The sequence below is a fragment of the [Rhizobium] kunmingense genome, assembly GCF_977018605.1.
In genome coordinates, this window is sequence record NZ_CDRNXG010000001.1 from 3676004 (window position 1) to 3732197 (window position 56194).

The window sequence follows — 56194 nt, forward strand, 5'->3', positions numbered from 1 at the left end:
CTCGACTGGTATTATCAGTTCGGGGTCTCGGAGATGTTTCCGAAGGAGTGGGAGGCCTTTATCGCGCCGATCCCGCAGGCGGAGCGTCACGAAATGATGGCCGCCTATCACCGCAGGCTGACAGGCTCCGACCGCGCTGCGCAGATCGCCTGCGCCAAGGCGTGGAGCGTCTGGGAAGGCTCGACCATCACGCTTCTGCCCGACCCGCAGCTTTCCTCCAAGCATGACGAGGATCACTTCGCGCTCGCTTTCGCCCGCATCGAAAACCACTTCTTCATGCATGCCGGCTGGCTGGAAGACGGGCAGCTTCTGCGCGATGCGACGAAGCTCAAGGGTATTCCCGGCGTGATCGTCCATGGCCGCTACGACATGCCCTGCCCGGTCAAATATGCCTGGCAGCTGTCGAAGGTCTGGACGGATGCGGATTTTCACATCATCGAAGGTGCCGGCCATGCGGTGTCCGAACCCGGCATCACCGACAGGCTGATCCGGGCGACCGACCGGTTTGCCGGCAAGGTTTGAGGCATGTTTCCGGCATCCCGACATTCCACACAATGGGCGGCGCAATTTGCTGTCGCCAGCGAGCTCTGCAAGCTTGGGTGTGATGTTGGCTTTACCATGGGTCACAGTACGCCACTCGCTGACCTGATGGTCCTTAGCCCGGACAAGGGCAAAATGTTCCTGATCGATGTAAAAGGCCAGCGCACTCGAAATTTCTGGCAAATCAAGAAAAAGCAACAGGTGGAGCAACTCTACTACGTGCTTGCCTATGTCGCGTTGGGCGCGACGAACCGGTTTTTCATACTGAGCCAAGCAGAACTTAACTCGGAATTAGATCAATATGAGACCAGTGGGGTTAAATACGACCCACGTTTTTCAGGGATGAATTGGGCTACAGCTCACCGATATGAAAATAGATGGGACACACTTCCGGTATCAGTGCAGATCTCATCATGAGCTGAGATCTTACTATTATCGTTAGTACAAACACTTACTCGAAAAGGGGCACCGGTGGACCGGCTTGAAGCCATGTCGATGCTGATTGCAGTCTCCGACAGCGGCAGTTTTTCCGCCGCGGCGCGAACGCTCGGCGTGCCGACCACCACGCTGACGCGCAAGATCACCGATCTGGAAACGGCGCTCGGGGCAAAGCTTCTTCTGCGCAGCACCCGCAGGATCGCGCCAACCGACGCAGGCGCGACCTATATCGCCGCCGCGCGACGCATCCTCGAACAGGTGGGAGAGGCCGAGCAGGAAGTCGTCGGCGAATTTACCGAGCCGCGCGGGCGCCTCGTGATCACCGCACCGGTGCAATTCGGCCAATTGCACGTTTTGCCTATCGTCACCGATTTTCTCGCAGCGTTTCCGCAGATCGACATCCGCCTCGTGCTGACCGACCGCAATGTCCAACTCGTCGACGACCATGTCGACATGGCCGTGCGCATCGGCCGCCTGCCGGACAGCACGATGATTGCGACGACGATCGGCGCGATGCGGATGGTCGTCTGCGCCAGCCCGCAGTTTATTGCCCGGCACGGCATGCCCGAACGGCCTGAAGATCTGGCAGGCCTGCCGGCGATTGCCGTCGAAGGGCCGGTGCCTTTCGCGAACTGGCCGTTTCGCCAAGCCAGGACCGGCCCGTCGCTGACTGTCCTGATAAAGGCTCGCCTGTCGGTGACGACGATCGAGGCCGCCCTGCAGGCCGCAATCCGCCACACGGGTGTAATCCGACTGTTTCACTATCAGGTCGCAGAGGCCGTTGCGGCCGGCGACTTGAAGATCATACTCGATGACTGCGAGCTTGATCCCGTGCCCGTCAGCCTGGTTCACGCATCACCTCGCCAGATGCCGCTCAAGATGCGCAGTTTCCTCGATTTTGCCTTGCCACGGCTGCGGTCGATTTTTCCGATCGCCGGCTAAGGCACGTCGCGATCTTTCAGATTCGATCGCCGCGCTTTCGCTCCTTGTTTTTGCGCATGCCTTTATCCCGAAACCGGTGACCACTTTCGGGAGAGATGCTGTAGAATCAGCCGGCAGCGATCCTTGCCTGCAGCTCGGCGTTCTGCGCCTCCAGTTCCGCCAGACGTTCCCGCAGCGGTCGCACGGCCGCGGCAACCTCCTGTTCGGTAAAACGCGGCGTGATGTGCTGCGGGCAATTCCAGTCGAAGGCTTCCAGCCGCAGGCGAAAGATACGTTCCGCCCTGCCCCGGTAATCCGGCGTGGCCACGAGCGCCGCAAGCGCCGGATCATCCTCCAGCGCGACCTTCTCCACATGGACGTAGATCTTCAGCCGTGCGCGGCGCGGATAGTCCATCAGGAACAGACAGGCGCGGTCGTTGGCTGCGATATTGCCGGTGCTGATATACTGGCGGTTGCCGGCATAATCGGCAAAGGCGAGCGTGCGCTCATCGACGAGCTTCAGGAAACCCGCAGGCCCGCCGCGATGCTGGACGTAGGGCCAGCCCGTTTCCGAAACAGTCGCCATGTAGAAGCTGTCCCGCTCGGCGATAAAGGCCGCCTCGTTCTCGGTAAAACGGTCCATCTCGCGGTGGCCGGAAAAATCCTGCCAGAACTGGTCCATGCCCATCTCGGCCTGCGCCGCCCTGACACTCGGTGTCGATGCTATGTCGAGAAATCCGTAAGTCATCCGTCGTCGCTCCTTGCCGCTGGCACCGCTTCAATTCCGTTGAACGGAAGCCGTCTGCCAAGGTGGAATATGCGCGCAATCTGCCGCCACCATAATATGCCTAGTTCGGATATCATCTCTCCATATTCCGGTGAGGTCGTCTGACAATCGCCAACCGGCGGGCTCGCCCACGGATGGCGAATGCATGAGCCGTCTCAATGACAGGTTCAACGAAATGAATTGGCGGATCGTTGCGCGATCCTGTAAGCCCGGCCCAACAATCACAACAGACTGGCGGAAACACCGCGATGGCAACCGATACCACTTCGCCCGTGGCGCAGAACGAGGACACGCCTCGTGGCTTCGCCTTCGGGCTGACCGCCTATTTCCTCTGGGGCTTCCTGCCATTCTATCTGAAGGCTGTCGGGCATCTGCCGGCGACCGAGGTGCTGGCGCATCGGGCCCTGTGGTCGGTGCCGGTGGCAGGGCTCGTGCTGGTGCTTCTGGGCCGCACGAAAGACGTCAGGACGGCGCTTGCCAATCCGCGCATGCTGGGCATGGCCTGTCTGACCGCGACGCTGATCACCATCAATTGGGGCGTCTATGTCTGGGCGGTGGCGGCAGGGCATACGGTCGACGCCGCGCTCGGCTATTTCATCAATCCGCTTTTCAGCATTCTTCTGGCGGCCGTCGTTCTGAAGGAAAAGCTTGCGCCGCTGCAAATCGGGGCGATCGGGCTTGCCGTGGTCGCGGTTGCTATCCTCGCCTGGGGCGCTGGCGGCTTGCCTTGGGTCGCGCTGGTTCTGACCTTTTCCTGGGGCTTCTACGCGCTTTTGCGCAAGACACTGCCGATCGGGCCGAATCAGGGTTTCTTCCTCGAAGTGCTTTTGATCAGCATTCCGATGCTGCCCTATGTGATCTGGCTGGAGGCGACCGGACAGGGGCATTTCATCGGTGGCACCGGCTACGACATGGGCATGCTGGCGCTTTCCGGCATCGTCACGGCAGGACCGCTGATGATCTACGCCAACGGCGCCAAGCTGCTGAAACTATCGACCATCGGCATCATGCAGTATATCGCGCCGACGCTGATCTTCCTCGTCGCCATCTTCGCCTTCGGCGAGCCGTTGAGCCCGATCAAGCTGTTCAGCTTCATCCTCATCTGGGCAGCCCTGGCGCTCTACACGATTTCAATGCTCAAACAATTGCGCAGCCGTTAGCCCTTTAAAAATCTCAGGCACGGCTCAGGAGAAAACATAATGCAGATGTCAGATATTCCCTTCGGCACCACCGACTGGTCCGAGGTCGAACCGACCGTCCATAAGGGCGATACCGGCCACTCCACCTGGCGGACCCGTAATTTCGGGCAGATCCGGGTGCGCATGGTCGAGCATTCGCCGGAATATCTGGCCGACCACTGGTGCGAAAAGGGCCATATCCTTCTGTGCCTGGAAGGCGAAATGACCACCGAACTTGCAGATGGACGCGTCTTCACGCTGACGCCCGGCATGAGCTATCAGGTCGCGGACAAGGCCGAGCCGCACCGCACGTATTCAAAGATCGGCGCGAAGCTTTTCATCGTCGACTGACGCGCTTCGCACCGACACGCTGCCTGCCCTTACAGCTTTGAAATGACCGCCTCGACGCCCTTCGACGAGGCGGTTTCCGCATCGCGCTCGATGATCGCCGGAACGATATCGTCGATCTCGGAGATGACCAGCGGCTGAACCAGATGGGCGCGGTGGATGAAGCCCTGTTCGCGCATATGGGTGACGAGCGACAGCATCGGGTCCCAGAAGCCGCCGATATTGGCAAACACCATCGGCTTTTCATGGCGGCCGAGCTGGCCCCAGGTCATGATCTCGACAATCTCCTCCAGCGTGCCGATGCCGCCGGGAAGCGTGACGAAGGCGTCGGAACGCTCGAACATCTTGTGCTTGCGCTCATGCATGTCCTTGGTGATGATCAGCTCGTTCAGCTGGCCGAGCGAATGGCGCGTCGCTTCCATATCGACGAGAAAGTCCGGAATGATGCCGGTCACCTCGCCGCCATGGGCGAGAACGCCTGCGGCCACGGCCCCCATGATGCCCTTCGTGCCGCCGCCATAGACGAGGCGGATGCCGTTGGCGGCCAGCGATTTTCCAAGTGCGCGCCCAGCTTCGATATAGGCCGGGTCACGGCCGGGCTGGGAACCGCAATAGACGCAGATGGATTTGATCGACAAGGTTTTCTCCCTCAGGCATTTCAACAGGCGAATCCACGCGGCCAGACTTGGCCGCGTCGCGCAGAATTGACGGGAAAACGCCTGTAGAGCAAGGCTTTATGACGCTAAAAGCTTGGCAAGACACGGGGAAGAGTTTAATCGGTATGGTAGCGAAACCCCCTGCCTAAAGAGGCAATGCCCGATGAAGAACCGTGCCGGCTGGCTCGCCCTGATTGTACTTGCCATAGCATCGCTGCTGATGATCTTCGTCGTCATGCCGAGGATCAACCAGGACGGAAAGCCGATCGGCGAGGCGATCACCGCCGCCGGCAACGCCGTCAAGGATGCCGTGACCGAGGGCAATGCCCCGCAAGCCGGCAGCCCGCAGGAGACCGCCAAGGCCGACCCGCAGGCGACCTCCCCCGCGGCTCCGCAGGCAACCACACCTTCCGCTCCGCAGGCCGGCGCTGCGGCCGCACCATCGACAGGTGCCGCCGCAGCCCCGCAGCCCTCCTCCGAGACCGCCGCAACCGATACGCCGACCTTCGACGTGTTGCGCGTAGAGCCGGACGGCTCGGCCGTCATTGCCGGCCATGCGGCGCCCGGTTCCTCGCTTGAAATCACAAACGGCGCCAATGTCGTCGCCAAGCTCGAAGTCGGCCCGAGCGGCGATTTCGCCGCCGTTCTCGACAATCCGCTGCCGGCCGGCGACCACCAGCTGGTGCTGAAGGCAACCGGCAAGGACGGCAAGGTGGCGACGTCGGAAGAGATCGCCACGGTCTCGGTACCCGCAGACCGCAATGGTCAGCTGCTTGCCATGGTGACGAAGCCCGGCAAGGCAAGCCGCATCATCGCCGCGCCGCAGGATGGCGCAGGTCAGGCGACCGCACCTGCAGCCCAGGCAGCGACATCTCAGCCGGACACGGCAACGACGGCACCGGCGGGCGCACCCGCCGCCACGACTGGCGGTGCGTCCGGCGAAATCGCATCGGCGCCGGCAGCTGCCGCTTCGACAGCCACGGCACAGCCGACGACCACCAGCGAATTGCAGATATCGGCCGTCGAGATCGAAGGCTCGAAAATCTTCATCGCCGGCGTTACCCGCTCGGGCCGCCAGGTGCGCGGCTCGGCGGACGGCTCCGTCGTCGGTCAGGCGCAGGCCGGCCAGGACGGTCACTTCGTCATCGACGGCAATGCGAACCTGACGGTCGGCGATCACCGCATCGCGGTCGAGGCGCTCGGTGCGAACGGCCAGGTTCTGGTGCGCGTCGAGGTGCCGTTCAACCGTCCGGCCGGTGATCAGGTCGCCGCCATCGCCTCGCCTTCGCCGGCAAGCCCGGCCACATCCATCGACGGCGGCGCGTTCGACAATCTGCGCGGCGAAGTCGCCAAGGCCTTCTCGCTGCTCAGGGGTCTCTATGACGCCGGCAAGGTGCCGACGCTGGAGACGATGGCCGCGGCCCGCTCGGCGACCGGTATCGCCCTGCAATCGCTCTCCGAATATCGCCTGCCTACCGGCGCATCGATCAATGCGACTGAGACCGTCGTTGCGACCGCACGCCATGCCGGCGCGGCCCGTCAGGCACTCGATGCCCTGCCCCGCGATGTCGCAGCCGTCGGCGCCGCGCTCGAAAACCTGACCAAGCTGATCAGCGAGGCCATCGGCCCGGCACTGGCGCAGCAATTCGGTGGTGCACCTGCAATCGCCTCGGCCACGGCCGGCAATGGCGGCGCACGCACGATCGAACAGGCGCCGCTGACACAGAGCCAGCGTAGCTCCGTCATCATCCGTCGCGGCGACACACTGTGGCAGATCGCCCGGCGCGCCTATGGTCAGGGCGTACGCTACACGACGATCTATCTCGCCAACGAGGCGCAGATCGCCAATCCGGACGTAATCCAGCCCGGCCAGATCTTCGGCGTGCCGGAGGATTTCAGGCCGGATTCGGAAGAGCTGCATCGCGAGCGGTTGCAGCACAACAGGTCCTGACCGAATCTCGACATCAGCCATTCTTTGCGGCCGGCGGTTCCAGACGAACCGCCGGCCGCTTGCATTTTCAGCCCCTTGTGGAATTCCGAGCAACCATCAGCTTCACACAGGTTTCGGCACCCGAGCTCGACGCATTGGGAGAACCGAGTCGCATCGACATAAGTCGATATCACCTTGCGAGGTCCATATGGTTTCCAGCATCAATTCCGTCCGCATCTGGACGCAGCAGACGGCCCTAAAGGCCTTTAACGAAGCCTCTACCAATAGCGGCAACGATACAACGCGTTCGGCCGTCGCCAGTCTGGCCGACATGCTCTATGCCGATATCGGCGGTGCCGACGAGGAAGAAGATACCGCGCTTTCCAACCTGATTTCGTCCCTGCAGCAGCAGGCGATGACCGGCGGCACCAATCTCGAGGTGGTGGATGACGGCGCGATCGAGGACATCAGCTCGAATGCCTTCATGAAGGCCCTGGAGCAGAAGATCGACAGCCTGGCTGCAAGCGGAGATACAAGCGAGATGGCTGAGGCGATGCTTGCCGCGCTGGCCGATGGCCGGCTGACGGTGACCGATGTCGAGGCCGGGGAGCAGATCGTCGGGCGCGAAGTTTCCGCAAAACCGCAGGAGGCCGCGGCTTCGCCGGCAACGGAAGCAGAGGATGCCAGCCAGATCGCCTCGGTGGCGACATCGGACTGGAGCACCTATCTGCGCGACCACCTGCTGCGCGATCCTTACGGAAAATATGTCCGCAACGACGACAGCAGCCACAAGGACAAGGTGACGGGCGCCAGTTCCTATTTCGGCATGATCGGTGAGACCTATTACTACCTCTCGTGGACGCCGGCGAAGGATGCCACCACCGGCGAACCGTCCAAGGCGTAAATATCCCGGCAGTTTGCAGCTTTCGGCCTCGCACAAGCCTTCTGCGCATTGCATCGCCGTGCTTCCCCGCCTATGTGCCGGGTGGCGCCTTCTGATGCGCGCCCGGAGTTATGCATGGCAGAGAAGAAGAAAATCGTTTCGGCGGATACCGGCAATCCGCTCGGAACGCTCGTCAACCTGTGGCCCTATATGTGGCCTGTCGGGCGAGCGGACCTTAAAGCGCGTGTGCTATGGGCAACCTTCTTCCTCCTGATCGCCAAACTTGTGCTTCTGTCGGTTCCCTATTTCTTCAAATGGGCGACAGATGCCCTGAACGGCAAGTTCGACCTTGCCGGCACCGTGGCCGGTCTGCTGCCAGCCTTCCTGCTCGGCGCGGTGGCACTTGTCGTCGCCTATAATTTCACCCGTATTCTGCAGGTCGGCCTCAACCAGCTGCGTGATGCGCTGTTTGCCTCGGTCGGCCAGCATGCGGTGCGCCAGCTCGCGGCGAAGACCTTCGTGCACATGCACCAGCTGTCGCTACGCTTCCATCTGGAGCGCAAGACCGGCGGGCTGTCGCGCATCATCGAACGCGGCACGAAGGGTATCGAGACGATCGTCCGCTTCACGATCCTCAATTCGGTGCCGACGCTGATCGAGTTCGTGCTGACCGCCATCATCTTCTGGGCAGCCTACGGCTTCGCCTATCTGGCGGTGACCGCCGTCACGGTCGCGGCCTATATCTGGTTCACCATCAAGGCCAGCGACTGGCGCATTGCCATCCGCCGGACGATGAACGACAGCGATACAGACGCCAATACCAAGGCGATCGATTCGCTGCTCAACTTCGAAACGGTGAAATATTTCGGCAACGAGGAGATGGAGGCCAAGCGCTTCGACGCCTCCATGGCGAAATACGAGAAGGCAGCGACCGAAGTGTGGACCTCGCTCGGCTGGCTCAACTTCGGCCAGGGCGTCATCTTCGGCCTCGGCCAGGCGGCAATCATGATCATGTCGGCGCTGGCCGTGCAGCGCGGCGAACAGACGATCGGCGACTTCGTCTTCGTCAATGCATTGCTTATGCAGCTGTCGATCCCGCTCAACTTCATCGGTTTCGTCTACCGCGAAATCCGCCAGGGGCTGACCGATATCGAGCAGATGTTCGATCTTCTGGAGGTTGAGGCGGAAGTGACCGACCGGCCGGATGCGAAGGCATTGGCGCTGGCTCCGAACGCGGCGGAAAAGGGTGCCATCGTCTTCAAGGACGTGCGCTTTGCCTACGATCCGGAGCGGCCTATCCTCAAGGGCGTCTCCTTCGAGGTGCCGGCGGGCAAGACGGTTGCCATCGTCGGGCCTTCGGGTGCGGGGAAATCGACCATTTCCCGGCTGCTCTACCGCTTCTACGATATCCAGAGCGGCTCGATCACCATCGACGGGCAGGATGTGCGCGACGTGACGCAGAAGTCGCTGCGCGCTGCAATCGGCATGGTGCCGCAGGATACGGTCCTGTTCAACGACACGGTCGCCTATAACATCCGCTACGGCCGGCCGGCCGCGAGCGAGACCGAAGTACAGGCTGCCGCCGAAATCGCCCAGATCGACGGCTTCATCAAGCAGTTGCCGGCCGGATACCAGACGATGGTCGGCGAACGCGGCCTGAAGCTTTCTGGCGGCGAGAAGCAGCGCGTGGCGATCGCCCGCACGATCCTCAAGGCGCCGCCTATCCTCATCCTCGACGAGGCAACTTCGGCGCTCGACACGACGACGGAACACGAAATCCAGTCGGCGCTCGACAAGGTTTCGGAAAACCGCACGACACTGGTCATCGCCCACCGGCTTTCGACCGTCATCGGCGCGGACGAGATCATCGTGCTGCGTGCCGGCGAGATCGCCGAACGCGGCACCCATGCGGGCCTGCTTGCGGCAGACGGGCTTTACGCCTCGATGTGGAACCGCCAGCGCGAGGCGACGCAGGCCGAAGAACATCTGCGCCAGGTGCGCGAAAGCGACGATCTCGGCGTCGTCACGCGCGGCACGCCGGCGGCTGAATAAATAACAAGGGGACAGGAAACATGGCCAAGAAGAAAATCGACATGAACCGCTACCGCAACAAGCGCATGCTCATCCTCGGCAGCGTCGCGATCATCTATATGCTGGTCCTGACCTTCTGGGGATCGCCCCTGCTCGCCTTCACCACCTGGATGGGATGGGTCGATCCGGCCAAGGTCTGAAGCCCGAGCAGACCGACCGGTGCGGCCTGGCAACCGGGCCGCTGGTACGGATGAATTCAGGATTGCTGGTTCTCAGCAGAAAAGACATGGCTCGCTCGCCCTCGGCATCATCCCCGTCGGGACAATGTCGGGCGACGGCGCGGGCTGGCTTTTGGCAGCTAGAACCTGCGCGATGCCGGCCACCGGATGCCTTGCTGGTGATGCATTGACAAGGCCTTGCGAGGCGGCGGTGAGAAACCGCTCGAATTCGACGGCGGAAATGCCATCTGCCTCACGCAACAGCGCGATCATCGGGTCGGAAAGCACGTCGTTCAGGGTCAGTTCGCTTTGCATGGCTTGGCTCCTTGACCAAAACCTCTACACGCTGCGGACTACAGACAGATTGCAAAACTGCGGCCGAAACGGGGCATTTGCCATACGGCAGATGCGCGTCTGAGGCGAAAAATGCGCGGAGAAAGGCTGTAGCTCAATCAGCCGCACGTCGGATCGGTGGACCCTAAGCCCGCCATCGATCATGGTCGGGCTTGTATCAGGGGCAATGCGGAAGGACGCATGCCTAGGCTCGTCACCATCTCGTACCGGCTAATGCCGGGAGGACTTGAAACGATTGCGGGCGCGGTAGCGCCGTTGGCTCCATACCGCATAGACAACCGCCGCGATGACGATCGCCGCTCCGGGTACGCATCCGAATACATCCATTCAACGCCCTTCCATTCCGGGGTCAAGCGAGACCAGTGGTTATTTAACCAAGGTTTTTGCAAAGAATAAACCCGGCATGCCGCTTTGACTTTGATATAAGTCAGGCCCTACTGCCCCAGCCATATGAAAGTTATGTGAAATCGCCCGGTTTTTAGACGTTTTGGGCGGATTTTCGCCAAAATGACTAACGGATGCTTGCCCGAGCGGGACCTTATCCACAACCCCGGCCTGTAACGGTTGCGAGAGGATGGCTGCAGAAGACCACAGCCATCCCGTTCAATTCGAACGCGAATCGCTCAGAGGGCGATCTTGAGTGAGGCGCAGATCGACAGTTTGGTGGCCTGGAACCGTTCGGCACGTTCCGTCAGTTCCTCCACATTGCCCTTGGCACCCTCGATCGGCTTGCCGTCCTTCAACAGCTTGTAGCCCTGCGGCGCAAGAATGGACCAGGCAAAGCCCGGCCAGCTGGCAGGTTCCTTGTGGCCTTCCGAGATCGCCAGAAGGAAGAGCTGCTCGAAACGGTCGAATTCGACGCCGCCGCCGGTAACCGGGGACGCGAGAAACTGCAGGTCGTCGCTTTCTTCCGAACGGCGGCAGACGGCGCGGTTGAAGGCCTGGCAGGCAACCAGACGCTCGTCCTCGCCCTCTTCGGGCAGGCAGGGCTGCAGGCAGCGCGCGCCGACGAGCACGATCAGCGCACGGCTGAGCTGATCCCAGCTGACGGCAGCTCCGACAGTCGGCTCGCCCAGCAGCTGGCGAACCGTCTTCGGTCCACTGGCAAAGGCGTCGAGGATCGGCTTGTAGATATGCTCGTAGAGCTCGGTGGCGCCGCGACGCCCCTTGACCGTGGTCGAGACCTGATCGCGCTGCGTCGACAGGGCGAAGCGCGTATCGAGCCAGACCGCAACGCTGCTGCGAAAGGTATGAGGCAGCGCGCCCTTGATGAAGATGTCGGAGCGGAACTGCTCGTTGACGACAAAATCGCGCAGGCCTTCGCGGCGCACGGGATCGGTCTCCTGGTTGAGGAAGGCCAACTGTTCGTCGGTCAGCGATATTTCGTCGACATGGTCGAGAAGATTGACCGATCCGACGTGGTTGAGCTTGGCGGCCGAAAGCTCGGCTGCGACATCCTCGAAGTAGAATGGCGTCCAGTCGCGGTTGAAATATTCATGCGCCAGATAATTGCGCGACATCGGCATCATGGCCGTCAAACGCGCCGGCAAGGCGGCGTTGTGAAGGAAATAGCCGGCATTGGCCTTCATCATGCCTTCGGCATAATTCAGCGCCTCGCCGATACGCTCGGAAATCGGACCGCCGGTTCGTCCGGCATGATCGACCAGAATGCGGCGCAGCGGCATGGCTGCGGCCCAGCCCGGAAGGGTGTTGAAGCTGACATAGACGATGCCGCCGGGCTTCAGCCTGGTGCGGATGAAATCGACCACCTGCCGGCGTGCTTCCTCCGAGATCCAGCTGTAGATGCCGTGCAGCGCGATAATGTCGAAACCTTCCGCCGGCAGCGTCGGCTCATCGGCCAGCTCGGCGAAGGAATGCTCATAGAAATGAGCATTGGTAAGCGCGGCATCCTTTGCCAGCGCCTTTGCTCCGACGATATGCGCCGGGTTGAAGTCATTCGCATAGAACTGGATGCCGGGGTTGGCGGCGGCCAGAAGATTGACGGAGAAGCCCTGTCCGCAGCCCAGTTCGCAATAGTTCAATCCATCCAGCGACGGGCCGAACTTGCGGCCCTTCGAGAGGGCCGACAGCGCCATCATAGTGGGTGTCAATCCGCGATAAAATCCATGCGTGTAATCTAGGCCGTCAACATAGCCGGATGTCCAATGGCTCAAAGTATATCTCTTCAGCTTGCGTGCGGCCCGAAACGCCGCCCGGTTGATGGGTCTCCCGGAAAATTCCTTAACGGCGATCGCCGCGATTCGTCAGTCGCCCGCGGCGCCATCCCTTGCCAAACTTAGGCCTCCAACGGTCACATCAGCGTGTTCATCGGGGATAACGCCGCAGCAAATACCGACATTGGTCACTTCCACATGCGCAACCATTTGCCGAAAAATCGGTTTTTCTGTAGTCAGTGCCGGATCGACATTCAGGAGAAACCCTTGATCAACCTCTTCGACACCATCCGCAACACGCTCGTGCCGATCCACAAGGAAGGCTATGTCTTCGTTGCGATCTTCTTCGTCGTATCCTTGATCCTTGGCTATTTCGCCGAACCGCTGTTCTGGATCGGCCTCGTGCTGACGCTGTGGTGCGCCTATTTCTTTCGTGACCCCGAGCGCATGGTGCCGCAGGACGACGACCTGATCGTCAGCCCCGCAGACGGCCGCATCAGCCATGTCGCCATGGTCGTGCCGCCTGTCGAGCTCGGTCTCGGCAACGAGCCGATGCTGCGCATCTCGGTCTTCATGAATGTCTTCGACTGCCATATCAACCGCGCGCCGGTAAAGGGCGAGGTCAAGGTCATCGAGTATCGCGAAGGCCAGTTCGTCAATGCCGAACTCGACAAGGCAAGCTCCGATAACGAGCGCAACGGCCTCGTCATCGAAAGCCGCCACGGCAAGGTGGGCGTCGTGCAGATCGCCGGTCTCGTCGCCCGCCGCATCGTCTGCTGGGTCAAGCCCGGCGAGCCGGTCAATGCCGGCGAACGCTTCGGCCTCATCCGCTTCGGTTCGCGCCTCGACGTGTTCGTGCCGGAAGGCGGCCAGCCGCGCGTAACGATCGGCCAGCGCGCCGTCGGCGGCGAAACGGTGCTTGCCGAATTCGGCTCGACCAAGGGCCCGGCCCTCGGCCGCCGTATCTGACGCATAACAGGAGGAAAAGAGCATGGATGTCCCCCCGACCGAGCCGAACCGCCCGACCGACGAGGCTCGCGGACCGCGCCTGAGGGAAATCCCGATCCGGCTGATGGTGCCGAACCTGATCACGGTTCTCGCCATCTGCGCCGGCCTGACGGGCATCCGGCTCGCCTTCGAAGGGCGCTACGAGCTGGCCGTTGCCATGGTGCTGCTGGCGGCCTTCCTCGACGGGATAGACGGGCGGATCGCCCGTCTTCTCAAGGCCACGTCGAAATTCGGCGTGCAGATGGATTCGCTCGCCGACATCATCAATTTCGGCGTCGCCCCTGCCCTCGTCTCCTATGCCTTCCTGCTCGATGGCGCGAAATCGCTGGGCTGGATCGCAGCGCTTCTTTACGCAATCGCCGCCGGGCTGCGTCTGGCGCGTTTCAACGTGATGGAAGACCGCGGCATCAAGGCGCCTTGGCAATCTGAATTCTTCGTCGGCGTGCCCGCTCCGATGGGTGCGATGCTGATGCTTTTGCCGGTCTATCTCGGATTCCTCGGCGTAGAGCCGACGCCGTTCTTCGTCTATGCCAGCGTGGCCTACACGCTGCTGATCGGCTATCTGCTCGTCTCGCGCCTGCCGGTGTGGTCGGGCAAGTCGAGCAAGATCCGCCGCGACCTGATGTTCCCGATCCTGCTTCTCGTCGTCGCCTATGTGGCGCTGCTGATGAGCTTTACCTGGGAAGTGCTGTCGATCACCGTGATCGCCTATCTTTGCGTACTGCCGTTCAGTGCAAGGGCATGGCATCGCCGCTACGGCACGATCACCATAGAAGACGACACGACGCCGCTCTGAGCGGCTTGCGAAACCCTGCTGCAACGCACTGAATTTGCTGCGTTGCAGCCACAGCCTGCGGCAAGTTGTCCCGCGTAGACTGACCTCATCGAAAACCTCGGAATAAGCCTTTATTCCGCCTCTATTGCCGGTGAATTGCCGGCGCCCGCAAAAAGCGGGTGGGGATTCCATGAGGACGAGACCGTGAGCGACAACGCAAAGACCAGCAAGACCGAACCCAAGCCGGACATGACCGCGCACTACCGCCCGATCGGGCTGAAGGCGGTTGCCGCCGCCGCGATGATGCTGAAGCGCAAGCCGAAGCTCGCCCCGATCCGTTAATTACGCCGTCAACTGGCGGAAAGCTGGCTCACGCCGCTCCACAGAAGACCGAGCGCCAATGCGCTCATGACAAGGCCGATCAGGCCGTCGAGCACCCGCCATGCGGCGGGTCTGGCAAAGACCGGCGCCAGAAGACGGGCGCCGTAGCCGAGACCGAAGAACCAGACAAACGAGGCGACCATGGCGCCCGCCCCGTAGGCGGTGCGGTCACTCCCCTGATACTTTGCCGAAAGACTGCCGAGCAGTACCACCGTATCGAGATAGACATGCGGGTTGAGAAAGGTGAAGGCAAGGCAGGTCAGCACCGCCGCCTTCAACGGCAGCCCCTCCGGTGAGCCGGCGACCATGGCAACCGGACTTGCTGCCCGCCTGAAGGCAAGCGCCGCATAACTTCCCAGAAAGATCGCGCCGCCGAAGGTGACGAGCAGGATCAGCGTTTTCGACTGCGAAATGAGCGTGCCCATGCCGGCAACGCCGGCGGCGATCAGCAATGCATCCGACAACGCGCAGATGAGGCAGAGCACGAAGACGTGCCGACGCATCAGCCCCTGGCGCAGGATGAACGCATTCTGCGCGCCGATCGCGATGATCAGCGAGCCGCCAAGGGCAAAGCCGGACAGTCCGGCGGACAGGATGTTCATGGTATGGAGAATTCCGGGACAGAAAACGGGCGGGGTGGCGGGAGACGGTGGATCAGAACAGCGACATCTGGGATGTGTCCTTGCCGGGTTTCGGCGGCTTGTCCTCAGGTGTCGCCACCGCCACCGGCTTTTGCACGTCCGGCCCCATGTTGGAAACCTTGTTGACCAGATCCGACACCGGGATCGCCTCGAAGAAATCGTCCTCGACAGGTTTCAGGAGATCGGCCACTTGGCGCGGCTCCTGCGTCTTGCATTCGAGCCAGCGGTCGAAATCGTTCGGGCGGATGATGACCGGCATGCGATCATGAATGCCGCGAATGGCACGGTTGGCCTTGGTGGTCATGATCGCCGCCGTATCGACCTCGGAGCCGTCGCCCGATGTGTAGGTCTCCAGCAATCCTGCAAAGGCGATGACGCCGCCGTCCTTCGGCCTGATCCAGTAGGTCTGCGACCGCTCACCGCTTTCCTTGGGCGGCCGCTTCCATTCGTAGAAGCCGGAAGCGGGGATCAGCGCACGGCGATGGCGCATGGCGGCCCGAAAAGACGCCTTGTCGATCGCCGTTTCCGAGCGGGCATTGATGAGAAGCGGAAAGTCCCTCATGTCCTTCACCCAGCCGGGGATAAGGCCCCAGCGGGCCAGCAGTGCACGGCGTTCGGGCAGGTTGGAGCCAGGCTGGCGATCCGCCTGCGCCACGACCAGAATCGGCTGCGTCGGCGCGATGTTGAAGCGCGCCGGGAAATCTGGCTCGAAATCGACGACGCTGACGAACTGGAGAATTTCGTCCGGCGTCTGGGTCAGGGCATAGCGTCCGCACATGCGGATCTAGATGGCATCGGCCCGGCAAAGGGTCAAGCAGCCGCGTGCCGACAGATCAGGCGCTGCGCGGGCCGAAGAGGATGACCGCACCGCCGATCAGGCAGATCGCCGCACCCGAAACATCCCAGCGATCCGGCGAGCGGCTTTCGACCAGCCACAGCCAGAGAACCGAAGCAACGATGTAGATCGCACCATAGGCGGCATAGGCCCGCCCCGCCGCTTCCGCCGGCACCAGCGCCAGCGCCCAGGCGAAGGCCGCGAGCGACAGCATGCCCGGCGCCAGCCACCACACCGACTTGTCCAGTTTCAGCCACGCCCAGAAGGCAAAACAGCCAGCGATTTCGGCCAGGGCGGCAAAGGCATAGAGGAGATAGGTTTTCATGGAATCTCTTGCTGATTTGTAGCGTAAAAGCTACATTTCATGGAATGGAGATCAGGGAAACCGAAATCTACGCAAGATGGTTTTCCCGTCTCAGGGACGAACGGGCGAAGGCGCGGATCAATGTGCGTATCCTTGGTCTTTCAATCGGCAATCCGGGCGATGTGAAGCCTGTGGGTGACGGTGTCAGCGAAATGCGGATCGACTATGGTCCGGGCTATCGGATCTACTTCGTCATCCGCGGCGACGTGCTGGTGATACTGCTCTGCGGTGGAACGAAGTCGGGCCAGGCTGCCGACATCGCCCTGGCCAAAACGCTGGCGACCAATTTGGAGAATGAGAGATGACGGCAACGAAGAAATGGGATGTCGTCGAACATCTCGACAGCGACGAGAAGATCGCCCTGTTTCTTGAGGCGGCATTCGAGGATGGCGATCCTTCATTGATCGCAGCAGCAGTCGGGGAAATAGCGCGGGCCCGCGGCATGAGCTGGGTTGCCAAGGAGGCAGGGCTTTCGCGGGAAAATCTCTACCGTTCGCTGAGCGAAGGCGGAAATCCCGAATTCGCCACCATAATCAAGGTCATCCGCGCGATCGGCTATGACCTGACCATCGTCCCGCATGCTGCCGAGTAACGGACCCCGCCCCATGCCCACATCCCCCCAAGCCGCATCCTCCGCCATTCTCGAACGGGATGGCCGTTATCTTCTGATCCGTCGGCTCAATCCGCCTTCCGCCGATCTCTTCGCGTTTCCGGGCGGGCGGGCCGAAGCCGGCGAGACACCGGAGGAGACCGCCATTCGCGAATTCTTCGAGGAAACCGGCATCCGGGCGCGCAATCCCGTTCTCTTCGCCACCTACAACCTCAAGGGCAAGCGGACATCCGCCGGCGAAGATCGGCGGCATTTCTACCTTTCCGTCTTCCGCGTGGAAGCCGATGAGGATGTCGAGGCGGTTGCCGCGGATGATGCCGCCGATCCGGGCTGGTACACGGTTGAGGAAATCCGCGCACTCCCCTGCCCGCCGAGCGTACTCGAATGCGCCGAACGGCTTTCCGCGGCATCGGGCGGCTCACCATGATAGAATGATCTTGGCCGCAGCAGCGCCGAATCAGACATGCGGGTGCGAACACGTTTCGGGCCGAACCAGACAATTCGGGCCGGAGCCTGAACAGAGGAATGCAAGCATTTGAAATCCGCAGCCATCATCGCCCTGCCCCTGTTTGCCGCCCTCACCTTGCCGGTTGCCGCGCAGACGTCGAGAAAACCGGCAGCGGCCGAGCCTGCCGCAACGGCACCCGCCGGCGAATCAAACAAGCCGGCGCCCTATGACGGACAACTGCTCAGGCTTGCCGAAGTGCTCGGATCGATCAGCTACCTGCGCTCGCTTTGCGGTGTTCCACAGGAAGATTGGCGCACATCCATGCGGCAATTGCTGGATGCCGAGGCTGCCAGCGAAGCGGCGCGCCGGGAGCGGTTGACGGCGGCCTACAATCGCGGCTACCGCTCGTTTGCTTCCGTTCACGGCACCTGCACGGCGGCGGCGCGCACCGCCGAGGAGCGCTACCGTCACGAAGGCGCAACACTTGCCAGCGAAATCGCCTCGCGTTTCGGAAATTAGCGGATTATTTACCTCTTTTTCCCTCAGCCCGTGTCGTTTTGATAAAAGGCTGATAAAGTTCTTAACGGCGCAGTAATCAAACCGGTCTTCACCAGCCGGCACCGAGGAAAGTCAGTATGCAGTCAGCCCGCAACGAAATCGATGACATGATCGTTCACGAGAAGATGCAGGTCGCCCTCGAATACCAGAATGATGCCTGGGCAGATGGCCGCGCGGACGGGATCGAACCGGAAATCATCGCCGACGCGGCGCTCGTCTTCGCCATTCGCGAAACGATCCGCCTGCACGGCGAGCAGAATGCCGAGGCGATGCTCGAATCGCTGCGCGAGCGCATCCTGGCAGGCGAGTTCTCTCCAGAACGCAGCATCCAGTAAAAAAGCCGGCTTCCCCATGCGGAACGCAACACTGAACAAGACATTTTCAATCTGGCTGCTGGCATCGGCGGCAACATTCGTCATCGTGCCGAATGCATTGGCGCTGTCCGACGGCCGCCTGACGACTGCTGTCGAAAGCGACGGCATCGTCGATCAGGCGCAGGATGGCGCGCCGCTCGACCAAGCGTTCGAGGGCACGACGCGTCCCGGTCTGGCGCTTGAAAGCGACAGTACACAACAGCCGGCGACAGAGAACGAGGATACCGAAGACGAGGCCCCCGCGACCGACGCCGCGCCGATCGGCACCGCCGAGGCAAAACCCGCCGAACCGGTCAATGCCGAGATCATCCGCGACCTGTCCACACTTCCCGAACCCGTCAAGCAATTGCGCGAGCGGATGGTGGAAGCGGCAGCGTCCGGCGATATAGAGCGGCTGCGCCCGCTGATCGAAGGCACGCTCAAGCCGCCGCAGATCATGAACGGCGAAAGCGACGACCCGATCGATACGCTGAAGAATTTTTCCGGCGACCCCGAAGGCCAGGAAATCCTCGCCATCATGCTCGACATTCTCGCAACCGGTGCCGCCCATCTCGACAAGGGGACGCCGGAAGAGGCCTATGTCTGGCCCTATTTCACCGGCAAGCCGCTTGCGTCTCTCACGCCGCCGGAACGGGTGGAGCTGCTGCGCATCGTCACCGCCGGCGACCTGATGGGCATGGAAGAGACGGGAAATTACAATTTCTACCGCATCGGCATTTCGCCAGACGGCCAGTGGAAATTTATGAACGGCGGCGATTGAGCCAGCTTACCGCACTTTTCCGCCTATCTGACTTGATTGTCAGGCTTGTCCCGAGCATCTGCGACGCCGCAACCGCTTCGACATGGTTGGAGCCTCGGGGCAAGACCGAGGCGATCAGAAGATAGGCCGTGATGGCCGAACCCTTTTCTGTCTACTGCGCCATCGCGATCAGGCGTTCGCTTCCGGGCTGGCGCAGTATATCCATCTTCACATCATAGATGCGCATCAGCGCGTCGGTATCCATGATCTCGTCCGGCGTGCCGTGGGCGATCAGTTTGCCGCCACGCAGCGCGACAATCTCGTCGCAGAAGCGTGCCGCCATGTTGATATCGTGCAGTACCGTAATGATGCTGATGCCCTTCTCGCGGCACAGGTCCTGCGTCAGCGCCAGCACTTCCAGCTGGTGGCCGATATCGAGGGCCGAGATCGGTTCGTCGAGCAGAAGGCAGCTCGCATCCTGGGCCACCAGCATGGCGAGCCAGACGCGCTGGCGCTCGCCGCCCGACAGATTGTCGACCATGCGATCCGCGAACTTGCCGATGCCGGTCAGTTCGATCGCCTCGTCCACCTTGCGCTTGTCTTCCGCACCAAAACGCCCGAGCGCGCCGTGCCAGGGGTAACGGCCGAGCGCCACCAGCTCGCTGACCAGCATGCCGGGTGCTGCCGGCGTGCGCTGCGGCATATAGGCAAGACGGCGGGCGAAATCGCGGTTGGCCCAGTCATCCAGCTTCCTGCCTTCGAAGGTGATCGTGCCGCCGGACGCAAGCTGCTGGCGGCCGAGCAGTTTCAGCAGTGTCGATTTTCCCGAGCCGTTATGGCCGATCAGCGCGATCGAGCGGCCGGACCGAAGGTCCAGCGTCAACGGATGCAGAAGCGTGCGGCCTTCGACCGCGAAAGTCACATCCTTGAGGGCGAGAAGCGGAACGGCAACATCCACGGCGTTTTGTGGGACATTTTGCAGCATTGGGTCTTTCCGTGGAGGCGTATTTTCGAATATGGAGGACGCGGGTCATGTTTGGCCAATTTATCGCAGGCGGTCAACAACGCCCTCCCCCAAGCCTTTCAGAGATCCTGCAATGCTCAGCCGTTTCTTCGCCTATTACCGCCCCTACAAGGGCCTGTTCATCGTCGATTTTTCCTGTGCGGTGCTGTCCGGACTTCTGGAACTCGGCTTTCCGATGGCGGTAAAACTGTTCGTCGACCGGCTGCTCGTGACCCAGGAATGGTTTCTGATCACGCTCGCATCCGCCGGTCTGCTTCTCTGTTATGCGGTGAATACCGGTCTGATGGTGGTGGTTACCTACTGGGGCCACATGCTGGGCATCAATATCGAGACCGACATGCGCCGCGAGGCGTTCAACCACCTGCAGAAACTGTCCTTCCGTTACTATGACAACAACAAGACCGGCCATCTGGTCGGCAAGCTGACCAAGGATCTGGAAGAGATCGGCGAAGTGGCGCATCACGGGCCGGAAGACCTGTTCATCGCGATCATGACCTTTATCGGGGCATTGGCGCTGATGATGTCCGTCAACTGGAAGCTTGCGCTGATCACCGCGCTCGTCGTGCCGCTGACGGCGTGGGTGACGAGCCGCTACGGCGCGCGGATGAGCCGCAATTTCCGCAAGCTGTTCGAGCGCGTCGGCGATTTCAACACCCGTATCGAGGAAAATGTCGGCGGCATGCGCGTCGTCCAGGCGTTCGCCAACGAGACGCATGAACGGACCCTGTTCGAGACCGACAACCAGAACTACCGCCGGGTGAAGCTGGAAGCTTACAAGATCATGGCCGCCAGCACCTCGCTCAGCTACATGAGCATGCGCCTGACACAGATGATCGTCATGGTGGCCGGCGCCTATTTCGTGCTGAACGGCGAACTGACCGCCGGCGGCTTCATCGGCTTCCTGCTGCTCGTCGCCGTCTTCTTCCGCCCGGTGGAGAAGATCAATTCGGTCATCGAAACCTATCCGAAGGGCATTGCCGGTTTTCGCCGCTTCACCGAGCTTGTCGATACCGAACCGGATATCGCCGATGCGCCGGATGCCGTCACGGTCGACCACCTCAAGGGCGAAATCGAATACCGCAACATCTCCTTCGGCTACAGCCCGGACAAGCCGATCCTCAAGGATGTCAGCCTGTCGATCCGTCCGGGCGAGACAATCGCCTTTGTCGGCCCGTCCGGCGCCGGCAAGACGACGATCTGTTCGCTTCTGCCGCGCTTCTACGATGTCGACGGCGGCTCGATCTCGATCGACGGGATCGACATCCGCAAGATGACGAAAACGTCGCTGCGCCAGCAGATCGGCATCGTGCAGCAGGACGTGTTCATGTTCGGCGGCACATTGCGTGACAACATCGCCTATGGCCGCCTTGGCGCGAGCGATGCCGACATTCTGGCGGCGGCCCGCCAGGCACGGCTGGAGGACATGATCGCCGAACTGCCGCACGGGCTCGACACGATTGTCGGCGAACGCGGCGTCAAGCTTTCCGGCGGCCAGAAGCAGCGCGTGGCAATCGCCCGGATGTTCCTGAAAAATCCGCCGATCCTGATCCTCGACGAGGCGACCTCCGCGCTCGATACCGAGACCGAGCGGGCAATCCAGCGGTCGCTGTCGGAACTCGCCGTCGGCCGCACGACGATGATCATCGCCCACCGGCTTGCGACAATCCGCGGCGCCGACCGTATCGTCGTCATCGACGGCTCCGGGATACTCGAAGAAGGCACGCATCAGGAACTTGTCGCAAAGGGTGGCGCGTACCACCGCCTGCATTCGGTTCAAGCCGGGGCATAAATTTGAACCGAAGACTTCGCCGGCCCGATCCTGCGAAGCGATTCGCGACAGTTGAATGATTGCTTGAAACTTGATAAAACGATGCAAGTTTTAAACGGCGATCATCCAGGGTGCGGATCAACGGGGTCGGAAGCATGACGTTTCAGCCACGCATGGCGAACCAGATCGAGGGGTTTTCCGTCATCGGCGGTTTGCGCCGGCGATACTGGAACGGCATTACCGCCGATCTGTGGGACGTGGAATGCGCCAGCTATGCCGGCGGCTATTACATCGCTCGCGACCCGCGCCTGTTCATCCTGCTCGACCATAAGGGACGTGGGCGGCCTTCCGTAAAGCGGACGGCGAGCGACATCGGGCGACCGCAGGACTGCGCGCTCAGCCCGATCTCCTACATACCCGCCGAGATGGACCTTTGGGTCGATATCAAGGACGTCCAGTCCGTCCGCCATCTCGACATCCATTTCGAGACCGACGCGATGAGCCGAAGGCTCGGTGACGATCTCGACCCGCGCCGCCTCAACGCGCCACAGCTTCTGTTTGCCGACACGCGGATCATGGCGCTGGCCGAACTGATCGCCAGCGAGATTGCCAATCCCGACCCGCTGCACGATCTCTATGGCGACGGATTGGCGCTAGCACTGCTGATCGACGTGTTGAAACTGGCGAAGACAGAACCGCGCAGGCGCGGCACGCTCGCTCCCTGGCAATTGAAGCGGGCGAAGGACTTTATCGAGCAGCATTGCCTGCGCAATATCCGCCTGGAAGAATTGGCGGTGGTGACCGGCCTGTCGCAATCGCATTTCTCCCATTCGTTCAAGGCTTCTACCGGGATGGCGCCGCACGAATGGCAGATGAACGCGCGGCTGGAACGCGCCAAGGGCATGATCAAGTCCGGCGAGCAGCCGCTGACGGAAATTGCCGCCGAGACAGGCTTTTCCGACCACGCGCACTTCACCCGCGTGTTCCGCAAGCATGTCGGGATCGCGCCGTCGCAATGGAAAAAGTCACAGTCGGCGTAAAAGATACGGGCAGATGCGCAAAGGCGTGAACTTTGCCCAAAATCATTCAAGTGCCGCACATCAGAACAAGCGAATAAGTGAAATCTGAGTTAACCACTCATCTTATTATTACATGCCGCATGGGATAGCGGCACGAGTGGGGCAAAGAATGAAAAGATCGATCAACTCTTCCGTTGCGCGGGCCAGCCTTTACGCCGGCGTCGCCGCCATCAGCCTGACCGTCTCCTGGGCCGCCCAGGCACAGGACGCCGCCGAGGCGCAGACCGGCACGACGCTCGCACCGATCGTGTTGCAGGGCGAAGGCGAACAGGGCGGCACCGGCCCGGTGCGCGGCTATGTGGCAAAGCAGACGACGACGGGTTCCAAGACGGACACGCCGCTGAATGAAGTGCCGCAGTCCGTGTCGGTTATCGGCACCGAGGAGCTCTCGGACCGCGGCGTCGTGGACAAGGTCGACCAGGCCTTGCTTTACACGCCCGGCGTATTTGCTCAGCCTTACGGCTCCGATCCGGACACCGACTGGATCTATGTGCGCGGCTTCAATGCCAGCCAGACCGGTCTATTTCTCGACAATCTGGCGCTCACCAATCACGCGTTCGGCAATTTCCAGGTCGACGCCTTCATGCTTGAGCGGGTGGAAGTGCTGAAAGGACCGGCTTCGGTCCTGCTCGGCGGCGCCAATGCCGGCGGCGTCATCAACATGGTTCGCAAGCAGCCGACCGATCAGCCCTATTTCTACACGGAACTCGGCGTGGACAGCAACGGCGCGGGCTACGGTGCCTTCGACCTGTCTGACAAAGTGCCCGGCAGCGACACGGCAAGCTATCGCCTGACGGGTAAGCTTTCGGGTGGCGACGGCTATTCTGACGAGCAGGAAGATATCCACGGCTTTATCATGCCGCAGGTGACAATCCAGCCAGACGATGCGACCAGCCTCAACGTCTGGGCCTATGCTAGCCATATTGACCAGACCCACACATCCAACGGCCTCCTACCCTACGTCGGCACCGTCGTTCCCGGCCCCGGTTTCGGCAGATTTGATCGAGACATCTATCTGGGCAATGCAGATTTCGATATCGGCCGTGCGACACAGCTTATGACTGGCTACGAGTTCGAGCACGAATTCGAAGGTGGGTGGAAGTTCACGCAGAACCTGCGCTTTGCCAATCTCGACAAGCGCGAGCGTCAGATTTACCCGTTCGAATTCAACCAGACAGATTCGACGCTTTTCATGTATGCCGACGACGTACGGTCGAAGGCTAACTCGTTCAACGTCGACAACCGAATTGAGAACGAATTCGATCTCGGTGGCGCAAACCACAAGATCATGGCCGGTATCGACTATCGCTACTATCGTCTGGACAACAATCAGTATGCTGGATCGGCGACCGATCAAAGCACCGGTGAAGGGCCTTTCGAGTTTCCGCTCCCGACGCTTGCGCCGTATACCCATCAGAAATTCAAAATCAATCAGCTCGGCGTTTATGTACAGGACCAGATCAAGTTCGGCGACGGCTGGATCGCAACCCTGAACGGTCGTTTCGATTACATCAAAAGTGATCTTGATACCCTGAGAACCATCCCGTCCCAATACGAGCTTTCGGATACGGCATGGAGCGGTCGTGCAGGTCTCGCGTATGAATTCGATAATGGCGTTACGCCTTATATCAGCGCCGCCAGCTTCTTCAGCCCGCTTGTTGGCTCCAGCGACGACGGCGTCCTGAAGCCGGAAGAAGGTGAGCAGTACGAAATCGGCGTCAAGTACGAGCCGACCTGGATGGACGGCGTTCTGACGGCCTCCGCTTTCCAGATAGACAAGCAGAACTACACAGTTTCGACGCCAGGCAACACCTCCAGCCGACAGCTCGGCGAGGTTCGCTCCCGCGGCGTGGAACTTGAAGGCAAGTTCAACGTGAACCAGAACTGGAAAGTGATAGCTTCGGCTTCTTATACAGATCTGGAATTCACCGACAATGCGCTGAACCCGGCCTTGACAGGCAACGATCCGGCAACGGTACCGAATTCGCAGGCAGCCCTGTGGCTCGACTATACGGTGACCGAGGGCGCGCTCGAAGGACTCGGTCTCGGTGCAGGCGTCAGGTATCGTGGCAAGTCCTGGGCCGACGATGAAAACCAGCTGCGGGTTGGTGATGCGACCGTATTCGACGCAGGCATACGCTACGAGAAGAACGACTGGAAGGCCTCGCTTAACGTGACCAACCTGTTCGACAAGGAATATGTGGCAGCCTGCAACACGGCCTATTTCTGCGGCTACGGCGACGCACGTACCGTTGGCTTCAAACTTAGCAAGGTCTGGTAATCCCCTCACCCGAAACGGTAAGTTGACAACCAAACTCAAGCTTATAAGGAAGGCCCGCAAGGGCCTTTCTTTTTGTTCCCGGAGATCGATTTTGCATTCCGCCGTTCCGCTCTTCCATGCCGGATTGTCCAGACGAGCGCTGATGCTCGGAGCGGCTTCGCTCTCGGCCGTCGCGGCCACATCGGGTATGGCTGCCGCACAAGGTGTCTCTCCCCCCGGATCCGCGACGGGCTCCTCCGCTCACTCCCCCACCGGTCCGCGTGCAGCAACGCTCGACTGGGCGCATCTGGAGACGTTGCTGGCGCTCGGCGCCCATGTCGTGGCAGGGCCGGAACTCAGGCAATTCCGCGAGGTCGCCGTCGAGCCGGAACTGCCGGAAGATGTCGCCGATATCGGACTGCGCGGGCTTCCCAATCTCGAAACCATGTCCTTCGCCAAGCCGGACATGATCTTCAACTCCAATTACTACGGCTGGGCCGATCCGCTTTTGTCCGGTATCGCGCCAACCCACAATTTAGGCATCTACGTGCCCGGCGAGGATCCTTACGTAATGGCCGAGCGGGCGACCGTTTCGATCGGCGACAGGCTCGGCGCAGAACACGCATCGGCCTATGTCGCCGAGGTCAATGGTCGGCTCGATGTGTTGCGGCAGGCGCTTTCGTCAGGCGACGGGCGACCGGTTCTGCTCGCCAATCTCGGCGATGCGCGACACTACCGCGTGTTCGGCGCAGACAGCATGTTCGGCTCGGTTCTGACGCGGCTCGGCATCGAGAATGCCTGGACGTCTGCCACCGCCTATTCCGCCACGGCGCCGATCGGCATCGAGACGATCGCCTCCATGCCCGATGCCATCATCGTGCTCATCCCGCCGCATCCGCTCGATGCGATCACGGCGCTCGAACGCGGCGCATTCTGGAACGCCTTACCCGCGGTGCGATCACGCCGCGTCGTCACCATTGGTTCGGTCAATCCCTATGGCGCGTTACCGGCGGCGCGGCGCTTTGCCGAGGAACTTGCTAAAGGACTCGGCCATGTCCGCAACGGCTAGCCTTTCACCCTCCACGACTGCCAGCGGCCGCCCTATCCTGTCGATCTTCGGCGCGGTGATCGCCTGCGTGGTGATGCTCACGCTGCTTGTGCTGACGCGCCCGACCGTGCCGGGAGATCCGGCGACGGCGGCGAAGCTTGGCGACATCCTGCTGTGGCACAGCCTTTTGCCGCGCGCATCGATCGCGCTCATCTGCGGCGCCGGGCTCGGGCTTGCAGGCGCACTGCTGCAGCGGGTCCTGCGCAACCCGATCGCCGACGCTTCGACGCTCGGCATTGCCGCCGGCGCGCAGCTTGCGATCGTCGCCGGTTTGATGTTCTCGCCGATGCTTGCCGGGCTGTCGCGCGATGCCGTCGCCTTCGGTGGCGGACTTCTGGCAGTGGCGCTGGTGCTGGCGCTCTCCTGGCGGCAGGCATTCGATCCGGTGACCGTCGCCGTCTCCGGCCTGATCGTCAGCATGATCGTCGCCTCCATCACCATCACCCTCATTCTCGCGCGCGGCGAGTATGCGATGTCGGTCAGCATCTGGGGCTCGGGCGCGCTCAGCCAGCAGGACTGGCAGGGCGTGATCTCGCTTCTGCCCAGACTGGTAATCGGCGCGATCGCCGCACTGGTGCTGGTCCGACCGCTCAATGTCCTGGCGCTCGACGATGCAAGCGCCAAAAGCCTCGGCATGTCGATCATGGCGATCCGCCTTGCGGTGCTTTCGCTTGCCGTCTGGCTGGCCGCCTCGGTGACGGCGACGGTCGGCGTCATCGGCTTTCTCGGGCTTGCAGCACCGGCCATCGCCAGGCTTTGCGGCGCGCGGACCACGGGCCAGGTGCTGATCGCCGCGCCGCTTGCCGGGGCGGTCGTGCTGTTCCTCACCGACGGGCTCAGCCAGTTGCTCGGCCCCGGCTTCAACGATCTGGCCCCCGCCGGTGCCGCGACCGCGCTGATGGGCGGGCCCGTGCTGCTCCTGCTTCTGCCGCGTCTGCACGCCATGTCGCCGGTCACCGCCGATGCGGCGCCGAGCGAGCGGCGGCTTGCCCGGCCGAATGCCTGGGTGATCGGCATGGCCGTGATGATCGTGGCTCTCATCCTTGCGACGCTGACGATCGGCCCCTCGCCCTATGGCATGGCGGTCTCGCTCGGTGCGCAGCTTGGCGAACTCCTGCCCTTCCGCCTGCCGCGCATTCTCGCTGCCGGCGGGGCCGGCGCGCTGCTCGGCGCATCCGGCTTCATCATGCAGCGGGTGACGGGCAACCCGATCGCCAGCCCGGAAGTGCTCGGCGTTTCGGCCGGCGGCGGGGCGGGGCTTGCGGCAACGCTCTATCTCTTCGGCTTCGTCTCGCCGGTCTTCATGCTCGTCGGCATGGCAGCAGGCGCGCTCGTCGTCTTCGTCATCATGATCGCGATCGCCGCCAGCCGCGAGCTTTCCGCCGAACGTCTGCTTCTCTCCGGCATCGCGATGAGTGCCATTTCGATGGCAATCGTCACGATCGTGCTGTCGCAGGGCAGCATGAACTCCTTCATCCTCTTGATGTGGATGGCGGGGTCGACCAACCGCGCCGGCGTGTTCGAGGCGGCCGTATCGCTTGCAGCGCTCGCCGCCTTCACCGCGCCGCTGTTCTTCATGAGCCGCTGGCTGACGGTTCTGCCGCTCGGCGGCGTCGTGTCGAAGGCGCTCGGCATCGGGTTGATTTCCTCGCGGCTGGCGCTGGCTATTCTTGCTGCGTTGATGACGGCGGTCGCCTCCTTCCTCGTCGGCCCGCTCAGTCTTGCCGGCCTCGTCGCGCCGCATCTTTCGCGGCTGATCGGCTTTACCGGCGCGCGCCAGCAGCTGCTCGCCGCGATGATGATCGGCGCTGCCATGCTGATCTTCGCCGACTGGCTGTCGCGCGTCGTCATCTACCCCTATCAGGTGCCGGTCGGCGTATTTGCCGCTTTGATCGGCGGCCCTTATCTACTATGGCTCCTCGCCAGGATGGAGAAACGATCATGAATGCCGCAAACTTTCCGCACCGCGAGTTCAACCTCACCGGCACCGCCATTCCTGTCGATGCCGACGACATGCTGGCGGAAATCTGCGAGCATTTCATCGACCATGCGGAAGTCCATCGTGACGGCGACCACGTGACGCTGTCGAGCGAGATCGGCGAGGCCTATATTTCCAAGGTCAGCGAGCAGCTCGATATCCGGCTCGCCTGCCCCTCACCCGACATGCTGTCGCTGACGCGGACGATCATTGCCGAGCATCTGTTCATGTTTGCCGGCGACGATCCGCTGACGCTCGACTGGGCCGACCAGCCGAAGCCGGCAAAGCTTGCGGACCTGAGCGAAATCACCATCGTCTCGGCCGAAAACGTCACTCCGCGCATGCGCCGGCTGATCGTCTCCTGCCCTGATGCGGCGCGTTTCGACACGGCGGACGGGCTGCATGTGCGCCTGCTGATGCCGCCGAAGGATCGTGATCCGGTCTGGCCGACGACGCTTTCCGATGGCCGCATCGGCTGGCCGACCGGCGAAGACGAGATTGCGGTGCGCTATTACACGATCCGCAGTCTCGATCTCGATCGCAACGAAATGGCGATCGACTTCGTGCTGCATGACGATTGCGGCAAGCGCATGCCGGGCGCGGAATTCTCCGTCAGCGCCAAGCCGGGTGACCGTGCCGGCCTGCTCGGCCCCGGCGCCGGCGGCATGCCGGAAGGCAAGGATCTTGTTCTGGCCGGTGACGAGACGGCCCTGCCGGCGATCCTACGGATGATCGAGCTTGCAACGCCCGAGATGAGGGTCCATGCGATCATCGAGGTGGCGGATGCGGCGGAAGAACAGGCCGTCGGCTGCGCCTCCAAGGATTTTTCCATCGAATGGCTGCATCGCAACGGCGCAGAAGCCAGCAAGGCCGGACTGCTGGAAAAGGCGATCGCGGATCGGCTCGATGCGCTCGGTCCCGACACATTCGTCTGGGCTGCCTGCGAAAAGAGCGAGGCGCAGTCGATCCGCGCAAGGCTCAAGGCGCATGGCCTCGACCGCAGCCGGATGAGCGCCATCACCTTCTGGCGGCGCGGCTACACGGACTGACCGGATCGCGATCATCCACACGGGCGCAGGCCTTGCGGCTTGCCCCGCTCTTCGCGAAGACTTATCTCGGTCGAAGAAGAGGGATTCTGGTTTCATGACACAAGCCTTTCTGCCGACACGGCGCCTGCTCCGCATAGCGGGCGCGGATGCGCGTGATTTCCTGCATTCGCTGATCACCACGGATGTCGAGGGCCTCGCCGATAACGAGGCGCGTGCCGGTGCGCTGCTGACGCCGCAGGGCAAGATCCTATTCGACTTCCTGATCTGGAAAGACGCGGACGGTTTTGTCATCGAGACGGAAGAAGGCCAGCGCGATGCGCTGCTGAAACGGCTGATGATGTACAAGCTGCGCGCGGCCGTGGTGCTTTCCGCGCTGCCGGAAGACGGCGTTTCGGTATTCTGGGGTGACGAGATCGACCGGGGCGCCGTCAGCGATGGCGCCTTCGCCAAGGCGGGTGTCGCCGTATCGCGCAGGCCGGGCCACCATGCCGATGGCGCGGCCGAGGCCTATCACGCGCTGCGGATTGCGGCAGGCATTGCAACATCCGGCGACGATTACGCGCTTCAGGATGCGTTTCCGCATGATGTTCTGCTCGACAAGAATGGCGGGCTTTCGTTCCGCAAGGGCTGCTATGTGGGGCAGGAAGTCGTCTCGCGCATGCAGCATCGCGGTACCGCAAGGCGTCGCGTCGTGCAGGTGAAAGGGGAAACCGCTCTGCCCGCAGCCGGCACGGAGATCACCGCCAACGGCAAGCCGGTCGGCACGCTCGGGTCGGTTTCCGGCACATCGGCGCTCGCGATCGTACGCATAGACCGGGTCGGTGATGCAATGGCTGCCGGCACGCCGCTGATGGCGGGCGAGACTGTCGTTACCATGGAACTGCCCGGCTGGACCGGCCTTTCCTTTCCGGCGGAAAGCGAAGGGGCGGACGCGTGAGCCTTTCCACTGGTAGCCGCGCATGGCAACGCATGCTGTCGGGCCGCAGGCTTGATCTGCTCGATCCTTCGCCGCTCGATGTCGAGATTGCCGATATCGCCCACGGGCTTGCCCGCGTCGCCCGCTGGAACGGCCAGACACGCGGCGACCATGCGTTTTCCGTCGCACAGCACTGCCTCGTCGTGGAAGAGATCTTTCGCCGCTGCAATGGCTCCGCCGCTGCCCCGGATGCGCTGCAGATGACGCTACTGCATGATGCGCCCGAATATGTGATCGGCGACATGATCTCTCCGTTCAAGGCGGTCGTCGGCGGCGGCTACAAGACGGTCGAGGCGCGGCTTGAAGCGGCGGTGCACCTGCGGTTCGGCCTGCCGCCGCATGCTTCCAAGGAACTGAAAACCCTGATCAAGAAGGCCGATACCATCGCCGCCTATTTCGAGGCGACCGAGCTTGCCGGCTTTACCGCAGCGGAAGCTCGCAAAATATTCGGCCAGCCACGCGGCATTACCCGCGAAATGCTGCCGATCGAACCGGTCGCCGCCATCGAGGCGCAGCGACTGTTCATCGCCCGTTTCGAGGCGATCGAAGCCGAGCGTGCAAAGGTTGCCGCATCATGAGCCGCATCATCGTCTGCCCGCTTGCGAAGATCGCCGAGACTGCGGTGAAGAATGGCGCCAGCGAAATGGTCAGCCTGATCGCCGAGAAGCAGGATTTTCACCGGCCGGGCGTGATCCGCGCCGAGCGGCACCTGAAATTGGCGATGAACGACATCGGCTTTGCCGGCACCGGCGGGCTGATCGCGCCGAGCGAGGCGCATGTGCGCCAGCTGATAGACTTCGTTCGCAACTGGGACCAGTCGGCACCGCTGATCGTGCATTGCTGGATGGGCGTGTCGCGCTCTCCGGCGGCCGCGGCGATTGCCATTCTCGCGCTTCGCCCGGAAGAAGACGATCATCAGCTTGCTCAAAGGCTGCGCAAGGCCGCGCCGCATGCGACGCCGAATACGCGGCTGATCGAGATCGGCGACCGGCTGCTCAAACGCCAAGGGCGCCTGATCGCGGCGGTGAAATCCATCGGTCGCGGGGCTGAAACGGATGGCACTGCATCCTTCTCGCTCGATGTTGTTCCGTCATTTTCCGGCTGAAGCCGAAAGCTCGCATTTCTCTAGAGAAATAGAAAAAATCTGCGGATTCCGCCTTGACCTGTCTGACGCCTGCGCCAATTAGGGGGCATCGTAAACGAACGGATCAGGTATGGATCAGGCATCGGATTTTGTCGTCGCAACGCGAACGGCTCTCGCGCAGTTGACGGCATTGGCCGTGCAGTATTCCTTCTCCGTCATCGGCGCCATCATCCTTCTCGTCGTCGGCTGGATGGTCGCAGGGGTGCTCAGCCGCTCCGTCTATAACGGCCTTTCGCGTATTTCCGGCTTCGACGCGACACTGTCGCAGTTCTTCTCCAACATCATCCGTTATGCGGCGCTCATCCTCGTCGTCGTCATGGTGCTCGGACAGTTCGGCGTGCAGACGGCTTCGATCCTTGCGGCCCTCGGCGCGATCGGCCTGGCCGTCGGCCTTGCGCTGCAGGGCACGCTGCAGAATATCGCCGCCGGCATCATGCTGCTGGTCCTGCGCCCCTTCCGGGTCGGGGAGACCATCGAGACAGGAAGCGTCACTGGCACGATCGTCGATGTCGGCCTGTTCGCCACCGAGCTGCGCACCGCCGAAGGCGTTTATCGGTTGGCGCCGAATTCGACCCTGTGGAATGTGCCGATCACCAATTACAGCCGGCTCGGCACCCGTCGTCACGAAATCACCATTTCGATCAATACCGACGAGGATGTAGCAAAGACCGAGGCCGAGCTTCTGAGGCTCGCCGCGTCGGATGAGCGGGTGCTGAAATCACCGGCACCAGCCGCCTTCGTTTCGGACTTCGACAGCGGCAGCGCCAAAATCACCCTGCGGTACTGGATCGGCAGCAAGCAGTGGTGGGATGTCAGCCGCGACATGACCAAATCGGTCAAGCTCGCCTTCGACAAGAAGCCGGAGGACGTGACGGCTTAAAAACCAGATCCCTTTCCATCAGCGCCGGATGCGGCATACCCCGGTGAGAGCGGACCTCTGCAGCTTATCCCAGAAGGAAAGCGCAGACGAACCGGGGACAAAGGTGTTCGATGGCAAGGCTATAAGGGGTTCGGCTCACGAGGGAGCCGGGCCCCTTATATTTTTCCGACGCTTCCGCCTTTCAATTCAGGCCCGCTATCTTTTCTCATTTCATATCAATGCGTTTGAGGGTCTTTCCTCCAGCGGTTGTTCCTATACATTCCCTCTCTCAGTTTCGGGGGAGTGACGCGTGTACCTGATCGATATTCTGCTGGTCGTCCTGGTCTTCTATCTCGTCTCGCAGAACCGCAAGGTTTTCGCACGGGTCGATGGATTGGAGCGAGACCTTGAGACCTTGCGCAAGCTGGTGGCAGAAAGCGCGCTGGATCCGACGCCTGCACGCAGGCAGGTAGAGGCCCGATCGGCGGCAGAACAGGACATCGGCATCGAAGAGGCCGACGACGTATCTTCCGATGGTGCACCAGCCTCCGCCGCCGATGTGGCCGATGAGGCTGAAGGGACCGACGCGTCTCAGAACTCCGAAACGCCATCGATGCCAGCTGCGGCCAGCCCTCCCCCCAGGACCAAGGCGCGCCCAAGGCGGGAGAATCTCGAAAGCTATCTCGGAGCACGCTGGCCCGTCTGGGTGGGTGGCGTGGCGCTCGCCTTCGGTGGCATATTCCTGGTGCGCTATTCGATAGAGGCCGGGTTGCTCGGCCCCGGCACGCGACTGACGCTTGCCGCCGTCTTCGGTCTCTTGCTGATCGCCGCCGGCGAGATCGTGCGGCGCAAGGCGCTGCCGAAGATCGCCGACCTCTATGCCAATGCGATGATCCCGGGCGCGCTGACGGCTGCCGGCAGCGTGACATTGCTTGGCGCTGTGTTCGCCGCATACGCCTTCTACGGCTTCATCGGTCCCGGCACCGCCTTTGCGCTGATGGCGCTCGTTTCTCTTTTCACCGTGGCACTGTCACTTCTGCACGGGCAGGCGCTGGCCGGTCTCGGCCTGCTCGGCTCGCTGGTGACACCGATCCTCGTCACCACGGAAGAGGCGAACGCCAATGCGCTGTTCCTCTTCCTCACCGTTACATTCGCGGCGGTGACCAGCGCCTCGCGCATCCGTCGCTGGACCGTCGTGCCGATGCTGGCGAATATCGGCACCGGGCTTTGGGTGCTTGCCTATGCGGCGCTCGGCATCGATTTCGATCCGCTGCCGCCATCGCTCACCATGCTGGCGATGATTGCGGGTACCGCCTTCCTCTGGCCGGGGCAGCGCTATGGCAGGAACCTTGCCGGCTGGCGCGGCCTGCTGCGACGGGCGCCGCTGAAGATCACGCTGTCGCTCTCGATCGTCATCATGCTTGGCGCGCTTGCGACCGTCGTTTCGCAGCCGGCGCCTGGCGAAATTTCCGGCGTCGATCCACTGTTTGCCTTCGCAGCCGTGATCGCAGCGCTTGCCGCATTCGGTGCCGGCCGCGCCTATGCCGCCTGGCCAGCACTTTTCGCCGCCGGAAGCGCCGTGCTCGGCGTTCTGGTCACCGCGCTGTCGCTGCTCGATTACATCGCCCCGGAAGGGCCGGACGGAACGCCCGTACCGCTGCCGCTTTCCGGCAACGAGGTCGCCGTCAGCCTCGGGCTCGGCGCCATCTTCACCCTGCTCGGTGTCTTCTTCCTCAGGCGCTTCCGTCGCGAGGAACGGGAATTCTCCATCCTATGGGCTTTCCTGATGGGGGCGATGCCGGTGGCGCTCGGCTTCATCTCCTTCCTCAACTTCGGCAATTTCTTCCGCGACTGGGCGCATGGCCTTTACGGGATTGCGATCGCGCTTGCGATGCTCGCCGCGGCAGAGTGGCTGTTCCGCTCCAGTGAGACGCGGAACGAAGCGGATATCGACTGGCCGGCGAATATCGCCGTCGCCGGCTCCTTTGCCGGTCTCGTGCTGGCGCTGCATGCGCTGACCAACGGCATGGCGACGACAATCCTCGTCTCGCTGATCGGCTTTGCCTATCTGATGGCGCAGCGCCTGCGCGCATGGCCGGCATTGCCGTGGATGATGGCGGCAGCGACGGCAATCGTCTTCGGCCGCATCGCCTGGGAGCCGACGCTGGTCGGCGTCAACAGCCTCGGTACGACGCCGTTCCTCAACGCGCTTCTGCCGGGTTACGGCATCCCGACGCTGCTCGCGATCGCGTCTGCATGGATGCTGCAAAAATCCGCCGACCTGCGGGTGCGCAACGTGATGCAGGCGCTCGCCTCGCTTTCGGCCCTGATCACCATCGCAGTTCTGGTGCGCCATGCGATGAATGGCGGGCAATTGTACGCTGCAACGCCGACACTCGGCGAGCAATCGCTCTATACCCTGATTACCATCGGCTTTTCGGGCGTTCTGATGACGCTCGATCTGAAATCCCCGTCGCCGGTCTTCCGCTTCGGCTCGATGATCGCCGGCGTGATCGCCACCGTCAACGTACTGTCGCTGCATGTCTTCGCACTCAACCCGTTCTTCTCCGGCGAGGACACCGGGCCATGGCCCTTCGTCAACCTGCTGCTCCTCGGCTATCTTATCCCGGCGTTTGCCTATGCACTCATCGCCTATCTGGCGCGCGGCCGGCGGCCGGTGCCCTATGTGGCGATGCTGGCGGTTGCCGGCGCCGTGCTCGGCTTCCTGTGGGCGACGCTTTCGGTGCGCCGCTTCTGGCAGGGCACGAACATTGCCGACTGGAAGGGGTTCATTCCGGGCGAGACCTACACCTATTCTGTCGTCTGGCTGGTGATCGGCGTGGCACTTCTGGCGCTCGGCTCGAAACTCGATGCCAAGAGCCTGCGTCTGGCATCCGCCGGGCTGGTGCTGATTGCGGTGCTGAAAGTGTTTCTCGTCGACATGGCGAACCTCGAAGGCATTCTGCGGGCGCTCTCCTTCATCGGGCTTGGCGCGGTGCTGATCGGGATCGGGCTTTTCTATCAGCGGATATTGGTGAAGAAGGGTGGCGAACCCGAAGCCGATTCTGAGGAACCCGCATGACGCTGCCTCTCGCCACCGCCTTTGCCCCTTACGAGGCGCTTGCCGGTCACCTCATTCCACATGCGACGGAGAGCGATGACGGCAGCCACGACATCGCCCATATCCTGCGCGTGTTCAAGAACGCCATGCGCATCCATGCGAGCGAAGGCGGTGACGGCACGGTTCTGGCGGCCGCCGTGCTGCTGCATGATTGCGTTGCGGTGGAGAAGAATTCGCCGCTGAGAGCACAGGCCTCACGGCTTGCGGCGGAAAAGGCATCCGCCATTCTGGCCGGCATGGGCTGGGAGGATGCGGCCATAAAGGCCGTCTCCCATGCGATCACCGCCCATTCCTTCTCCGCCAATATCGCGCCGGAAACGCTGGAGGCGAAAATATTGCAGGATGCCGACCGGCTGGATGCGATCGGCATGGTGGGCGCTGCCCGCTGTTTCTATATCGCCGGGCGCATGGCGTCCGGCCTCTATGATCCGGTCGATCCGCTGGCCAGGGAGCGTCCGCTCGACGACAGGAATTTTGCGATCGACCATTTCGAGGTCAAGCTGTTCAAGCTGGCCGACGGGTTCAAGACGGAAGCCGGCCGCGCGCTTGCAAGCGAACGGCATGAGCGGCTGAAGACGATCCGGGACATGTTTCTGGACGAGATTTGAGGGGTATCCGATGCGTGTTGCAGAACTGAACTACTTTCCGTTGAAAAGCGGGCGCGGCATTGCGCTTAGCGAGGCGCTGATCACCGCATCCGGCATTCCCGGCGACCGGCAGATGATGGTGGTCGATCCCGACGGCAAGTTCATCACCCAGCGCGAGTTGCAGGCGCTGGCACAGGTTGAGGTCGAGCCGAAGGATGTCGGCTATCGCCTTGCCATGGATGGCAAGGGCGAGATCCTCGTCGCTGTCCCCTCGCCCGAACAGCGCATGGATGTCGTCGTGTGGAAATCGCCGGTGAGTGCCGCGGTTGCCGGCGACGGTGCCAACGCGATCCTCTCCGGCTGGCTCGGCCGCGAGGTGAAGCTGGTGTTCTTCGACAAGAAGGCAGAGCGGACCGCCAGCGCTGACTGGGCGGGGCCGGATACGCCCGTCACCTTTGCCGACGGCTATCAGGTTCTCGTCACTACGACCGGATCGCTTGCAGCGCTCAATGCCGACATGGAAAAGCATGGCGAAGGCACGATCGGCATGGAACGCTTCCGCCCCAATATCGTGCTCGACCATGATGAGGCCTGGGCCGAGGACAATTGGGAAGGGATAGAGATTTCCGGCATCCGCTTCGATTTCGTAAAACCCTGCGCCCGCTGCATCATGACCACGCAGGATCAGGCAACCGGATCGCGCGATGTGTCGAGCCCGATGTCGGCCATGGGCCGTATCCGCATGTCGGGCGACCGGCGTGTGCCCGGCCCGCTGTTCGGCTGGAATGCCGTGCCGCGCGGCACCGGCACGATCAAGCTCGGCGACGAAGCGACCGTCACCGGCCAGCGCGACGCCTGGGCGATCAAGCGGCGGGCATGACAAAATGGCTGCCGCCCTCAGGTTTCGCTTGAAACCGTACCGGGCGGCACGTACCAGACCTTGACGCGCAAGCGGCAAAACCGTTGCAATCACCACGATACAAGACGACTGGCCGAGGGTGAGGACGGCCGGGAACGCCTCGAAAGTCCCAATCTCCATGACACCACGCAACCAGGGCATCATCTTCGCGCTTTGCGCCGTGACGATCTTTGCCATCCAGGACGGCATTTCCAAACATCTCGGCCAAGCCTATCCGCCGATCTTCGTCGCGATGATCCGCTACTGGTTCTTCGCCGCCTTCGTGATGGCACTGGCATCGCGCAACCCTGGCGGCATACGGAAAACGGCGACGAGTTCCCGGCTTGCGCTGCAGATCCTGCGCGGGGCGTTGCTGGTGTTCCAGATCAGCATCTCAATCTATTCCTTCGCCTATGTGGGGCTGGCGCAGACGCATACGATCTTTGCCGCAGCACCTCTCGTGGTCGCCTGCCTTTCGGTGCCGCTTCTGGGCGAGACCGTGGGCTGGCGCCGCTGGATGGCGATCGGAATCGGGTTCTGCGGCATTCTCCTGATCATCGACCCGACGAATGCGACCTTCGACAGCAGCATCGTCGTCCCGCTCCTCTGCATGGTGATGTTCGCCTTCTATTCGGTGCTGACGCGCATGGTCAGCCGCACCGATACGTCGCAGACGAGCTTCTTCTATACCGGCGTTGCCGGCGCCGTGGCGATCACCTTTATCGGACCATTCTACTGGTCCAGCATCGCGCCGGAATACTGGTTCTGGATGGGCGCGCTCTGCATCACCGGCATGACCGGCCATTACCTGCTAATCCGCGCCTTCGACGTGCTGGATGCCGTCGTGGTGCAGCCGATCTTCTACTGGCAGACGGTGCTCGTATGTCTGATCGGCACGCTCATCTTCGGCGAGGTGATGAGCTGGAACATGATCGCCGGCTGCGTCATCGTCATCGGCGCCGGCCTGTTCACCATCCTGCGCGAGGCAAAGCTTGGCAAGAAACGGCCGCCGGTGCAGCCGCCGGGATCGCTGTAAGGCTCCCCCATCATCAACAGCGGTGATGGGTCACTTCTATAAAAGTCGTTTCACCCGGCGCGACGAAGGGCGTATGAACATCCTCCTAGTTTCAGAGGATACCCCCATGTCCCAAGCCGCGCCTGCCAAAGCCCGTGCCTCGATGCCCTGGCTGATCATCGCCTCCGGTGCGCTTGTCGCGCTTCTGGCCTTCGGGCCGCGTTCGGCCATGGGCTTCTTCCAGTTGCCGATGCTCGCCGATACCGGCTGGGACCGCACGACATTCGGGCTTGCCATGGCGATCCAGAACCTCGCCTGGGGGCTGGGCCAGCCGATCTTCGGCGCGATCGCCGACAAATACGGCACCGGCCGGGTTCTTGCCTTTTCCGGCCTGCTCTATGCGGCCGGTCTTGCGCTTATGTCTACGGCACATTCGGAAAGCATCCTGCATCTGTCAGGCGGCGTGATGGTGGGGCTTGCGGTCGGCGCCGGTTCGTTCGGCACCATTCTGTCGGCCTTTGCCCGCAACGTCACGCCGGAGCAGCGGTCCTTCGCCTTCGGCATCGGCACGGCTGCGGGTTCGGCCGGCATGTTCCTGTTTGCACCGCTCAGCCAGGCGCTGATTTCCAATTACGGCTGGTCGGACAGTCTCGTCATCATGGCGGTGATGATGCTCGCCATCCCGGTTCTTGCCATACCGCTACGCGGCAACTCCTCCTCCGGCAGCCAGCGGCAGGCCACCTACCAGCAGACTGCCGCCGAGGCGCTGAAGGAGGCTTTCGCGCACAAGGGCTATCTTCTGCTCGCCAGCGGCTTCTTCGTCTGCGGCTTTCAGGTCGCCTTCATCACAGCCCATTTTCCCGCCTACCTGCGCGATATCGGCATCGATGCGCGTTACGCGGTGATCGCCATGGCGCTGATCGGCTTCTTCAACATCATCGGCTCGCTGGCGGCCGGCGTGATCGCCCAGCGTTACTCGAAGCCCTATTTCCTCGCCTATATCTATATCGGCCGCTCGATTGCCGTGACGGCGTTCCTGCTTCTGCCGCAGTCTCCGACGTCGGTGATCCTGTTTGCTCTCGTCATGGGGCTCCTGTGGCTTTCCACCGTGCCCCCGACCAACGGCCTAGTCGCCATCATGTTCGGCACGCGCCATCTCGGCCTGCTCGGCGGCCTTGTGTTCCTGTCGCACCAGATCGGCTCGTTTCTGGGCGTGTGGATGGGTGGTGTGCTCTATGACCGTCTCGGCTCCTATGACGCCGTCTGGTGGTTCGGCGTGGCGCTCGGCCTGTTTGCCGCCGTCGTGCACTGGCCGATCCAGGAAAAACCCGTCGACCGACCGGTGGTACTGCCGGCCGAGTAAGGATCAGCCGGCCTGGCGGTCCGCCTTCGGCGTGAGGGCTTTCAGGGCGGCCTGCACGAAGCCCTCGCGGGCGTCGTTGGCGGTGATGCCGCGCGGTTCATAGACGTGACGATGCAGGAAGAACTGCGTCAGCCGGAAGGCCGCCGCCATGCTTTCGCGATCGGCCGACGGAGAAGGCCCTTCCTGCAGGAAGGAAGGCAAGGCCAGCATGCGGTCGGCATAAGGCGCCGCCGCCTCGCCGCAGACGGCACGGCCGCTCTTCGGCGAAACGTGAGTGAGGTTTTCGCGCACACCGGTCGCCGCGCATTCGGTGAGATCCAGCCCATAGCCGAGATCGTTGAGTACCGCGAGCTCGAAACGGACGAAGAGTTCACCCGCATCCATCGGATCATCCATCGCCTCAAGGATGATGTCGAGCGCCTCGAAAAGATGCGGATGCGGATCGCGTTCGGGCAGAAGCCGCAGAAGCGCGCCCATGGCCTGAACACCGAACACAGCCGTCGCCGTCTCCATCAGCCTTGCCGCGCGAAGGCGGACCGGCTCCAGCTTCAACTCGCCCAGATGCTCGTCCAGCCTTGCGCGCCAGACCGCTTCCACGCGGTTGCCGGCCTGAAGTACCGGCTGCATGGACCGCGAGCGGCCGGAGCGGACAAGCCCCAGATGCCGGCCGCGCTCACGGGTCATCAGCTCGGCAATGACGCTGGTTTCGCCATGCCGCTTCACACCGATGATGATCGCTTCGTCCTGCCACTGCATTACTGGATTAACGCCTTGCCTCGATGATTCCGTTCTAGCGCATAAGCCGTTCAGATTGAATCGCTTTTGCGTCCGCGCAACGGCCGCTCGGAAACTGCGATCACCCGTCATCTCTGCGGGAACAAATCGCCCCCTGGCGGAATTCTCCCGCCAAACAATCACAATGCCAAGGGAGTTCCCATGAGACACGCCGTTATCGCTGCCGCCGCCCTCTCCGCCGCGCTTGCCGGCTTTGCCGCCGCGCCGCCGGCTCTCGCCCAGTCGCCGCAGCTGGAGCAGGCCTGCGTTGCCGTCGCCAAGAACTTCCTGCTCGTCTCGACCCTGAAAACCGGCATCGTGCAGTCCTTCCCGGAGCTTGATCCTCCGGGCGCACGGCTGACCTATTCGACCCGCGACGACGCCAAGCCGACGGATTTCAATAACGAGATCGAATGCGAGTTCGACAAGGCCGCGCCGCCGCACAGTCTCGTGCGTTTCTGCATTTCCAAGACCTGCTACGGCCCAGGCGAACAGGAGCCTGAAAACCGCCGCCGCTTCGAGGAAGTCAAGGCGCTGATGGCCCGCCAGAATTGAGGTTATGCCGGCGAGGCAGCGCAACGCCCCTCGCCGGCCTGACCGAGACGATCAGTTGTCCGCTCGGCGTCCAAGCGCGCCCAGTGCGGATGTCAGGTAACGCTCGGCCAGCGCATGACGGCGGCGCTTGGCAAGCTTCAAAGCCTCGATGCAATGCGAGGCCAACGGATCGGCCTCGGACGTTGTCGTCTTGGAGCCGGCCTCTTCGGCCGTAACCAGCCCCGTGTAGATCGACGGCATGCCTTCGGCATTGCGCAGGCATCGGCCCTGTGCCGTGACGATCATCATGCGCCCGGTCGGATGGGCGATGCGGTAGGTCTGATGGCAGGGCTGGCCTGAGACGATGGTCTCGTGCAATGCTCTTGCCACCCTCGGCATGTCGTCCTCCGAGACATGCTTGATGACCTGCTCGATCGGCGCCCCGACCTCAAGTTCGCGATGCGGAATTCCGTAGAAATGCGCGAAAACCTGATCGGCGAAGACCTTGTTTTCGTTCAAGTCCCAGCTGAAGAACCCGACTGCGTCCTTCATATCCACGCCTTTGTCTTTTCCGAAGTACTTGCTGGTTCCCATGCAGCTTGCATCCTTTATGGCGCTCTCTTTGCTTGTCATTTACAGGCGAAATGACTCGTCTGGTTGCAAAACCGATCAAAGTTGCACAGTTGCGCCCTGTCAAGGCTACCGCGCAAGGTTGCACATATTTGCAAGCAGATATCACATTTGACGCGTTCCAAAGGCGTCAAATTGCGCTCATAACGGGAAAGTCAAGCGTCAGCCCCTGGGGAAATCCAGGCCCATCTCGCGGAAACGCTCCGGATCGTCGCCCCAGTTCTCGCGAACCTTGACGAACAGGAAGAGGTGGACAGGCTGCTCCAGGATCTCGGAGATTTCCTTGCGCGACGCCGTGGAGATGGCCTTGATCGCCTCGCCGCCCTTGCCGAGAGCGATCTTCTTCTGGCTCTCGCGCTCGACATAGATGACCTGTTCGATACGAACCGACCCGTCCTTCTTCTCTTCCCATTTCTCCGTCTCGACGTGAGAGGCATAGGGAAGTTCCTGGTGCAGGCGCAGGAACAGCTTTTCGCGAGTGATCTCGGCTGCGAGCTGGCGCATCGGCAGATCGGAGATCTGGTCTTCCGGATAGTACCAGGGGCCTTCCGGCAGGGTCTTGGCGAAGTAATCCATCAGGTCGTCGCAACCGGAACCGTTGGTCGCCGAGATCATGAAGGTGCGTTCGAAATCGACCTTCTCGTTGGCGGCGGCGGCGAGTGCGAGAAGATCCTCGCGCTTGACCTGGTCGATCTTGTTCAGGAGCAGGATCTTCGGCTGATGAACATCCTTGAGACCTTCGAGGATCGTTTCCGCATCGCCGCGAATGCCGCGCTCGCTGTCGATCAGAAGCGCGATCATGTCGGCATCCTTGGCGCCGCCCCAGGCAGAGGTCACCATGGCGCGGTCAAGACGGCGGCGCGGCTTGAAGATGCCGGGCGTGTCCATGAAGACGATCTGGGCGTTGTCGTGGATGGCGATGCCGCGCACGATGGCGCGGGTCGTCTGAACCTTGTGGCTGACGATCGAGACCTTGGCGCCGACCAGCCGGTTGACCAGCGTCGACTTGCCGGCATTGGTGGCGCCGATCAGGGCGACGAAGCCGGAATGGGTCGGGCCTGCTGCGGCTTCGTTCTCGTCACCGGCAATGTTGTGGTCTTCAGTCATATCGGTCCAATCAATCCTGGCTCTTCGGCCAGATGCCCTCGCGTTCGAGGATACGGGTTGCGGCAACCTGTTCGGCTGCCCGTTTCGAGCGCTCGGTGCCGGTTTCAGGCTTCGTTCCCTTGATCTCCACCGTCACCGTGAAGCGCGGATCATGATCAGGTCCCGAACGGTCGTCTACCTTGTAAGAGGGCGTCAGGCCGAACTTGGCATGCGCCCATTCCTGCAATTCGGTCTTGGCATCGCGCCGTGCCGCATTCGGCTGGCTGGCACGATCCTTCCAATAGCGGAGAATGAAGGCGCGCGCCACCTCAAGCCCACCATCGAGATAGAGCGCCGCGATCAGGCTTTCCACCACGTCGGCGCGGACATTGAGCATGCGCTTGCCGGTGAGCTTCTTCACATCGGCGCCGGTGCGGATGAAACGGTGCAACTCCAGCTCGTCGGCAACGGTCGCACAGCTATCGGCGCTGACAAGCTGGTTGAGGCGCACCGAAAGTTCGCCCTCCTCCGCCGTGCGGAAGGTGGTGAACAGGAGTTCGGCGACGCACAGGCCGAGCACGCGGTCGCCCAAAAACTCAAGCCGCTCGTAATTGGCATTCTTGGCGGTACCGGTGCTGGCATGGGTCAGCGCCCGGTCGAGCCATTGCTTGTCGGTGAAGACGTGGCCGATCGCCGTTTCCAGCTGGCTCCAGTCGTCAACCGACAAAGACTTGTTCTTCATCAGTTGACGCCCTTGAACAGACGATCCCAGCGCATGTTGGACGGCCACTTCCAGATTTCGCGGAAGGACGTGTCGTTGCCGAGCGAGAAGAAGATGACGCTGGCGCGACCGACAAGGTTTTCGGCCGGAACGAAACCGACGTCAAAGCGGCTGTCCAGCGAGTTGTCGCGGTTGTCGCCCATGAAGAAGTAATGGCCTTCGGGAACGATGAATTCCGGTGTGTTGTCACCGCGCGAATTCTGCAGCTGGTCGAGCGTGTCGAAAGTCTTGCCGTTGTCGAAGGTCTCGCGGAAAATCGGCACGTTGGCGCCCGGATCGAGGCGGTAGTCGGAGGTGAAGCTGCCGTCGGCCTGCTTCGGAATTGCGGCGCCGTTGATGTAGAGAATGCCTTCGCGCACCTGCACGCGGTCGCCCGGAAGGCCGACGAGGCGCTTGATATAGTCGATCTCCGGCTGCTGCGGCAGGCGGAATACGATGACGTCGCCACGCGCCGGTTCGCTGAACTGCAGGACGCGACCGTCGAACAGGTCCGGCGAGAAGGGCAGCGAATATTTCGAATAGCCGTAGGCGAACTTGTTGACGAAGATGTAGTCGCCGACGAGCAGTGTCGGCATCATCGAGCCGGACGGAATGGTGAACGGCTGGAACAGCACGGTGCGGATGACCATTGCCAGAAGCAAGGCCTGAATGATGACCTTGATGTTTTCCCAGAGCGCATTCTGCTGCTTCGTCTCAGCTTTATCGGACACGTATCACTTCTTTCTATCTCGGCGAGTGGCTGACTGTCTAAACTCTAACCCAGCCGTCGGCAATGGGCCGGAGATTACGATTGCTTCATGCCACCCGGTTATGCAGGGGTAAGCAGCGCGCCGAGCGGCCTCGCCTCTATGATGACGAAGGCCTGCGCGTAAGGGTATTCATCGGTAATGGTGACGTGGATGACAGCCTCATGGCCGGCGGGCATCAGCTCGGCGAGCCTCTCGCCAGCGCCCCCGGTCAAGACCATGGTCGGCTTGCCGCCCGGCAGGTTGACGACGCCCATGTCCTTCCAGAATACGCCGTTGGCAAGCCCGGTGCCGAGCGCCTTGGAACAGGCTTCCTTGGCGGCGAAGCGCTTGGCGTAGGATTCCGCCCGATTCTTGCGGCGGTCGGATTTCGCCCGCTCGATATCGGTGAAACAGCGATGGGTGAACCGTTCGCCGAAGCGCTCGATGGATTTTTCCACGCGCCTGATGTCGATGAGGTCGCTGCCCATGCCGATGATCATAGTCTAGCCTGCCGTCTTAGAGTGCCGAACCGGTTTCGACTGACTTGATCACTCTCGCCCTCTCCGTCAAGCGGCCCAGCCGCCGATTGCGGAAGGAACGGACAGCAAAATAGGTCGCGGCATAGAAGACGGCAGCGCAGAGGAGGCCGAGCGGCAGCGAACCGATCAGCATCGGCTCGAGCACCGGGCGCCAAAGCTGGGTCACGTCGAGGTGGGAAAACAGCGCTTCGAGATCGACCGGTTTCGCCGACGGTTCCGCACCGGTAACGAAATGACCGACTTCCCAGGTCAGCGACCAGATGAAGGGCAAGGTGAGCGGATTGGCGAAGGCAGTGCCAAGTGCTGCCGCAACGACGCTGCCGCCGACAAGCCACGCGACCGGCAGCGCCAGCAGGATATGCAGGCCGAGAAAGGGCGTCCAGGCACTCAGGACCCCGACCGCGATACCGGCGGCGACTGCGTGCGGCGAACCGCCGATGCGCATCACCTTCAGCCGGTAATAGCCGAGCGTGCGGCGCAGACCGACCGCCCAGCCTCGGCGGGGGATGACAAGGCCAGCAAGCTTCTGGCCAAACGACAATGGTTTGCGACGACGAAACGGCATCTGTGGTCTATCCGCCCAAAGGATTTCGAAAGCAATGCCGGAAAAGCTGCCGGAGTGTCCAGCGCATCGACTGCTCTTTCATATCACAAGCGATGAAAGCGAAAGCCGGAAAATGATGGCGGAATTGGGCCGGTCACGAAGACCGCGGCAGAAACGGACGCATACCGCACTGCCGACAGGCGCCCGCACCAGCGGTGGGCGCCCGGATATTCGGTTCGGTTCAGAACGACGACTTGCGGAACATGCCGCGGTCCACCTGGCGCATGCGGTGCTCGAGATCGATGCGGTCGCGGGCTTCGTTGAGATAGGCCATTTCGCGATCCTGGGCCGTGGGGACCCGCAGCGCGCGGGCGAACTTGCGTACGGTGTCAAACATGGGTTTCTTCTTTCGGTTCGTGCTTTAGCGTTGCCTTGTAAATACGCCTTTGCGGGGTGTTTTACCAACGCTGGCATCGCTCTACAGCCTTGCACCTGACGCATGGCCGCGACCTTGATCGCGATCAATGCGGCGCAAAATTATGCAAACTGATGTACCCTCATAATTCCTGGTACGAAAAAACCGCGGAAGCTCGAAAGCTTCCGCGGCTGTCATTTCGTAGCAGGGCCTTTGGTTGCTTCCACCCTCGAAGGGAAGGCTCAGAACTCTTCCCAGCTTTCGGCCTTGACCGCAGCGTTGCCGTTGAATGCGCCGGCCAGCTTGCGGCTGAGCGCACGGGCCGGCGAAGCGGCAGGCGCCTCGTGGCCACGGGCCGCACGTACGGCACTGTTATGCGCCTGAACCGACAGCTTGAACTGGGCAAGAAGCGCGTTCAGCGCTGCGGCATCGCGGGCCAGGCCGTGGCTTGCAGCGGTCTGCTCTTCCACCATGGCGGCATTCTTCTGGGTGTCCTGATCCATCGCATTGACGGCGGTGTTGATCTGCTGCAGGCCCGAAGACTGTTCCTGTGCCGATTCAACGATCGCGTTGACGTTGCGGTTGATTTCCTGGACTTCCGTGACGATCGTCTGCAGCGCCTTGCCGGTTTCGCCGACGAGGTGAACACCGTTCTGGACCTGGTGGTTCGAGGCGGTGATCAGGGTCTTGATCTCCTTGGCGGCGTTTGCGGAACGCTGGGCCAGTTCACGAACTTCCTGGGCAACGACGGCAAAGCCCTTGCCGGCTTCACCAGCACGCGCGGCTTCAACGCCGGCGTTGAGTGCGAGAAGGTTGGTCTGGAAGGCGATGTCATCGATGACGCCGATGATGTTGCCGATCTCGCCGGAAGATCTCTCGATCTCCTCCATGGCCTTCACGGCATTGGCGACGACTTCACCCGACTTTTCGGCACCCTGGCGGGTGCGGGCAACCAGCGAACCGGCTTCCTGGGCGCGGCGGGCCGCATCCTTGACGGTCGTGGTGATCTCTTCCAGCGCTGCCGCGGTTTCTTCCACCGAGGCGGCCTGCTGTTCGGTGCGCTTGGCCAGATCGTCGGCGGCCGACTTGATCTCGGCGGAGCCCGCCTCGATGCTGCGGGCGTTCTGGGCAACCTGCTCGAGAGCTGCCTGAAGCTTGGAAGCCGAAGCATTGAAGTCGCCACGGACGCCGTCGAGCGAGGCGGTGAACGGCTGCTCGATGCGGTAGGAGACATTGCCGTCCGACAGCTGGCTCAGGGCCTGCGCCAGATTGTCGACGGCGAACTTGACGTCGGCGGCTTCGCGGGTCTTGGCGGCCTCGCGCTCGATACGCTCGTGTTCCGACAGGCTGCGATGATCATCGGCCTCCTGCTCGAGACGGGTACGCTCCAGCGCGTTGTGACGGAAGACTTCGACGGCGTCGGCCATCTGGCCGATTTCGTCCTTGCGGTCGAGACCGACGATTTCCGACGCGGTCTCGCCCGCTGCCAGCGACGCCATGCGCTCACGCAGGCGGGCCATCGGCGCGGTGATACCCTTCTGGGCGATCGTCAGGGCCAGAACGATCGCGACCGCGATGCCGATCAGCATGCCGACGATGGCGAACTGGATGGTCGAGGAGACTTCGGCGGACAGGCGATCCGAACCGTTCTTGATGATCTCGGCCATGGCGCCGTTGTTGGCGCCGAATTTCGGCGACAGGTCGACGATCGCCTTGTCGAGCTGGGCTTCGAGCGTGCTGACCTGCGCAGCGTTGCCGGCGGCATGCGCCTGCAGCAACTGGTCACCGATCGACTTCAGCTGATCGGCGCCGGCGACGAGTTCGTCGATAGCAGCCTTGCGGCTCGGCACGATGGCCGGGATCTGCTCGAGGCGGGCGCGGGCGCCGGTGATTTCCTTGGCGAAACGGCCCGAGAGATCCTTGAAGGTTTCCGAGGTCGGGTCCTGCGCGAGAGCGCGGCTGAGCCACGTCGTTGCGGTCCACATGCCGGCGGCGCCGCGCGGACCGAAGGTCGCCGCGTTGCTCTCGTTCTGAAGGAAGCTGTAGTAGGACTCGTTGGCGGCGCTGAACCGCTGCGTGACGAACAGCAGGCCGGCGAGCGAAATGATGCCGAGGATGGCAATCGCCATCAGGAATTTCGTCTTAATCTTTAAATTTTTCAGCATGGTAGACCTTCTCAGATAAACTGAAAGCCGGGCACATGGCGGGACATTTTTGGGAAATTCAGGAATTGTCTGGCGAAACGACGCGCATCATGCACGCGGCGACCGGGACAGGCCGCAAAATCCTTGGCGCGAACCCTAGGCCCATTTTCGTGAAAAAAATCTTACACTTGCTGCATTGCACTATATTTTTGGACGAACCGCGAGCGCCTGCCATGTTTCGGACATTATTTTCATAAGCGCGTAACCATCCCTCCCTAAGAAACGGCTCGGTTTGTTGCAGCGCACAAGGAAATGCCGGTAGGCATAGCCCGAGCCATGAGCCCGGCTCGGAAGCGCTGCATGATGCGGACCCATGAAACCAGAATTCCTTTATCGAAGGGCGTAATCCGTGAACTTCAACCGCCGTAACATCCTGACGCTTTCGGCTGCCGCTGCAGCCACTGCCGTCACCACCAAGATCGCCTCCGCACAGGCCATCGGCTTCACCCCCTCGCCGATCTATCCGGACCCGGCGATCCAGGTCCTCGACCCGAGCTTTGCCAAGTATCGCGTTGCCAGCGCCTCGCTGGAACAGGTCGCCACCGGCGCACGCTGGCTGGAAGGCCCGGTCTATTTCGGCGACGGCAAGTATCTGCTGGTCAGCGACATCCCGAACAACCGCGTGATGAAGTATGACGAGACCAACGAAACCTGGAGCGTCTTCGACGCCAACTCGAACTATGCCAACGGCCATTGCCGCGACCTTCAGGGCCGCCTGATCGCCTGCGAACACCTGACGCGCCGCGTCACCCGCACCGAGCATGACGGTTCGATCACGGTTCTCGCCGACAATTACAAGGGCAAGAAGCTCAACTCGCCGAACGACATCGTCTGCAAGTCGGACGGTTCTTTGTGGTTCACCGATCCGCCGTTCGGCATCGGCGGCATGTGGGAAGGCGAAAAGGCGGAAGCCGAGCTGCCGCATTCGGTCTATCGCATTTCGGCCGAAGGCGAGCTGTCGCTGATCACCGACGAGCTGAAGGGACCGAACGGCATCGCATTCTCGGAAGACGAGACGAAGCTCTATGTCGTCGAAGGCCGTGCACAGCCCTACCGCATCGTCTGGTCCTATGACGTTGCCAAGGACGGCGCGACCGTTTCCAACAAGAAGGCGCTGATCACCGCCGACGACAATGGAGGCCTCGACGGCTTCAAGGTCGATGTCGACGGCAACCTGTGGTGCGGCTGGGGCTCGTCGGGTGCTGCCGGCGCCAAGCCGGAAGATCTGAACGGCGTGAAGATCTTCAACAAGGAAGGCAAGGCAATCGGCTTCATCAAGCTGCCGGAGCGTTGCCCGAACGTCGTCTTCGGCGGCGCCAAGAAGAACCGCCTCTACATGGCGTCCAGCCACTCGGTCTACGCACTCTATGTCGAGACCCAGGGCGCTGTCTGATCGTCCGATCGACTGACGCCTCAATACCGAATATCGACGGGCCGGAGCAATCCGGCCCGTTTTCGTTTTGCCGCCGCCGGCCATAAGCGATCGGGCGCAACAAGCGAACGCATCGTTCACCAAAGCGAAATTGACCGCTCTCCTTATCGTGGATATTCTTTATCCACGATAAGGAGAGCGGTAATGAAACTGAGCGACGGTGTGGAGCAGGCCATTCACTGCATGACCTTTCTGACAGGCCTGTCGGAAAACGGCGTGCTTTCGGCGGCAGCGCTTGCCGAACTGCACGGCGTCTCGCCGAGCTATCTCCTAAAGCATCTTCAGGCGCTTTCGGGCGCTGGACTGCTGAAGACGGTGCCGGGGCCGAAGGGCGGTTACCGGCTGGCGAAGGCAGCAGGCGAGATCAGCCTGCTCGATATCGTGCTGGCCGTCGAAGGGCCGGCGCCCGCCTTCCGCTGCGCCGAAATCCGTCAGCGCGGCCCCAATCCCCTGCCCGGCCGGTATTTTTCGAAACCGTGCCAGATCAATGCGGCGATGCTGAAGGCCGAAAAGGCCTATCGTGCCGAGTTGGCCAAAGTGACGATCGCCGATCTTTCGGCGCAGGTTGGCGCAGAAGACGACGGCGGCATTGCCGCACGCGGCTGCGCATTCCTGCAGATCAACGAACGCAGAGCGGGCAATCGCGCCCGATAACACAAGGAGAAGTCGACATGACTATTGGCATCCCCAGAAAATTCGTCGTCATCGGCGGCACCGGCCTGATCGGCTCCAAGGTCGTCGCCCTCATTCGCGAGGCTGGCCATGAGGCCGTTGCCGCAAGCTCGCGCAAAGGCATCAACGCCTATACGGGAGAAGGGCTGTCGCTTGCGCTCGAAGGCGCCGACACGGTGATCGATGTTTCCAACATGGTCTCCTTCGACGAACACATCATCCGCGATTTCTTCGGCACGTCGAGCCGCAATCTGACGGATGCAGAGAAGGTTGCGGGCGTGCGCCATCACGTCGTGCTGTCGATCGTCGGCACGGACGGTCTCACCCGCAACCCTTACCTGAGCGGAAAGCAGGCGCAGGAGGAAGCGATCATCGCCTCCGGCCAGGATTACACGATCATCAGGGCGACGCAGTTCCATGAATTCATGGAGAGCCTTGCCGACGGCTATACGCGCGATGGCGCGGTCACGGTCCCGGACATCGATTTCCAACCGATCGCAGCGGACGACGTGGCGGCGGCCTTGGTCGAGGTCGCATTTTCGGAGCCTCGCAATGCAACGATCGATCTCGCCGGTCCCGATCGCGCCTCCTTCGCAAGCCTGATGCGGACCTATCTTAACGGCAAGGGCGACACCCGGCCGGTCACCGCCGATGCTTCGCTCGACTACTTCGGCGCACCGGTTACAACAACGTCACTGGTGCCGGTGGGCGATGCGCTGATCGGCAAGATCACGCTGCCGCAATGGCTTGCCGGCGTGGCGAATGCGAAGCCGGTGGCGACTGCGTGAGAGCCCCGCAAGAGCAAAGGTCAAGACAGGCTATGGACGGATCGTGCCCAGTCTGCCAAAAGGCGGCCGGGCGCGACTGCCGTTATCTTTAGAACGGGGTCGGATGATAGATTGACGTCACGTCATTGCCGCGAGATCACGCTGGCCGCCCACTTGTTTCCACCCTTTTCTACCGCGAAAACTTCCGCGCCGCCGCGACGCAGAGAATGACGCCGAGGGTGACGGCGAACATGGCGGGCGTTACCGCCTCGCCCAGCAGCAGCGCTGCAAGCGCCAGGCCGAAGAAGGGTTGCAACAGCTGCAGCTGGCCGACGGAGGCGGTGCCGCCCTGCGACAGGCCGCGATACCAGAAGATGAAGCCGATCAGCATCGAGAACAGCGAGACATAGGCAAGGCCTGCATAGGCGGGTGCGGTGACGCCGGCGAAATCCGGCGGCATCAGGGCGAATGCGGCAACAGCCATGACCGGCAGCGCGATGACCAGCGCCCAGCAGATGACCTGCCAGCCGCCAAGGCGCTTCGACAATGCAGCGCCCTCGGCATAGCCATAGCCGCAGGCGACGACCGCGCCGAGCATCAGCCAGCCGCCGAGCGACAGGCCGAGGAAGGTCGCTTCCGCACCATCGGCCCCTCCGCCGCGCACGAACGCGTAGCCGGTAACGAGGCCTGCGCCGATGACGGCGAAGATCCAGAAGGCGGGCCTGGGCCGCTCACCGCCCCGCATGACGCCGAAGATGGCGGTCGCGAGCGGCAACAGGCCGATATAGACGATCGACTGGGCCGACGTGATGTGCTGCAGGGCGATCGCCGTCAGCAGCGGAAAGCCGACGACCACGCCAAGCGCAATCATGGCCAAGGTCACGGCATCCTTCGCGGACGGCCGTTTCTGGCGAAACAGAAGCAGGATACAGAGCGACAGGAGACCGGCGATCGTGCCGCGGGCAACCGTCAGGAACAGCGGATCGAAGCCGATCACCGCCATACGGGTCGCCGGCAGCGAGCCGGAGAAGATCAGCACCCCGATAAAGCCGTTCAACCACCCAGAAATGCCGCGGTCCATCTCATGCTCCAGTCACTCTGTCGGCCGGAATGCCGATCATTGTCGTCATGCGGCGATGCCGCACATGCCCATCGTCAAAAATCGGCTGCCGAGCGATCCGGGGTCGGGTCAGAGAAAGGCTTGCCGCATATTCGAGTACACCCGCCTTATGCGCCTCGCCCCATGGCCTTGCCAGCAACAGTCTGATACAATTTTCTCAAACTGTTATGGCGCACAAACCAGTACGGATCAGAGAATGGACTTAAGCGCGGCATCGACCAAGGCAGAGATGGTGATGGCGACGATCCGACAGCGGATTGCCGGGCGGGCGCTGACGCCGGGGGCGAAGCTGCCGTCGGTGCGCGCACTCGCCGCCACGCTTTCGGTCTCCACCTCCACCGTCGTCGATGCCTATGAGCGGCTTGTGGCGGAAGGGGCGATCGTTTCGCGACCGGGATCGGGCTTTTACGTCGCAAACCAGGCCGCCCCCTTCTCTCCCGCCGAGGCCGGGCCGAAGCTCGACCGGGCTGTCGATCCGTTCTGGATCTCGCGTCAATCGCTGGAAAGCGGCGGCGACACCCTGAAGCCGGGTTGCGGCTGGCTGCCTCCCTCCTGGTTGCCGGAAGAGGCGATGCGCAAGGCCTTGCGTGGTGTGTCACGGGCAGATGCATCGGTACTGGCAGACTACGGTACGCCGCTCGGCCTTTCTCCGCTTAGGCGGCTGATCGCCCGCCGAATGGCGGAGCGTGGCATCGAGGCATCGCCGGAGCAGGTGATCCTAACCGGTTCCGGCACCCAGTCGATCGATCTCATCTGCCGGTTCCTGATCGAGCCGGGCGATACGGTGCTGGTCGACGACCCATGCTATTTCAACTTCCATGCGCTTTTACGGGCGCATCGGGCAAAGATCGTCAGCGTGCCCTATACGGCCAACGGCCCGGATGTCGCGGCCTTCTCGGCCACCGTCCGCGCGCATCGGCCGCGGCTCTACATCACCAATTCGGCGATCCACAACCCGACCGGCGCCGTGCTTTCACCCGTTACCGCCCATCGCGTGCTGAAGATCGCCGAAGAGTTCGATCTGACGATCGTCGAGGATGATATCTTTGCCGACTTCGAGACCGTTGCCGCGCCGCGGCTTGCGGCATTCGACGGGCTGGAGCGGGTCATCCATATCGGCAGTTTTTCCAAGACGCTGTCGGCCGCGGCCCGCTGCGGGTTCATCGCCGCGCGACCGGACTGGATCGAGAGGCTGGTGGACCTGAAGATCGCCACCACCTTTGCCGGCGGGCAGCTGACCGAGGAGATTGCCCATGCGGCGCTTTCCGACGGCGGCTATCGCAAGCACATGGATGGTTTGCGGGTGAGACTTTCGAAGGCGATGGCAGAGGTCACGGCGCGGCTTTCAGCGCTCGACATCGAGCCGGTGACGGCGCTTCCATCGGGTGTCCGGGCCGGCATGTTTCTCTGGTGCCGGCTGCCGGGCGATGTCGATGCGGCAGAGGTGGCACGCAAGTGTCTCAAGCGGCAGGTCGTGCTGGCACCCGGCAACGCGTTCAGCCTGTCGCAGTCGGCGGGTCACTTCATGCGCTTCAATGTTTCGCAAACGCTCGATGCGCGAATATTCGAGGCCTTGAAGGACGCGATGCGGCCCTGAAGTCAGTCCTTTTTCAGCACGAGGCCGCGGCCGAGAACAAAGCTTGCGAGCGCACCGATTGCCGCGGTGCCGTAAAGCCAGGAGGCGGTGTCGCCCGCCGTGCCGGATGACAGGCTTGCCGTCAGCTCCGTGGCGACGGCGATGGTGCCGGACAGGGCAGCTCCCACCGCATAGCCCGCCGTCGACATGGTCGGCAGAAGCGCACTTGCGCGATCACGCTCGTCGCTCGAGGCGGCCTCCATCGCAGCCTGGTTGATGCTTGCCCAGGACAGGCCGAAGCCGGTGCCGACCAGCATCTGGCCGGCGATGACGAGCGGCAGCCATTGCATGCCGATGGCGCAGGCGATGGCGGTAAATCCGGCAAACTGGAAAAGCGCGCCGCTGCGCATCAGGCCCTGACGCCGGCCAAGCGCCTCGGCGCGGCTGGCAAGCATGGCGACGGCGCTCCAGATCAGGGCCATGGTGACGACGATATAGCCGACGGCCGCCGGGCCGAGATGGAAGACCTCGCGCAGAAGAAGCGCCAGATAGGTGCTGCCGGCAGAATGACTTGCCGACATCAGGAAGAGGATGAGAAAGGCGCGGCCAAGCCCCGTCCCAGCCACGAATGTCGAGGACGGGAACAGGCGCGCACCGAAACGGCCATCGAGCCTGACGACGAGAATAAGTGCCGCAAGCGCCAGCGCCAGCAGTGAAGCCTGCCAGAGCGGCTGGCTGCTCGCCGAGGACAGGGCGAACAGGAAGGCCGTCGCGATGCTGAGCGCGACCGTGACAGGCGGAAAGCCCGCCGCCTTGCCGCCGCTAGTCTTCGGCCTCGTCAATGCGGCAAACAGCGCGAGCGCGGCCAAAAGCGGCAGCACCGCCAGAAATGAGGCCCGCCAGGACACGCCCTGCGCGAGCAGTCCGCCGATGAAGGGACCAAGCAGCGCGGTCACCGCCCAGACGGTCGCCTCGACGGCGAAGACGCGAGCCACGAGCGAGGACGCGAAATTGGCCGGGATCAGACTGTAGCAGACGGCAACGATGATGCCGTCACCCAGTCCCTGCAGCAATCGGCCGAGCACGATCCAGCCGAAGGACGGCGCGAGCATGGCCATGAGGCCGCCTATCGCAAAGACAAGCGAAGCGAGACCAAGGCTTGCCCTGACGCCCAGCCGGTCCCTTACAGACGCAGCCGTGACGCCGCCGGCGATCGATCCGATGAAATAGAGGCTGTAGACCCAGCTGAACCAGTCACGCCCGCCCAGCTCGGCGGCGGCGAGCGGCATGGCGGCGACGATGGCGAACTGGTTGAAGGCATGCAGGCCGATGCCGGCGGAAATGAGCGCCAGCATGCGGCCGTTCTGTCCCGCAAACAGGCGTGTGCCGCCTGTGGCCTCTTCTGTCTGCGACGGTTCGGGCCTTGAATACCCGCCCCCCGTCTCAATCTCGCTCGCCATGTCTTCCGCCGCACTTGTTCAGGATGTCGCTTCGCTGCCCGCTTCCGCGGCAACAGCTAGATTCCCCATCGGAGCCGGGGTCAACGGGAAAATGCCCCGCCTGCCCCGACCCCTCGATGAAGCACGGACAGAACCTGGAAAGACCACCTGGCAAGCCGCGGACGCGCGTCTTCGCGGAGCAGGACCACGCGATGGCAAGGGCGCCTTCCCTACACGAAAGATCACGAAATCGGCACCTCGCCCAAATCCGCGCCATTGCCTGGCTGATTTTTCAGCGCGTGACATTTTAGCTACAGCCTTTTTAGCAAGAGCTCCTACATGATCGATCATCACTCAATACGGAGGTCATACCCATGAAGGGTCTTTTCGTTCTCGCAACCACCGCAGCACTGGCTGCCTCCACCGCAGCATTCGCCGCCGACGCCGTCGAGCAGATCCCGGCTGCACCGGTCGCCATCGAAACCGCGCCGATGTTTTCCTGGAGCGGCGCCTATGTGGGTGCCCATACCGGCTATGGCTTTGGTGACGGCGATCTCGAAGGTTTTGGTTCGGACAATTTCGACGGATGGCGTCTCGGCGGCTTCGTCGGTTACAACTGGCAGTTCTCCAACGGCTTCGTCGCCGGTATCGAAGGTGACGCGAACTACGACTGGAACGACAACGACTACGGTCCTGTCGATGTCGAAAGCGGCTTCTCCGGCTCCGTGCGCGGCCGCGTCGGCTATGCCTTCGACCGCACCCTGGTGTTTGCCGCCGGCGGTTGGACAGCCACCAATGTCGAAGTCAACGGCGCTGTCGATGACGATGACACGCTGCATGGCTGGACGATCGGTGCCGGCGTCGACCACGCGTTCACCGACAACATCTTCGGCCGTCTCGAATATCGCTACAACGACTATGGCAGCGGCAATCTCGGCGGTCTCGACGTCGATTTCGACCAGCATGTCATCCAGGTCGGCGTTGGTGTGAAGTTCTAAGCTTTTCCCGATCCGAAACGACAAAACGCCGCCCGGATAAATCTTCGGGCGGCGTTTTTTATGGCTGTTCAGCTTTTCCTGAATGCAGGGTCAGTCGTAGACGCGCTTGAGATTTGCGACGCAGTCGAGGTCCTTCAGCTGCGAGAGAAGCTGGTTCAGCTGGCGCAGGTCCCAGACCTCGATCTCCATGGCGATTTCGGAGAAGTCGTCGGCGCGGTTGGAGCCCATCGACATGGTGCGGATGTTGATGTCGAGCGCGCCTATCGTCTTTGCAACCGTCGCCAGCGTGCCGGGCTCGTTGATCGTGTTGATCTCGATCCTGGCCGGGAAGCGCGACTTGTTGGCCTCATCGAGATCCCAGCGGACATCGATCCAGCGTTCCGGCTCGTCATCGAATTTCTGCAGCGCCGGCGCCTGGATCGGGTAGATGGTAATGCCCTTGCCCTCATCCATGATGCCGACGATACGATCGCCCGGCACGGCACCGCTCGGTGCGAAGCGCACCCGCGTGTTGGACGCGAGACCGCGGATCGGC

Annotated in this window: 59 protein-coding genes (2 of these 59 cut by a window edge); 39 read left to right on the forward strand and 20 right to left on the reverse strand. The window is 62.2% G+C overall.

What is annotated here, in order from left to right:
• The 3 genes in view from pip to AC0JZ4_RS17805 are tightly spaced (at most 54 nt apart) and all read left to right on the forward strand, a layout consistent with a single transcriptional unit that may run on beyond the window.
• A protein-coding gene (pip, locus tag AC0JZ4_RS17795) for a prolyl aminopeptidase (protein WP_471887642.1) crosses the window boundary here: on the forward strand, positions 1-522 show its 3' portion. Its footprint begins 447 nt before the window's first position; the window shows 522 of its 969 coding nt (coding positions 448-969); its start codon lies beyond the left edge, outside the window; its stop codon occupies positions 520-522.
• 3 nt (positions 523-525) lie between these two features.
• The gene (locus tag AC0JZ4_RS17800; protein WP_471887643.1) at positions 526-957 is read left to right on the forward strand and encodes a hypothetical protein; all 432 of its coding nucleotides are present in this window, start codon (positions 526-528) and stop codon (positions 955-957) included.
• Positions 958-1011: 54 nt separating this feature from the next.
• Positions 1012-1920: a LysR family transcriptional regulator gene (locus AC0JZ4_RS17805; RefSeq protein ID WP_471887644.1), complete on the forward strand. Its 909-nt coding sequence runs from the start codon at positions 1012-1014 to the stop codon at positions 1918-1920.
• 106 nt (positions 1921-2026) lie between these two features.
• Here the strand turns inward: AC0JZ4_RS17805 and AC0JZ4_RS17810 are convergent, their stop codons facing one another.
• Positions 2027-2647, reverse strand: a complete 621-nt coding sequence (locus AC0JZ4_RS17810) for a pyridoxamine 5'-phosphate oxidase family protein (RefSeq protein ID WP_471887645.1) — start codon at positions 2645-2647, stop codon at positions 2027-2029.
• Between the two features lie 287 nt (positions 2648-2934).
• On the opposite strand from AC0JZ4_RS17810, the gene rarD reads away from it, so the two are divergent.
• Both rarD and AC0JZ4_RS17820 read left to right on the forward strand, forming a co-directional pair.
• The gene (rarD, locus tag AC0JZ4_RS17815; RefSeq protein ID WP_471887646.1) at positions 2935-3846 is read left to right on the forward strand and encodes an EamA family transporter RarD; all 912 of its coding nucleotides are present in this window, start codon (positions 2935-2937) and stop codon (positions 3844-3846) included.
• A 39-nt stretch (positions 3847-3885) separates the two neighbouring features.
• Positions 3886-4215 carry a DHCW motif cupin fold protein gene (locus AC0JZ4_RS17820; RefSeq protein ID WP_471887647.1) on the forward strand — a complete coding sequence of 110 codons (330 nt, stop codon included), beginning with the start codon at positions 3886-3888 and terminating at the stop codon, positions 4213-4215.
• Positions 4216-4244: 29 nt separating this feature from the next.
• Here AC0JZ4_RS17820 and AC0JZ4_RS17825 read toward each other — a convergent pair whose 3' ends face one another.
• Positions 4245-4865 carry an LOG family protein gene (locus tag AC0JZ4_RS17825; protein ID WP_471887932.1) on the reverse strand — a complete coding sequence of 207 codons (621 nt, stop codon included), beginning with the start codon at positions 4863-4865 and terminating at the stop codon, positions 4245-4247.
• 166 nt (positions 4866-5031) lie between these two features.
• Between AC0JZ4_RS17825 and AC0JZ4_RS17830 the strand changes: the two genes are divergently transcribed.
• From AC0JZ4_RS17830 to AC0JZ4_RS17845, 4 genes are all read left to right on the forward strand, one after another.
• Positions 5032-6819, forward strand: coding sequence for a LysM peptidoglycan-binding domain-containing protein (locus AC0JZ4_RS17830; RefSeq protein ID WP_471887648.1), 1788 nt, complete (start codon positions 5032-5034; stop codon positions 6817-6819).
• 187 nt (positions 6820-7006) lie between these two features.
• Positions 7007-7702, forward strand: coding sequence for a hypothetical protein (locus AC0JZ4_RS17835; RefSeq protein WP_471887649.1), 696 nt, complete (start codon positions 7007-7009; stop codon positions 7700-7702).
• A gap of 114 nt (positions 7703-7816) precedes the next feature.
• Positions 7817-9733 (forward strand): ABCB family ABC transporter ATP-binding protein/permease, encoded by a 1917-nt coding sequence (locus tag AC0JZ4_RS17840; RefSeq protein WP_471887650.1) that lies wholly within the window; start codon positions 7817-7819, stop codon positions 9731-9733.
• A gap of 20 nt (positions 9734-9753) precedes the next feature.
• Positions 9754-9912, forward strand: a complete 159-nt coding sequence (locus AC0JZ4_RS17845; RefSeq protein WP_471887651.1) for a hypothetical protein — start codon at positions 9754-9756, stop codon at positions 9910-9912.
• Positions 9913-9984: 72 nt separating this feature from the next.
• Here AC0JZ4_RS17845 and AC0JZ4_RS17850 read toward each other — a convergent pair whose 3' ends face one another.
• Together AC0JZ4_RS17850 and AC0JZ4_RS17855 are read right to left on the reverse strand one after the other, a co-directional pair.
• Positions 9985-10245: a hypothetical protein gene (locus tag AC0JZ4_RS17850; protein WP_471887652.1), complete on the reverse strand. Its 261-nt coding sequence runs from the start codon at positions 10243-10245 to the stop codon at positions 9985-9987.
• A 662-nt stretch (positions 10246-10907) separates the two neighbouring features.
• Positions 10908-12395, reverse strand: a complete 1488-nt coding sequence (locus tag AC0JZ4_RS17855) for a methyltransferase regulatory domain-containing protein (protein WP_471887653.1) — start codon at positions 12393-12395, stop codon at positions 10908-10910.
• A gap of 333 nt (positions 12396-12728) precedes the next feature.
• Here AC0JZ4_RS17855 and AC0JZ4_RS17860 point away from each other — a divergent pair, with 333 nt between their 5' ends.
• The 3 genes from AC0JZ4_RS17860 (at position 12729) to AC0JZ4_RS17870 (ending at position 14583) form a co-directional block, all read left to right on the forward strand.
• A complete protein-coding gene (locus AC0JZ4_RS17860) occupies positions 12729-13427 on the forward strand; it encodes a phosphatidylserine decarboxylase (RefSeq protein ID WP_471887933.1) in 699 nt (232 codons plus the stop codon).
• Positions 13428-13449: 22 nt separating this feature from the next.
• Positions 13450-14262 (forward strand): CDP-alcohol phosphatidyltransferase family protein, encoded by an 813-nt coding sequence (locus AC0JZ4_RS17865; protein ID WP_471887654.1) that lies wholly within the window; start codon positions 13450-13452, stop codon positions 14260-14262.
• A 183-nt stretch (positions 14263-14445) separates the two neighbouring features.
• Positions 14446-14583: a hypothetical protein gene (locus tag AC0JZ4_RS17870; RefSeq protein ID WP_471887655.1), complete on the forward strand. Its 138-nt coding sequence runs from the start codon at positions 14446-14448 to the stop codon at positions 14581-14583.
• A gap of 8 nt (positions 14584-14591) precedes the next feature.
• Here AC0JZ4_RS17870 and AC0JZ4_RS17875 read toward each other — a convergent pair whose 3' ends face one another.
• From AC0JZ4_RS17875 to AC0JZ4_RS17885, 3 genes are read right to left on the reverse strand one after another with little or no spacing between them, the layout of a single operon-like run.
• Positions 14592-15218, reverse strand: coding sequence for a LysE/ArgO family amino acid transporter (locus AC0JZ4_RS17875; RefSeq protein ID WP_471887934.1), 627 nt, complete (start codon positions 15216-15218; stop codon positions 14592-14594).
• Between the two features lie 58 nt (positions 15219-15276).
• Positions 15277-16041: an SOS response-associated peptidase gene (locus AC0JZ4_RS17880; RefSeq protein ID WP_471887656.1), complete on the reverse strand. Its 765-nt coding sequence runs from the start codon at positions 16039-16041 to the stop codon at positions 15277-15279.
• Between the two features lie 55 nt (positions 16042-16096).
• On the reverse strand, positions 16097-16423 hold the full coding sequence (locus tag AC0JZ4_RS17885; protein WP_471887657.1) for a YnfA family protein: 327 nt from the start codon (positions 16421-16423) through the stop codon (positions 16097-16099).
• A 44-nt stretch (positions 16424-16467) separates the two neighbouring features.
• Between AC0JZ4_RS17885 and AC0JZ4_RS17890 the strand changes: the two genes are divergently transcribed.
• From AC0JZ4_RS17890 to AC0JZ4_RS17915, 6 genes are all read left to right on the forward strand, one after another.
• Entirely contained in the window at positions 16468-16767 is a 300-nt protein-coding gene (locus tag AC0JZ4_RS17890) for a type II toxin-antitoxin system RelE/ParE family toxin (RefSeq protein WP_471887658.1), read from the forward strand.
• Complete coding sequence (locus AC0JZ4_RS17895) at positions 16764-17054, forward strand: addiction module antidote protein (RefSeq protein ID WP_471887659.1); 291 nt, start codon at positions 16764-16766, stop codon at positions 17052-17054. The genes AC0JZ4_RS17890 and AC0JZ4_RS17895 overlap by 4 nt, the downstream gene beginning before the upstream one ends.
• Positions 17055-17067: 13 nt before the next feature.
• Complete coding sequence (locus AC0JZ4_RS17900; protein WP_471887660.1) at positions 17068-17499, forward strand: NUDIX hydrolase; 432 nt, start codon at positions 17068-17070, stop codon at positions 17497-17499.
• Positions 17500-17607: 108 nt separating this feature from the next.
• Positions 17608-18039, forward strand: a complete 432-nt coding sequence (locus AC0JZ4_RS17905) for a TIGR02301 family protein (protein ID WP_471887661.1) — start codon at positions 17608-17610, stop codon at positions 18037-18039.
• A 116-nt stretch (positions 18040-18155) separates the two neighbouring features.
• Positions 18156-18413 (forward strand): hypothetical protein, encoded by a 258-nt coding sequence (locus tag AC0JZ4_RS17910; RefSeq protein ID WP_471887662.1) that lies wholly within the window; start codon positions 18156-18158, stop codon positions 18411-18413.
• Positions 18414-18429: 16 nt separating this feature from the next.
• Positions 18430-19212, forward strand: coding sequence for a hypothetical protein (locus AC0JZ4_RS17915; RefSeq protein ID WP_471887663.1), 783 nt, complete (start codon positions 18430-18432; stop codon positions 19210-19212).
• A 151-nt stretch (positions 19213-19363) separates the two neighbouring features.
• Here the strand turns inward: AC0JZ4_RS17915 and AC0JZ4_RS17920 are convergent, their stop codons facing one another.
• Entirely contained in the window at positions 19364-20176 is an 813-nt protein-coding gene (locus AC0JZ4_RS17920; protein WP_471887664.1) for an ATP-binding cassette domain-containing protein, read from the reverse strand.
• A gap of 112 nt (positions 20177-20288) precedes the next feature.
• On the opposite strand from AC0JZ4_RS17920, the gene AC0JZ4_RS17925 reads away from it, so the two are divergent.
• The 15 genes from AC0JZ4_RS17925 (at position 20289) to AC0JZ4_RS17995 (ending at position 39420) form a co-directional block, all read left to right on the forward strand.
• Positions 20289-22004 (forward strand): ABC transporter ATP-binding protein, encoded by a 1716-nt coding sequence (locus AC0JZ4_RS17925; protein ID WP_471887665.1) that lies wholly within the window; start codon positions 20289-20291, stop codon positions 22002-22004.
• A gap of 134 nt (positions 22005-22138) precedes the next feature.
• Positions 22139-23023, forward strand: a complete 885-nt coding sequence (locus AC0JZ4_RS17930; protein WP_471887666.1) for a helix-turn-helix domain-containing protein — start codon at positions 22139-22141, stop codon at positions 23021-23023.
• A gap of 148 nt (positions 23024-23171) precedes the next feature.
• On the forward strand, positions 23172-25343 hold the full coding sequence (locus tag AC0JZ4_RS17935) for a TonB-dependent siderophore receptor (RefSeq protein WP_471887667.1): 2172 nt from the start codon (positions 23172-23174) through the stop codon (positions 25341-25343).
• A 91-nt stretch (positions 25344-25434) separates the two neighbouring features.
• Positions 25435-26391 (forward strand): ABC transporter substrate-binding protein, encoded by a 957-nt coding sequence (locus AC0JZ4_RS17940; RefSeq protein WP_471887668.1) that lies wholly within the window; start codon positions 25435-25437, stop codon positions 26389-26391.
• Positions 26375-28375, forward strand: coding sequence for a Fe(3+)-hydroxamate ABC transporter permease FhuB (gene fhuB, locus AC0JZ4_RS17945; RefSeq protein ID WP_471887669.1), 2001 nt, complete (start codon positions 26375-26377; stop codon positions 28373-28375). Before AC0JZ4_RS17940 ends, fhuB begins: the two co-directional genes overlap by 17 nt.
• Positions 28372-29457, forward strand: a complete 1086-nt coding sequence (locus AC0JZ4_RS17950) for a DUF2218 domain-containing protein (RefSeq protein ID WP_471887670.1) — start codon at positions 28372-28374, stop codon at positions 29455-29457. The genes fhuB and AC0JZ4_RS17950 overlap by 4 nt, the downstream gene beginning before the upstream one ends.
• 94 nt (positions 29458-29551) lie before the next feature.
• Entirely contained in the window at positions 29552-30394 is an 843-nt protein-coding gene (gene ygfZ / locus AC0JZ4_RS17955) for a CAF17-like 4Fe-4S cluster assembly/insertion protein YgfZ (protein ID WP_471887671.1), read from the forward strand.
• A 32-nt stretch (positions 30395-30426) separates the two neighbouring features.
• Positions 30427-31011: a YfbR-like 5'-deoxynucleotidase gene (locus AC0JZ4_RS17960; RefSeq protein WP_471887935.1), complete on the forward strand. Its 585-nt coding sequence runs from the start codon at positions 30427-30429 to the stop codon at positions 31009-31011.
• The gene (locus AC0JZ4_RS17965) at positions 31008-31538 is read left to right on the forward strand and encodes a tyrosine phosphatase family protein (protein WP_471887672.1); all 531 of its coding nucleotides are present in this window, start codon (positions 31008-31010) and stop codon (positions 31536-31538) included. Before AC0JZ4_RS17960 ends, AC0JZ4_RS17965 begins: the two co-directional genes overlap by 4 nt.
• Before the next feature lie 109 nt (positions 31539-31647).
• The gene (locus tag AC0JZ4_RS17970) at positions 31648-32457 is read left to right on the forward strand and encodes a mechanosensitive ion channel family protein (protein WP_471887673.1); all 810 of its coding nucleotides are present in this window, start codon (positions 31648-31650) and stop codon (positions 32455-32457) included.
• Positions 32458-32746: 289 nt separating this feature from the next.
• Positions 32747-35518 carry a DUF2339 domain-containing protein gene (locus tag AC0JZ4_RS17975; RefSeq protein WP_471887674.1) on the forward strand — a complete coding sequence of 924 codons (2772 nt, stop codon included), beginning with the start codon at positions 32747-32749 and terminating at the stop codon, positions 35516-35518.
• Entirely contained in the window at positions 35515-36165 is a 651-nt protein-coding gene (locus tag AC0JZ4_RS17980) for an HD domain-containing protein (RefSeq protein ID WP_471887675.1), read from the forward strand. The genes AC0JZ4_RS17975 and AC0JZ4_RS17980 overlap by 4 nt, the downstream gene beginning before the upstream one ends.
• A 10-nt stretch (positions 36166-36175) precedes the next feature.
• Positions 36176-37024, forward strand: coding sequence for an MOSC domain-containing protein (locus AC0JZ4_RS17985; protein WP_471887676.1), 849 nt, complete (start codon positions 36176-36178; stop codon positions 37022-37024).
• A gap of 157 nt (positions 37025-37181) precedes the next feature.
• Positions 37182-38078: a DMT family transporter gene (locus tag AC0JZ4_RS17990; protein WP_471887677.1), complete on the forward strand. Its 897-nt coding sequence runs from the start codon at positions 37182-37184 to the stop codon at positions 38076-38078.
• Between the two features lie 106 nt (positions 38079-38184).
• Positions 38185-39420 (forward strand): MFS transporter, encoded by a 1236-nt coding sequence (locus AC0JZ4_RS17995; protein WP_471887678.1) that lies wholly within the window; start codon positions 38185-38187, stop codon positions 39418-39420.
• A gap of 3 nt (positions 39421-39423) precedes the next feature.
• Here the strand turns inward: AC0JZ4_RS17995 and recO are convergent, their stop codons facing one another.
• Entirely contained in the window at positions 39424-40176 is a 753-nt protein-coding gene (recO, locus tag AC0JZ4_RS18000) for a DNA repair protein RecO (RefSeq protein WP_471887679.1), read from the reverse strand.
• 180 nt (positions 40177-40356) lie between these two features.
• Between recO and AC0JZ4_RS18005 the strand changes: the two genes are divergently transcribed.
• Positions 40357-40749, forward strand: coding sequence for a hypothetical protein (locus AC0JZ4_RS18005; protein ID WP_471887680.1), 393 nt, complete (start codon positions 40357-40359; stop codon positions 40747-40749).
• Positions 40750-40800: 51 nt separating this feature from the next.
• Here AC0JZ4_RS18005 and AC0JZ4_RS18010 read toward each other — a convergent pair whose 3' ends face one another.
• The 8 genes from AC0JZ4_RS18010 to AC0JZ4_RS18045 form a co-directional block, all read right to left on the reverse strand.
• Complete coding sequence (locus AC0JZ4_RS18010) at positions 40801-41280, reverse strand: PAS domain-containing protein (RefSeq protein ID WP_471887681.1); 480 nt, start codon at positions 41278-41280, stop codon at positions 40801-40803.
• A gap of 240 nt (positions 41281-41520) precedes the next feature.
• Positions 41521-42465, reverse strand: coding sequence for a GTPase Era (era, locus tag AC0JZ4_RS18015; RefSeq protein WP_471887682.1), 945 nt, complete (start codon positions 42463-42465; stop codon positions 41521-41523).
• A gap of 10 nt (positions 42466-42475) precedes the next feature.
• Positions 42476-43186, reverse strand: coding sequence for a ribonuclease III (gene rnc / locus AC0JZ4_RS18020; protein ID WP_471887683.1), 711 nt, complete (start codon positions 43184-43186; stop codon positions 42476-42478).
• A complete protein-coding gene (gene lepB, locus AC0JZ4_RS18025; protein ID WP_471887684.1) occupies positions 43186-43935 on the reverse strand; it encodes a signal peptidase I in 750 nt (249 codons plus the stop codon). The genes rnc and lepB overlap by 1 nt, the downstream gene beginning before the upstream one ends.
• Before the next feature lie 98 nt (positions 43936-44033).
• On the reverse strand, positions 44034-44453 hold the full coding sequence (gene acpS / locus AC0JZ4_RS18030; protein WP_471887685.1) for a holo-ACP synthase: 420 nt from the start codon (positions 44451-44453) through the stop codon (positions 44034-44036).
• Positions 44454-44469: 16 nt separating this feature from the next.
• Positions 44470-45057, reverse strand: coding sequence for a DUF2062 domain-containing protein (locus AC0JZ4_RS18035; protein WP_471887686.1), 588 nt, complete (start codon positions 45055-45057; stop codon positions 44470-44472).
• Positions 45058-45277: 220 nt separating this feature from the next.
• Positions 45278-45433 (reverse strand): DUF3563 family protein, encoded by a 156-nt coding sequence (locus AC0JZ4_RS18040; protein ID WP_471887687.1) that lies wholly within the window; start codon positions 45431-45433, stop codon positions 45278-45280.
• A 260-nt stretch (positions 45434-45693) separates the two neighbouring features.
• Positions 45694-47616, reverse strand: a complete 1923-nt coding sequence (locus AC0JZ4_RS18045; RefSeq protein WP_471887688.1) for a methyl-accepting chemotaxis protein — start codon at positions 47614-47616, stop codon at positions 45694-45696.
• Positions 47617-48004: 388 nt separating this feature from the next.
• Between AC0JZ4_RS18045 and AC0JZ4_RS18050 the strand changes: the two genes are divergently transcribed.
• The 3 genes from AC0JZ4_RS18050 to AC0JZ4_RS18060 all read left to right on the forward strand — a co-directional run bounded on the left by AC0JZ4_RS18050 (position 48005) and on the right by AC0JZ4_RS18060 (position 50547).
• Positions 48005-49048, forward strand: a complete 1044-nt coding sequence (locus AC0JZ4_RS18050; protein WP_471887689.1) for an SMP-30/gluconolactonase/LRE family protein — start codon at positions 48005-48007, stop codon at positions 49046-49048.
• A 183-nt stretch (positions 49049-49231) separates the two neighbouring features.
• Positions 49232-49741: an RrF2 family transcriptional regulator gene (locus tag AC0JZ4_RS18055; RefSeq protein ID WP_471887690.1), complete on the forward strand. Its 510-nt coding sequence runs from the start codon at positions 49232-49234 to the stop codon at positions 49739-49741.
• A gap of 17 nt (positions 49742-49758) precedes the next feature.
• A complete protein-coding gene (locus AC0JZ4_RS18060; RefSeq protein WP_471887691.1) occupies positions 49759-50547 on the forward strand; it encodes an SDR family oxidoreductase in 789 nt (262 codons plus the stop codon).
• A 169-nt stretch (positions 50548-50716) separates the two neighbouring features.
• Here the strand turns inward: AC0JZ4_RS18060 and AC0JZ4_RS18065 are convergent, their stop codons facing one another.
• Complete coding sequence (locus AC0JZ4_RS18065) at positions 50717-51607, reverse strand: DMT family transporter (protein WP_471887692.1); 891 nt, start codon at positions 51605-51607, stop codon at positions 50717-50719.
• 235 nt (positions 51608-51842) lie between these two features.
• Here AC0JZ4_RS18065 and AC0JZ4_RS18070 point away from each other — a divergent pair, with 235 nt between their 5' ends.
• Entirely contained in the window at positions 51843-53243 is a 1401-nt protein-coding gene (locus AC0JZ4_RS18070; RefSeq protein ID WP_471887693.1) for an aminotransferase-like domain-containing protein, read from the forward strand.
• Positions 53244-53245: 2 nt separating this feature from the next.
• Here the strand turns inward: AC0JZ4_RS18070 and AC0JZ4_RS18075 are convergent, their stop codons facing one another.
• Positions 53246-54682 carry an MFS transporter gene (locus AC0JZ4_RS18075; protein ID WP_471887694.1) on the reverse strand — a complete coding sequence of 479 codons (1437 nt, stop codon included), beginning with the start codon at positions 54680-54682 and terminating at the stop codon, positions 53246-53248.
• Between the two features lie 353 nt (positions 54683-55035).
• On the opposite strand from AC0JZ4_RS18075, the gene AC0JZ4_RS18080 reads away from it, so the two are divergent.
• The gene (locus tag AC0JZ4_RS18080) at positions 55036-55659 is read left to right on the forward strand and encodes an outer membrane protein (RefSeq protein ID WP_471887695.1); all 624 of its coding nucleotides are present in this window, start codon (positions 55036-55038) and stop codon (positions 55657-55659) included.
• A 90-nt stretch (positions 55660-55749) separates the two neighbouring features.
• On the opposite strand, the gene AC0JZ4_RS18085 is transcribed toward AC0JZ4_RS18080, so the two are convergent.
• Positions 55750-56194, reverse strand: the 3' portion of a protein-coding gene (locus AC0JZ4_RS18085) for a RelA/SpoT family protein (RefSeq protein WP_471887696.1). The gene runs 1802 nt beyond the window's last position; only the last 445 of its 2247 coding nucleotides appear in the window; its start codon lies off the right edge, out of view; the stop codon is at positions 55750-55752.

Coding starts and splice junctions, on each gene's coding strand:
- rarD (WP_471887646.1), top strand. CDS start 2,935: ATGGCAACCGATACCACTTCGCCCGTGGCGCAGAACGAGGACACGCCT.
- AC0JZ4_RS17920 (WP_471887664.1), bottom strand. CDS start 20,176: ATGCTGCAAAATGTCCCACAAAACGCCGTGGATGTTGCCGTTCCGCTT.
- AC0JZ4_RS18045 (WP_471887688.1), bottom strand. CDS start 47,616: ATGCTGAAAAATTTAAAGATTAAGACGAAATTCCTGATGGCGATTGCC.
- AC0JZ4_RS18060 (WP_471887691.1), top strand. CDS start 49,759: ATGACTATTGGCATCCCCAGAAAATTCGTCGTCATCGGCGGCACCGGC.
- AC0JZ4_RS17840 (WP_471887650.1), top strand. CDS start 7,817: ATGGCAGAGAAGAAGAAAATCGTTTCGGCGGATACCGGCAATCCGCTC.
- AC0JZ4_RS17895 (WP_471887659.1), top strand. CDS start 16,764: ATGACGGCAACGAAGAAATGGGATGTCGTCGAACATCTCGACAGCGAC.
- AC0JZ4_RS17890 (WP_471887658.1), top strand. CDS start 16,468: ATGGAGATCAGGGAAACCGAAATCTACGCAAGATGGTTTTCCCGTCTC.
- AC0JZ4_RS17845 (WP_471887651.1), top strand. CDS start 9,754: ATGGCCAAGAAGAAAATCGACATGAACCGCTACCGCAACAAGCGCATG.
- ygfZ (WP_471887671.1), top strand. CDS start 29,552: ATGACACAAGCCTTTCTGCCGACACGGCGCCTGCTCCGCATAGCGGGC.
- AC0JZ4_RS18010 (WP_471887681.1), bottom strand. CDS start 41,280: ATGAAGGACGCAGTCGGGTTCTTCAGCTGGGACTTGAACGAAAACAAG.
- AC0JZ4_RS18080 (WP_471887695.1), top strand. CDS start 55,036: ATGAAGGGTCTTTTCGTTCTCGCAACCACCGCAGCACTGGCTGCCTCC.
- AC0JZ4_RS17990 (WP_471887677.1), top strand. CDS start 37,182: ATGACACCACGCAACCAGGGCATCATCTTCGCGCTTTGCGCCGTGACG.
- AC0JZ4_RS17960 (WP_471887935.1), top strand. CDS start 30,427: ATGCTGTCGGGCCGCAGGCTTGATCTGCTCGATCCTTCGCCGCTCGAT.
- acpS (WP_471887685.1), bottom strand. CDS start 44,453: ATGATCATCGGCATGGGCAGCGACCTCATCGACATCAGGCGCGTGGAA.
- AC0JZ4_RS18055 (WP_471887690.1), top strand. CDS start 49,232: ATGAAACTGAGCGACGGTGTGGAGCAGGCCATTCACTGCATGACCTTT.
- AC0JZ4_RS17995 (WP_471887678.1), top strand. CDS start 38,185: ATGTCCCAAGCCGCGCCTGCCAAAGCCCGTGCCTCGATGCCCTGGCTG.
- AC0JZ4_RS17915 (WP_471887663.1), top strand. CDS start 18,430: ATGCGGAACGCAACACTGAACAAGACATTTTCAATCTGGCTGCTGGCA.
- AC0JZ4_RS17850 (WP_471887652.1), bottom strand. CDS start 10,245: ATGCAAAGCGAACTGACCCTGAACGACGTGCTTTCCGACCCGATGATC.
- AC0JZ4_RS17965 (WP_471887672.1), top strand. CDS start 31,008: ATGAGCCGCATCATCGTCTGCCCGCTTGCGAAGATCGCCGAGACTGCG.
- AC0JZ4_RS17885 (WP_471887657.1), bottom strand. CDS start 16,423: ATGAAAACCTATCTCCTCTATGCCTTTGCCGCCCTGGCCGAAATCGCT.
- AC0JZ4_RS18070 (WP_471887693.1), top strand. CDS start 51,843: ATGGACTTAAGCGCGGCATCGACCAAGGCAGAGATGGTGATGGCGACG.
- recO (WP_471887679.1), bottom strand. CDS start 40,176: ATGCAGTGGCAGGACGAAGCGATCATCATCGGTGTGAAGCGGCATGGC.
- AC0JZ4_RS17880 (WP_471887656.1), bottom strand. CDS start 16,041: ATGTGCGGACGCTATGCCCTGACCCAGACGCCGGACGAAATTCTCCAG.
- AC0JZ4_RS17950 (WP_471887670.1), top strand. CDS start 28,372: ATGAATGCCGCAAACTTTCCGCACCGCGAGTTCAACCTCACCGGCACC.
- AC0JZ4_RS17865 (WP_471887654.1), top strand. CDS start 13,450: ATGGATGTCCCCCCGACCGAGCCGAACCGCCCGACCGACGAGGCTCGC.
- AC0JZ4_RS17980 (WP_471887675.1), top strand. CDS start 35,515: ATGACGCTGCCTCTCGCCACCGCCTTTGCCCCTTACGAGGCGCTTGCC.
- AC0JZ4_RS17935 (WP_471887667.1), top strand. CDS start 23,172: ATGAAAAGATCGATCAACTCTTCCGTTGCGCGGGCCAGCCTTTACGCC.
- AC0JZ4_RS17910 (WP_471887662.1), top strand. CDS start 18,156: ATGCAGTCAGCCCGCAACGAAATCGATGACATGATCGTTCACGAGAAG.
- AC0JZ4_RS18075 (WP_471887694.1), bottom strand. CDS start 54,682: ATGGCGAGCGAGATTGAGACGGGGGGCGGGTATTCAAGGCCCGAACCG.
- AC0JZ4_RS17985 (WP_471887676.1), top strand. CDS start 36,176: ATGCGTGTTGCAGAACTGAACTACTTTCCGTTGAAAAGCGGGCGCGGC.
- AC0JZ4_RS17810 (WP_471887645.1), bottom strand. CDS start 2,647: ATGACTTACGGATTTCTCGACATAGCATCGACACCGAGTGTCAGGGCG.
- AC0JZ4_RS18035 (WP_471887686.1), bottom strand. CDS start 45,057: ATGCCGTTTCGTCGTCGCAAACCATTGTCGTTTGGCCAGAAGCTTGCT.
- AC0JZ4_RS18005 (WP_471887680.1), top strand. CDS start 40,357: ATGAGACACGCCGTTATCGCTGCCGCCGCCCTCTCCGCCGCGCTTGCC.
- fhuB (WP_471887669.1), top strand. CDS start 26,375: ATGTCCGCAACGGCTAGCCTTTCACCCTCCACGACTGCCAGCGGCCGC.
- AC0JZ4_RS17900 (WP_471887660.1), top strand. CDS start 17,068: ATGCCCACATCCCCCCAAGCCGCATCCTCCGCCATTCTCGAACGGGAT.
- AC0JZ4_RS17830 (WP_471887648.1), top strand. CDS start 5,032: ATGAAGAACCGTGCCGGCTGGCTCGCCCTGATTGTACTTGCCATAGCA.
- AC0JZ4_RS18065 (WP_471887692.1), bottom strand. CDS start 51,607: ATGGACCGCGGCATTTCTGGGTGGTTGAACGGCTTTATCGGGGTGCTG.
- AC0JZ4_RS17820 (WP_471887647.1), top strand. CDS start 3,886: ATGCAGATGTCAGATATTCCCTTCGGCACCACCGACTGGTCCGAGGTC.
- AC0JZ4_RS18040 (WP_471887687.1), bottom strand. CDS start 45,433: ATGTTTGACACCGTACGCAAGTTCGCCCGCGCGCTGCGGGTCCCCACG.
- era (WP_471887682.1), bottom strand. CDS start 42,465: ATGACTGAAGACCACAACATTGCCGGTGACGAGAACGAAGCCGCAGCA.
- rnc (WP_471887683.1), bottom strand. CDS start 43,186: ATGAAGAACAAGTCTTTGTCGGTTGACGACTGGAGCCAGCTGGAAACG.
- AC0JZ4_RS17970 (WP_471887673.1), top strand. CDS start 31,648: ATGGATCAGGCATCGGATTTTGTCGTCGCAACGCGAACGGCTCTCGCG.
- AC0JZ4_RS17800 (WP_471887643.1), top strand. CDS start 526: ATGTTTCCGGCATCCCGACATTCCACACAATGGGCGGCGCAATTTGCT.
- AC0JZ4_RS17835 (WP_471887649.1), top strand. CDS start 7,007: ATGGTTTCCAGCATCAATTCCGTCCGCATCTGGACGCAGCAGACGGCC.
- AC0JZ4_RS17930 (WP_471887666.1), top strand. CDS start 22,139: ATGACGTTTCAGCCACGCATGGCGAACCAGATCGAGGGGTTTTCCGTC.
- AC0JZ4_RS17925 (WP_471887665.1), top strand. CDS start 20,289: ATGCTCAGCCGTTTCTTCGCCTATTACCGCCCCTACAAGGGCCTGTTC.